Source organism: Enterococcus sp. DIV0008 (assembly GCF_050542615.1).
In the GTDB taxonomy this organism is placed as follows: Bacteria; Bacillota; Bacilli; order Lactobacillales; family Enterococcaceae; genus Enterococcus_D; species Enterococcus_D innesii.
Genome location: NZ_CP172937.1, coordinates 2,978,924 through 3,036,594, shown reverse-complemented (window position 1 = coordinate 3,036,594; position 57,671 = coordinate 2,978,924). Strand labels below are relative to the sequence as shown.

The window sequence follows — 57,671 nt, the reverse complement described above, 5'->3', positions numbered from 1 at the left end:
GGCTCCCGTAAAGAAGTGAAGCAGTTTATCAAAAAAGGCCTCGTGACCGTCAATGGACAAGTCATCAAGAGTGACAAAACGCACGTTCAAGAAACACAAGATACCGTTTGTTTTGAGGGGGAACCCATCGTCTATCAAAGCCAGTTTTATTATTTACTAAATAAACCCGCTGGAGTGATTTCGGCAACCGTCGATTCCTATGAAGAGACGGTCTTAGATTTGTTTTCTGAAGAAGCGTTTCGCGAAGATTTGTTTCCAGTAGGACGGTTGGATAAAGACACCGAAGGCTTTTTGCTGATTACGAACGATGGCGGATTGGCGCATCAATTATTGTCGCCTAAGAAGCATGTGGAAAAAGAATATTATGCCCAAGTCGAGGGAATCATGACAGCGGAGGATCAAAAAACCTTTGCCAAAGGCATCAAATTAGACGGCGAGTGGACCTTGCCGGCTGAACTGCAGATCCTCAACGTCGATGAAGAAGAAACGCGCAGCGAAATCAAACTGATTCTCCATGAAGGCAAGTTTCATCAAGTCAAACGGATGGTCCAGGCAGTAGGAAAAGAAGTCGTTTATTTGAAACGGATTCGCATGGGAGGCCTGTCCCTGCCAGATGATTTGGCATTAGGCGAGTATCGGGAATTAACTCCTGAGGAATTGGCGAAGCTGCAAGAGCGAGGATAAGACGATCGGCGAGCTAAAGAAATTCTTATAAAAGTTGTTATTCGGCTGCAATATTTGTAAAAAAAGCCCGTTTTATAGGTGATTTACATGAAAATTTGCAACAATAGACTTTAAACTGTTGGAAAAACCCTCTTTTTTTTCATGAATAAGCATGTTACAGTAGCCAAGCTACTAAAAAAAGAAGGAGTTACCTCATTGAAGAAAAAGATTTTTTTATTGCTCGCCCTTACGTTGCCGCTTTTCCAGCCAGCTGTCAGTTATGCTGCTGAAACCAAGAGCAGCGAGGAACTGACGGTTTTGACCACAGAACTAGCCTCTTATGAAGAAGAAGTCACCACTAGCCAACAGAAAGTCACAGCGCTGGAAAGTCAATTAGCAGATTATCAGGAAGAATTAAACCAATTGGCAGAAGAAAGCAAGGAAGTTCAAACGCAGATCGCTGCTCTGAATGACCAAAAAGCCCAGCACCAAGGAAGCCAAGCGCAAAGCAGCCTGGTAGTCGATGGACCGCAAGCCACGATCCAGCAACTACGCAAGTTTAGTGAAACACAAGCAGCTTTACGGGAAGTGAACCAACAGTTGGCGGAAAAAGAAGCCCAACAACAACGTATCACTTCGTACCAAACCTTGACGCAAGCCCAATTAGTACATAGTAAAGAACAACTAGCAACAGCCAAAAATGAATTGCAGAACCAACAAGAACAGCTGCAGCAAACGCAAGCGCAAGTACAAGACTTGCAAGAAAAAGTGGACAAAGAAGCAAAAGCCGCTGAAGAAGCAAAACAAAAAGCCAAAGAAGCAGCAGAGAAAGCGGCAGCCAGTGAATTTTCACTGCCAATCACGGGCTCCGTGTCGATCTCCAGCGGTTTTGGTACTCGAGCTGACCCAACTGGTTTTTCAGGGACGCAGCATGACGGGATCGACTTCACAGGTCAAGCGGGGGAGAAGATCGTCGCCGCTCGTGATGGACAGGTAGAAGATGCTGGCTATGGCCCAAGCACTGGAAACTACGTGATTTTGGCTCACGATAACGGCTTTTACTCGTATTATTTTCATTTAACAGCTGTCAGTGTCTCGAAGGGGGCGACCGTTGCAGTCGGCGACCAAGTCGGTACGATGGGGACGACTGGAAACTCGACTGGTGTCCATCTGCACTTTGGATTGAGTAAGACGTTGTGGTCAGAGTTCGTTGATCCAGCAGCTTACTTGCCGCTATAAGCCAAAGCTCCGAGTAGAAACATTGAAAACAATCATCTGAAACCAAAAAGCATGACTGACAAGAGGGGTTCCTCAAGTCATCATGCTTTTTTTTGTTTACCACAAGCCCGGTTGAGCGATGATCACTAACTGTTCTTTGGTAAAGGGATGCTCTAGATGCAATTCGTAGCCATGCAGCAGCAAACGCGGCGCTGGTTTGTTTTGGTAAAGCGGGTCACCAACGACTGGATGACCGATGCTGGCAAGGTGGACGCGAATCTGGTGCGTCCTCCCCGTATCTAACACACAATATACATCGGTCGTCTTTTGTTGGGCGTGGGCGATGGTTACATGGGTGACGGCGGACTGACCGTTGCGGGGGTCAATGATCCGCTTGCGCCGATCGTGACGGTCACGACCGATTTTTTTGGCGATCGTTTGATCTTGCGTAAGTTTGCCCCAAACCGTGGCTTGATAGCGGCGGAAAATCTGTTTGTTTTCCAACATTCGGCCCAAGATCGGCAACACCAAGGGATTTTTTGCGAATAAAACGACACCGCTGGTTTCTTTGTCTAGACGATGGACCACATAAGGCTGCTGCTGTTTCGGCGCAAGGTAAGCAGCTGCATCATTCAACAGGGTATCTGCTTCTAATGGCTGATTGGGGTGCGTCTTGACCCCGGCTGGCTTGTTCAGTACCAATAAGTGCTCATCTTCAAAAAGTACGTCGACTTTGTCTGCTTGGCCTAACTGGATCGGCTGGTAGCTGTAATCACTGTCTTCAATGATCAAAGTGATTTGATCGCCGCCACGAACTTCTTGATGAAACATCGCAGGCTGCTGATTGACGGCCACATTTTTCCGTGTGCGCAGAAAATGGCGCACTTTTCGTGGGACGAGCCACTCCTGTTCCAACAACTCGCGAAGCGGCATGGGCGGGTGATTTTCGGGTAAAGTCATGGTGTATTCCATAAGAACGTCCTTTCTTTGCTGTTCGCTACCGACTATTATAGCATCTTTAAGCTTTTCTTATAAAAAAAACAATAAAAAACAGAGTATTCAATGCTAGAATAATAAAGCATTCTTTTCGAATGAAATTACGTCTAGAGCCGTATAACAAAGAAAGTCATTTATGCTACACTTAACCAAAGGAGCGTGAAGTAATGGATTGGAAGCACATCCTTCACAAAATAAAAACCGGTTGGCTGACCTTTTGGCGCTGGTTAAAACCATATTTGCAGCAATTTCATCAATGGCGCAAACGGGTTTGGAAAAAATACCACGTAAATAAAATTTTTATTTTACTTAGTTTAGTTGCTATTTTAATCATGAGCGGGTATTTGTTTTATATCGCCAAAAATACGAAAGTTAGTGAATTAGAGTCAGGTCTGAAAGAATCAACGGTGATTTTTGATGCCAATGGCGATGAAGCAGGGCAATTGTACTCGCAAAAAGGCACGTACGTTTCTCTTGATGCCATCTCCAGTGATGTAGTCAACGCCTTGATCTCAACCGAAGACCGCAACTTCTATAATCACCACGGGTTTGATATCAAGGGGATCGCTCGGGCAGCCCTACGCATGCTGGTTAACCGCAGTGCCGAAGGCGGTGGGGGAAGTACCATCACCCAACAGCTTGCCAAAAATGCCTATTTGTCCTTGGATCAAACCTTTAGTCGAAAAGCCAAGGAGCTTTTCTTAGCGATCGAGATCGAGAAGAAATATTCCAAAGATGAGATTTTGGAAATGTATTTGAACAGTTCCTATTTCGGTAACGGGGTTTGGGGCATTCAAGATGCCTCGCTAAAATATTTCGGTGTCAATGCTTCTGAACTAAGCGTGGGAGAAGCTGCGACGTTGGTGGGGATGCTCAAAGGTCCTTCGATCTATAACCCAATCGACAATCTGGAAAACGCCACGAACCGTCGCGATACCGTCTTGAGTTTGATGGTGGATAACGGCAAGTTGGACCAGTCCGTTGCTGACCAGGAATCACAAGTTGCCTTAGCCAATTTACTGTATGATGGATTTGGCAATTCAGAATCTGGCTATAAGTATCCTTATTATTTCGATGCGGTCATCGATGAAGCCGAATCTTATGGGTTGGACGCCGATGATGTCATGAATCGCGGCTACAAGATCTATACAGCGCTGGATCAAAACTACCAAGCGCAAATGGAAGCTGCCTATAAAAACGATGCCTTGTTCCCTGAAAATGCCGCTGATGGCACGATGGTGCAATCTGGCTCTGTCGCACTTGATCCGAATACCGGTGGGGTGCAAGCGGTGGTGGGTCGTCGTGGCGAGCACGTCTTTAGAGGCTTTAATTTTGCCACGCAAATGAAACGTTCACCAGGCTCCACGATCAAACCAATCAGCGTCTTCGCCCCTGCCCTAGAAGCTGGGTTTGAACCCGATAGTATCCTGAAAGACGAGCCCCTTGATTTTTATGATGCTCAAAACTTTGATGGGACCTATGCTGGCGAAGCAGTCATGTATCAAGCCCTCGCCCAAAGCTTGAATCTGCCAGCAGTTTGGCTGCTGCATGAGATCGGCTTAGATCGCGGGTATAGCAAAGCACAAGAATTCGGTCTTTCCTTGACCGAATCCGACAAATATTATGGTTTAGCATTAGGTGGTTTGGAAAAAGGGGAATCACCCATGACGATGGCAGCAGCGTATGGCGTTTTCGCAAATGGTGGGTATTACTACAAACCGCATTTGATCACCAAAATCGTTGATTCAACTGGTGCCGTGATCGTTGACAATACGTCTGTGCAAGGCAAACGGGTGATTTCTAAAGAGACCGCTGATAAAATGACGAGCATGATGCTGGGCACCTTTTCTAACGGGACGGGTGTTAGTGCTAGTCCGTACGGCTTTACGATCGCCGGTAAGACGGGTACGACAGAGACCAACTTTGATGCTTCTAAGGTCAATGACCAATGGATCGTCGGCTATACCCCTGATATGGTTCTGTCAACCTGGTTAGGATTTGAGCATGTGAGTGAAGATCATTACTTAACGGGAACTAGCGGACAAGTCGTTGGGAAAATATTTAAAGCAGAGGCCGAAAGCTTACTGCCTTATAGTCAAGGCACCCAATTCCAAGTTGCAGACGCTTATTGGACAGGCGGAAAATTAATGGCAGCCGATGAGGTACCAGATCCTGATAGCAGTACGTCACAAAATGGCAATGATTGGCAACAAACCATCGATGACTTTGCCGAAAGCGCCAAAGAAGGTATGAAGGAATTCGGCAGCAAGATCAAAGAAGGAACGAAAGAATTGTTTGGCGGCTTGTGGAATTCCATTAGTGGAAATTAAAGGAATTAGGCAACTGCTAGTCTAGAACCTGAGAAGAATGGTATACTAGAAAAAAAGAGGAGGCGTCAAAATGGCAAATATTTATGATACAGCAAACCAATTAGAACGTGAATTACGGGAGTCAGAACAGTTTCAAGATTTGAAAGGTTCTTTCGACCGCTTGAAAGCAAATGAAGAAGCGTATGCGTTATTCAAAGAGTTTCAAGAGTTGCAACAAAGCCTGCAACAAAAAATGATGGCTGGCGAAGAAATGACAGAAGAAGAAGCGCAAAAAGCCCAAGAATTATCGCAAAAAATTCAACAAGACGGCATCGTTTCTGACTTGATGCAAAAAGAGCAAGCCTTCAGCTTAGTAGCCAATGACTTGAACCGCATCATCATGGGTCCTGTAAGAGATCTATACGAAGCGTAATCGCCAACAGACAAAGACCAAAGAAGCTAGTGAATCTTCAGAGAAATCGGCTGCAACTGCAAGAGCCGTTTCCAAAGAAGTTTCAAAAGCGCTTCTTTGGTTTTTTTTATGAAAAAGGCGAACAAATTTTCGTATTTTGCTGACGAAATGCCTGAGAAATGTTATGATAGAAGCATTAAGGAGGGAGAAAGAAATGCGATTTTTACATAGTGCAGACCTGCATATCGACCGGTCATTTGAAGGGGTTCATTTGTTATCTGAAAAAGTGAAGACCCAACTCCCTGCCATCAATCAAAAAATCATCCGTAATTTGGTGGATGTTGCCTTAGAAAAAGCGGTCGATTTTGTTTTGCTGGCTGGGGATACATTCCATCAAGCACGGCCGAGTCTAAAAGTGCAGCATGACTTTTTTGCCCAACTGCAACGACTAGGGGAAGCACAGATCCCAGTCTATATGATTTTCGGCAACCATGATTATTATGATCCGCAACGGTATTGGTTTGCTTTTCCAGAAAACGTCATTCTCTTTTCATCAGAAGAAGTTCAAACGGTTCAAGGAACAACGAAAAACGGTGAAACCTATGCAATCAGTGGATTTAGCTACCAACATCCTTGGATCGCTGAAAATAAAGTAACAGAATTTCCCGCAAGAGCAGCGGTGGATTACCATATTGGGCTTTACCACGGGGATCAAGCCGGTGAACGGTATGCCCCCTTTTCAATCAGTGAAATGAAGCAAAAAGGCTATGATTATTGGGGCTTGGGGCACATCCATGTACCTAAGACGCTCTCAGAGCAGCCGCCGATCTTCTATCCCGGTACACCCCAAGGAAAGACCAAGAAAGAACAGGCGACTGGGGTGATTTTGGCAGACTTAACGCCGCAAGGATCAACGATCGAGCGCTTGGAGATCGCTGAGATCGCTTGGCAAAAGCAAGTGGTCTCCTTAGCGGATGTGACCGCCTCGAATGCCGTATTGCCAGCGATCATCGAGCGTTTAAAAAGTCCTCGTTCGCGCTTGCTGCATCTGGTGTTGACCGATGTGCAGCAGCTGCCGCCAGATTGGTTTCCAGCTGCGGAAAAAAATGAATGGCTAACCTACCTCAATGAACGGTTGGCGCAAACAGAGCCACTGCAAGTGATCTATGCCCTTGAAGTCGAGCAAGCCAATGAAGACAAGATCGCATTGGCGGTATCAGAAGATTATATGCTGCAGTTTTTAGCGATGTATGAGTCACCAGAGATGTTTGCGGACCGACTGTCGGACCTATTGCAGCATCCGCTGATCCAGCGAGGGATCACCCATGAATCATTTCAAGAAGAAGTCTTGCAGCAAGCTAAACAATTGTTGAAAGACGACTTTCAATGGGAGGAGCAGTCATGAAAATTTTAAAAGCAGAGATTACCGGTTTTGGGAAATACCATGAACAAAGTTTTGCCTTTCATCCGCAAAATCAGCTGCTCTTTGGGCACAATGAGATCGGAAAATCGACGTTGTATCAATTTATTGCCGCCATCTTGTTTGGCTTTCCGAAAAAGACAGCCAAGAAAAAAGACTATACCCCCAAAAACGGTGCTGCTTACGGTGGCAAGTTATGGTTGGCGCTGGAACCCTTCGGCGAAGTGATCGTCGAACGCTATCGGCAAGTGGACCGTGGTCGTGCCAAAGTCCATGTCGCTGGTCAGACGGTTGATGAGCAATGGCTGGCACAACACTTGCAGCCCCTCAATCGAGCGTTGTTCTTCGATGTCTTTACTTTTCAGCAAGAGCAATTGACCCAGATCGATAAGCTAGAAGAAAATGAGCTGCACCAAGCGTTGATTTCTCTAGGGATCAGCGGCAGTCAAAAAATGCTGCAGCAAGTGGCGCAATATGAAACCACCAATCAGCAGCAATACAAGCCGCGGGGGCAAAAGCTGCCTTTGAACCAGGCGTTAAAACAATTAGAAAAACTGCAAAAAACGATTGCGGAAAAAGAAAGCGAAGAAAGCCGTATCCAACAGCAGTATCAGCAGATCGCCCAGCTGCAAGAACAGATCCAAGACTTGCGACACCAGTATCAAGCATTGAATGACGCCTATCAGGAAAATCAGCAGCAGCTGAGTCATTGGGGTCTTTATGAAGAGTGGCAGCAAATGGCACCAGCAGATACGTTAGCCGATCCTCAGCAAGTCCAAGCCATCAAACAGTTTTATCAGCAGTATCAGCAGCTGACGGAAGAAATTCGCAAAAAAGAAGCTGAATTAGATCAGTTGGAGCAAGGAAAAGAATCAGATAAGTATTTCTTTTATCTTGATCATGAGCACCAAATCCATCACTTGCTGCAGCAGCAAGTGACGATGGCGCGTTTGGCAGATCGTGAAGCAGCGGCCAATCAACAAGAAGCCGTCGCTATCACGGAGCTGAATCGCTTGATTGAAAAGCGCCAATGGAGCAGAGAATCGCCGCCGCTAGTAACGGCTTCGATCCATGAACAAACCACACGTTTACTACAAGAACGTGTGCAGTTAGAAGAGCTCGAAAAGCGCATGATGCGTTTAGAAGAAAAAGCGCAGCCTTTGCAAGCCACCGCAGCTCGCTTAGAGCAGCAGCATCCTCAATTGATTGGCCGCAAGCCGGTTTCTCGCCCGCTATGGCCGCTAGGAATCGTCGGTGGGCTGCTAGCAGTGATCGGTATCTTTTTGCCGAGTCCCTGGCGCTGGCTTGCATTAGGTGCGGGGATCGCAGCGATCATCGGCAGTGTTTTACCGCTGATGAAAGCAGCGCCAAACAAGCAGCAAGGCATCAAGCAAGAATGGCAGACGATCCTCATGCAGCTGGATCTACTGGGAGAAGAGTTGGCACAACTGGAAAATGAACAGCAGCAAAAGCAGCAGCAGATCGATCGTGCCTACCAAGCGTTGACCCCCTTTTTTGGTGATTTGCCGGTGGAAAGCTGGCAGGCGTATCTATTGGCCTATGATGAAGATGTTGCTAGCTATCAAGCCTACTCACAACAACGCAAACAAGCCTATCAAGAACGACAAGCCGTCGCAGAAGAACTGGCCCCCTTTGACGAGCAGTTCCGTCCGTATGCGGAGTGGCTGCCGCTGCAAAACAAAACAGTGTTAGAAAAAGCGGCGATGTTGCAGAAGTTTCATGAAGAGATGCAAACGATCAAGCTTTCGCGGTTGCAACAACCTAGCACGTTACTGGCCCAACAATTGACTCGTACCCGCAACGAACGCGACCAGCTGTTTGCCCAAGCCAGTGCGCTCTTGCAGCAGCAAGGCTTAGATCACCCCGCAGAAATCAGCCTCTGGTTGAAGCAATGGGAAGCGGCGCAACGCACGCAGCAGCGAGCAGAAGAATTGGCGGAGATGTTAACACCGATCTATCCCAAACCAGTGACACAAGCAGAATTGCTGCAGCAAAAAGACCAGATCAAGCAGCAGCAAACACAGCTTCAAGCACAAATACAGCAGTTGACAGAGCAAAAACAGCGCTTGGAATTAGAAGCAGCAGCCAGTCAAAAAAACGGCACCTTGAATCAGCTTTATCAAGAAGAAAGTGAGCTAAAGGCGGTCATTGAAGAACTTGCTGTGGCATGGGGGAGTCGTCAGTTGGCGGCTTCAATTTTGACGGATGTCACGACCGAATTGTCAGAACAGCAATTGCCGCAGCTATTGTCAGCCGCTTCGACTTATTTTGAACAGCTTTCAAACGGACGTTATCAAAAGATTCTTCTGGAAAATGGTCTGTTAGTAGCGGCAAATGCCAGCGAGACCTTTTCGATCATCGACTTGTCCACAGGCACGAAGGATCAGTTGATCATGGCGTTACGTTTCGGTTATCTAGCGCTGCAAAAAAATCATCCGTTGTGTCCAATCATTATTGATGATGGTTGGTTGCATTATGACAGTGTTCGTAAGGAACGCTTCGCCGCGCTGTTAAAAGAGTTTGGACAAAGTTATCAAGTAATTTGTTTGTCTTCTGACCAAGAAATGGTAAGCTATTATCAGAAGTACCAGCAGCCTATCCAGGATCTGAGTAAAGGAAGTGAAAGATTTGGCTGATCGGCCAAATAAGCCCATGAAAAAAATTCGTGAATTAACTGTTGATGAAACGTTTCAACTTTTCTTACTGATTAAGAATGCCGATGTACGAATCGCGAAAAACGGCAAAAAGTTTATTGCCTTCACCTTTCAAGATACATCCGGCACGATCGACGGAAAGTTCTGGGATGCATCAGATGAAGAAATCGCCCGTTTTGAACCCGGGAAAGTAGTACTGCTAGATGGGAAACGGGAAGTCTACCAAGGCAATCCCCAAGTCAAAATCATGCATTTGCGCTTAGCGAAGCCGGAAGAACCTCATGAACCAAGCCAATACATGGAAAAAGCGCCCTTGCGAAAAGAAGAGATGGAAGAAGAAATCAGTCAAACCTTGTTTGAGATCACAAATCCTCACTGGAATCGCATCGTCCGTTTCTTGTTGAACAAGTATAAAAAGGAATTCTTTGACTTTCCAGCTGCAAAGCGCAATCACCATGCCTTCGCCAGTGGATTGGCGTATCATACGACAACTATGCTGCGGTTAGGAAAAGCGATCGTCAAAGAATACCCTGAATTAAATGCGTCACTGTTGTATGCGGGCATTATTTTGCATGATTTAGGAAAAGTAATCGAGTTGACAGGTCCCATGACGACAGAGTATACCTTAGCAGGGAATCTAGTAGGGCATCTCGTCTTAGTGGATGAAGAAATCACACAAGCCTGTATTGCTTTGAAATTTGATGATAAAGAAGAAGATATCGTTGTTTTGCGGCATATGGTCTTAGCTCATCACGGGTTGCTAGAATATGGGTCACCTGTTCGGCCCCGCATAATGGAAGCAGAAATCCTCCATCAGATCGATAACTTGGATGCTTCCATGCAAATGATGCTGACGTCAATCCGTTTAACGGAACCTGGTCAATACACGGATCGTATTTTTGGCATGGACAATCGGAGTTTTTATGTACCGAAAGAAGTGTAGCAGCGACGTTGCAGCACGATCAACCAAAGTGAATGACGGAAAGAACAAAAACCACGCTAGGCTTGCTTAGCGTGGTTTTTGTTAGCTGCTGGAAAAATTTGAATCGTAGATAGAAATCTAATCGGTACAAAAAAAGAAGCGCCGCTATGAGGGCACTTCTTTTTTTATTATTCAGCAGAAGAATCTGTAGCACTTTCACTCGTTGCAGTAGAGTCATCGGTTGCATCAGTAGCAGAAGAATCTGCCGCTGAGCTGTCCGTTGCATCGGTAGCAGAAGAGTCAGCAGTTGAATCTTCTGTTTCGGCTGCTGTGATGTAATCAGAAAGCAAGTCTGCTAAGTCAGAGTCTTTCATTTTCACATTAGCTGCTTGCAATTCTTGACCGATCGTTGCTGCCACGAATGTTTGATCATTCAATAAGGTGTTTTGAGCGATCTCAGTCAAATCATCTTTGTATTTATCCATATCGTTGCCTTTGTCTTGGTTTTTCACCATTTTCACGATGTAGTATTCTGTCGTGTAAGTTGATGTGTTGGTGGCAGAGATCACTTCAGAGATTTCACCATCTTTTAAGTCAAAAGCGGCTGTTTTTACTTCATTCGGTACAGCTGATGAAGTAGAATCGAATTTGATCGTTCCGCCATCTTCTTTTGTGGCTGCATCGGTTGATTTTTCTTTGGCAATTTCACCAAAATCAGCATCATCTTTTTTCACTTCTTCTAAGACATCTTTGGCATCATCTTCACTTGCTACTTTGATGATTTGTGCCTCTACCTCTGGGTGGAAAGAATCCCATGCTGTTTTCATGTCTTCGTCAGTAATATCCATGTTGGCTTTTAAGCCTTCACGTAAAGCAAGTTGTTGCTTCAATTCTGCCCGGTAAGACTTCACCGTATAACCAGAGGCAGTCAAGGTTGATTCAAAGGAATCATTCCCACCGTATTGTTCAGCCATATTGTTGAATTGCTCATCGATCATGTCTTCGGTAACATCATCACCATATTTTTCAGTAAAGACTTTTAAGACGATCATTTGACGCAACGCATTTTGGTTTTCTGAACTTGTTTTTGCTTGGTCATAAAAATCTTGAACAGTGATTTTACCGCCCTTCATTGTTGCGATTTCCTCACTTGAATTACCACAAGCCGCTAATGCAAAAAGACTCATTGCACTGACTGCTACTAAAATTAATTTTTTCTTCATTCGTTTAAGCACTCCTAATTCTAAAAAAGATTCATAATAATCACTGCACCTACTATACCACTTCTAGAAATGGTTGGGAAGAAAACAGTGGATGTTTCAAACAAAATTCATAAAAACTACAAATTTTCAATTTGTTTGGTATCCTCTGCGCTTTGGGCTTGAATCGTCGTGATGTGCTGATTCAACTGCTCCATTTGGGTTTTGATCCGAGCAAGGCGCGGTTGCGCTTGGAATTTGAAGGCTTCCAGATCTTTCGTAAAAGATTCGGTCACAACGGGGATGGTTTCGTCGATCGTTTTGCGGGTCACCATCACAGCATCCTTTAGCTGTTTAACGCTGTCATTGAATTCTAAGGTCGCTTCTGTCGTGTCATCTAAATAGCGAATCAATTCTTCACGAGTTTCATTGCCGCTTTTCGGTGCAAAAAGCAAACCACCTAAGCCGCCGGCGATGGAACCGAATAATAGTCCTTTAAGAAAATTGCCGATCATTTAATCCACCTGCTTTCCAATTTTTTCGGCGATTGCCGCTAGTTCTTCCCCCGTGTAGTTGTCTGCGTGATTGCCAAAATGGATCTTGAAATCATCGTCTTTGCTGTAACGAGGAATCAAATGGACATGGGAATGAAAGACCGATTGGTACGCCAATTCTTTATTGTTGTTGATGATATTTAAGCCTTCGATCTCAGGGAATGCTTTTTCGATCGCTCGAGCAATCTTAGGAATGCGGGCAAAAACCGCTGCTGCCAACGTTTCATCGTACTCAAAAATATCCGTCACATGCGTTTTGGGGATCACCAATGTATGACCCGGGGTGACTTGGGAAATATCTAAAAAGGCATAGACTTGCTCATCCTCGTAGACTTTGTAGCTAGGAATCTCACGATTGTTGATTTTACAAAAAATACAATTTTCCATTGTAAAAAAACCTCCTTGATCTAGTACCTCTACTTTACCATATTTTGCTTTTTTTCGTCTGGTTTCCTCTTTGAAAAAGTCGGAACAAGGCAACTGTTCCTTCAACAAAGGCGCTTTTTTAAAGAAATGCGAAAAGCGAGCGAGAAACGCTTGCATTTAGATTCCAACAACCCTAGACTTAATATCAGAAATCATTTGGAAAGAAGGAACCTATGAAACCGATCATTAGAGAAACCTTACAGAAAAAAACAACGACTTCAGCGAAGCTTCGCTACTTAGCCTATGCCTATAAAGAGTGGTTGATCGCGATCACGCTGTTTGTGGTGTTTGCTGGTTCAATCACTTATTCTCTGACACGTCCGCAAGAAGAAGTAGTCAATGTCGCCATTGTCACTGAAACAGCAATGGACCCTGCAGTGCAAAGTGAATTGGAAGCAGCCGTTGAAGCATGGGCGATCGACCAAGGGTATCAAAAAGAAGAGCTGAGGATCAGTCTGGTTTCTTATGCCGAACCAGCCGCTGTCCAAGCCTTTACCACCCGTCTTGCTGCTGGTGCGATCCAAATGGTCGTCTTTCCAGCCAGCGAAGCACAAACGTGGCAAGAGCGCTTTGGCAGCCAAGAACTGCCGCAAGACCCCATTACAGTGGGAGAAAACGAATTTATCTTGCAAGTTACGAATAAAGAAAAATAAATAACTGTTTTGCCAGCTGACTGAATTGAACAAAAAGAGCCTACGTTGAAAAAGTGTCGTAATTAGGTGAATCGGAGGAAAAAAATGACTTTACAAGTAGCAAACGTGACAGGCGGCTATAATCAGCTGCCAGTCTTAAAAAATATTGATTTTACGATCGGCGATGGGGAGCTCGTCGGCTTGATCGGCTTGAACGGGGCAGGAAAGAGTACGACGATCAAAGAGATCATCGGGTTACTGCAACCTCACAGCGGCACCATCACGATCGATGGCCTGACCCTGAAAGAAAACCCAGAGCAATACCGCAAACAAATCGGGTATATCCCTGAAACCCCTTCTTTATATGAAGAATTGACCTTAAGAGAGCACATCGAAGTGACGGCGATGGCCTACGATCTTCCGCAAGGAGAAGCCATGAAGCGAGCAGAACGCTTGTTAAAAACGTTTCGTTTAGAAAACAAACTCGATTGGTTCCCAGCAAATTTTTCAAAAGGAATGAAACAAAAAGTCATGGTGCTCTGTGCCTTTTTGATTGAACCAAGCGTTTACATCATCGACGAACCCTTTTTAGGATTGGACCCTTTAGCGATCAATGCATTATTGGAACTGATGAATGAGATGAAACAAACTGGAGCATCGATCTTGATGTCCACCCACATTTTAGCAACCGCAGAGAAGTATTGTGATAAATTCATTCTACTGCATAACGGTGAGATCCGCGCACAAGGGACTTTGGCGCAACTAAGAAACCAATTTCAAGCACCGGAAGCCTCCCTTGATGATCTGTACCTCGCACTGACAAAGGAGAGTCAAGCATGAAGCAGTTTTTCTCGCAACGCTTACAGCGGCATCAAAAACAGATGACACGCTATTTGCGCTATGTCTTCAATGATCATTTTGCTTTGATCAGCACCTTTTTAGTCGGAGGCCTCGGTCTTTACTATTCGGAGTTATTAAAAACATTGCCGCGGCCGTTTCCCTTAGGCGGCGTCATCGTGGTGGCTGTTTGGTTATTTGTTTTACCGTTAGGACGCTTAGCGACATTGACAAAACCGGCAGACTTGATTTTTCTTTTAGCCAAGGAAGGACAAATGACAAGTTACCTCAGCCAAGCGTTACGTTATTCCCTCTGGCTGCCCTTTGGGGTTTTATTTTTAACCGTAGGGGCAACAATGCCTTTGGTCGTGGTCACAGCAAACAGCACCTTTGCCTCATTCCCATACTTTTTAGGGATGATGTGGCTCTTAAAACTGGGGGATCTTTCACTACAACGGATCCGTTTGTATCAAGAAACCCAGCAGCAAGTCAAACAGCAGCGAGGCATCTGGTTGGTCAGTGCGCTAGTTGCTGCACTTGCTAGTATTTATGTAGTACCTTGGCTAGGGTTGGTGATCAGCATCCTCCAAGCAATCTGGTTCCTCTTTGGCGTGAAAGCTAATCGTCAGCTTTTAGATTGGGACTATATGATCCAAGCCGAACAGTCGCGCTTAATGCGGATCTATCGGTTTATCAACTTATTTACAGATGTTCCCCAAATCACGACGGAAGCCAAACGGCGCAAATACCTCGATTGGTTGCTGGCAAAGATCAAGCCATTGCACAGCAATACGTATCTCTATCTTTTCTTGCGCCGAGTGATTCGTGGTGGGCAATACGGCGGCCTTTATGTCCGGTTATCCTTGATTGGTGGGTTCGTCTTGTTCTTTGTCAATGAGCTTTGGATCAGTCTGCTGATCGGCTGCTTGTTTCTTTATCTGATCGGTTTCCAACTGATTCCTTTGATCAATGAATTTCAATACATGGTTTTGACCCATCTGTATCCCGTGCCAGAAAAACAAAAAGCCGCAGCGATCAAAAAAATTCTTGGGGCACTCTTACTGGTGACCGCAGTTCTTTTCGGCGTGATCTGTTGCTTGCGCTTGCCTTTTGTTTGGCAAGGCGGTATCGTGTTTCTTGGCTTCTTAGGGTTTGCGGGTCTCTTTTTAGGCATCTATTTACCAGGGCGATTAAAGAAAATGCATGCTTGATCCACAAGTGGCTTCTCTTACAAAAAGCGAACGCATATGCGCTTGACGGCGACCCTTTGGGAAGCTAGAATAAGAGGTACTGCGAAATAAGGAGAGAAGCTAGGATGGATATTCGCTTGGATCAAGATTGGCGTATGCGGCCGATCAAAGGCGACACCGGGAAAGCCTATATCGGGCTCAAGGACAACGACAAAGTCTTTATCAAACGAAATACGACCCCGATGCTTGCGGCACTCTCTAAAGAGGGCATTGCACCCAAACTCGTCTGGACGAAACGGACGGGAAATGGCGATACGCTCTCCGCACAAGAATGGCTGGATGGACGGGTCTTAGATCCCGATGAAATCGGCCAAAGAAATGACGTCATTGATGTGTTGTATCACTTGCATCATTCAAAAACACTGGCACAGATGCTAAGTAAAATAGGGGGACAAGTCAGATCGCCTGAACAGATGCTGATGGATTATCAGGATCAGCTGCCTTCTGCGGTCGCCCAAAACGGTTTTATTCATTTGGTCACCGAGTATTTAAAAGCTAATATTCCAGCTTTTGACGAGCAAAAAGCCGCGGTCGTCCATGGCGATGTCAATTATCGAAATTGGCTAGTTTGTCAAAATTATTTATATTTAGTCGATTGGGATTCCGTGATGTTTGCAGATCCAGCAATCGATATCGGGACTATTTTAGGTCACTATGTGCCGCTATCCAGCTGGTCTCATTGGCTGGTGCGCTATGGTATCCATAGCAGCAGCGAAGTGATCGAAAAGATTTATTGGTATGCATTGTTGAGTATGCTGCAAGAGGTCAAAAAATATTATCTGCGGGGCGATTACAAAGCCATGAATGCAGAGATTTTACAATTAAAACGAATTTATAGTGAATGAAGAGAAGATGGAGCGAGGCAATTTGGTTCCATCTTGTTTTTTCGGAAAGGAAGAAACATGAGAGTAAGAAAACGTGCAGGTGCAAAAGAGCTGATTGAAGCTCATCCACAATACGTCGTTGCAGAGCCTACCGAATGGAAAGGGCGTTGGCATGAACGCTTTGGCAATGATCATCCGCTACACATCGAAATCGGCATGGGAAAAGGCCAATTTATTACAGAAATGGCGAAAGCTCATCCCGAGATCAATTATATTGGGGTAGAGATGCAGATCAGTGTCGTTTCGATCGCATTGGATAAAATGATCGAGCAGGAGATCCCAAACTTGCAACTGCTGCATGTGGATGGTTCCGCATTGACCAACTATTTTGCGGACAATGAAGTAGACCAGATCTACTTGAATTTTTCTGATCCCTGGCCTAAGAAAAAGCATGAGAAGCGCCGTTTGACTTCCAAAGCCTTTTTAGCAGTGGACGAGCAAATTTTACGACCTAATGGCGAGATCCATTTCAAAACGGACAACCAAGGATTGTTTGAGTATTCCTTAGCGAGCTTTTCTCAATATGGCATGATCATCAAACAAGTTTGGTTGGACCTGCATAACAGTACCTTTGAGAACAATATCATGACGGAATATGAAGAAAAATTCTCCAGCCGCGGGCAGCGAATCTATCGGGTGGAAGCCCAATTTGTGGCAAAAGAACCACAGAAATAAACGAATGATGAAAGATGAAGCAAATTTGCTTCATCTTTTTTTCTATTCTCAAAGCGTTTGCGTATTTCTTTTTAGGAGGGATAAGTCGTGGATATTCAAGCATTCTCAGACGAGTTGATTCTTTATGGAAGACAAGAACGTATGCAGGATCTGGCCATTTTGCCTAACGGTTCACAGATGGAGGTAATTTTCAGCAAAAGCTATCTCAGAGAGTCCTATCAAGTGTTGACGAATGAAGAAGCCCAACAGCTGATCACTCGCTTCAAATTTTTAGGAGGAATGGAGGTGGGAGAGCGACGTAAAGCTCAGTTAGGCGCAGTCAGTTATCCGTTCGGCGATCAGCTGCAGCGGCTGCGCATCTCAACAGTCGGTGACTACCAAGGGCGTGAAAGTCTCGTGATGCGGTTTCTTTATCCCTTGACTCAGGAGCATCTGCGCTATTTCTTTGCAGAAGATGTCCAGCAGATCCAGCAGGGGACCAAACAAAGAGGGCTGTATTTGTTTTCAGGCCCCACTGGCTCAGGAAAGTCGACCCTCATGTATCAGTTAGCACGGGCAACCAAGGGGCAAGTCATTACCATTGAAGATCCCGTCGAGATCGAAGAGCCGCGCTTTTTGCAGCTACAAACTAATTTGAAGATCGGGCAAGATTATGATGAATTGATTCGCTTGTCTTTGCGGTATCGTCCGGACCTGCTTTTGATTGGCGAGATCCGTAACAAAGAAACGGCGCAAGCCGCTGTTCGAGCCGCTCTGACAGGTCACCGAGTATTTGCCACGATCCATGCCCGAGGTGTAGCAGAAACCAAGACGCGGCTGCTGGAATTGCTCGGGACAGACGATCGTCTGGCACATGCGCTGCAAGGGATCATTTATCAGCGATTGCTGCCAAATGAAGCGAATGAACCTCATGGATTGCTGGCGTATCACTTTTATGAGGGGCAAGTGGAAAAACAGTGGCAACACGTACTAAACCGAGTGAAAGAAAGTGGGTGGATCAGCGATGAAGTTTATGAAAAAGAAGCCCCAGCTACCACGCCGTGCAACTGAAGCCCTCTTAGTCACCTTCACGGTGTTATTGGAGAGTGGCTTTTCCCTACAAGAAAGCCTCCAAGTGCTGCTGCGCAGCCGCCAGTTTTCTGAACCTGTGATCGAACAGCTGATTGTCCATCTTGCCCAAGGGCAAAGCTTTGCAGCAGCGGTAGCGCCGTTGTCGTTATCAGCTACTGAAAAAAGTCAGCTTCATTTAGCAGAAAGGCATGGGGATCTCACGGCGACCTTGCGGCGGATGGTCGACTACCACACATTGGTCAACAAGCAAAAACAGCTGCTGTACAAAGTAGCTGCCTATCCGCTTTTGTTACTGGTCTTTTTACTAGCTGCGCTTTTTGGGATGCACCGCTTTTTATTGCCCCAATTGTTAGCCTCTGGCATGATCGACGAAGGTCATTGGGGCATTCGCGCCATCACTTGGGCACCCGCAGTACTTATCCTCTTCTTGTTGTTAAGTGTGCTGCTTTTTGTGACCAGCCGCTGGGTGTTTGCCCGCCGCACTGCCTTGCAAAAAGCTGTGTTTTTCAGCCGCCTGCCATTGTTCGGAGCATTGTACACGAGTTATCACACGAGTTTTTTCGCATTGGAATGGGGCAAGTTGTTTCAGCAAGGGTTAGATATCCAACAAATTATTGAGTGCATGGAACAAACCAGCAAAGCCACGCTGATTCAAGAATTAGCACGAGAGCTGCGAGTGACCTTGACACTTGGGGGAGAACTCCCAGAAAAACTTCGGCGTTTTTCGTTTCTCACACCAGAATTTTCTTTGATCGTCTTTCAAGGAGAAGTACGAGGAAAGTTAGGAGAAGAGCTTTTTTTATACAGTCAATTATTGATGGAACGCTTGTTTCAGCGGATCGAAAAAGCCATCCACTGGGTTCAGCCTCTGATTTTTTTGTTGGTTGCTTTAATGATCGTTGGGATCTATGCCGCTATGTTTTTGCCGATTTATGGAAATATCCAAGGAGTGATCGAATGATAGAAAAGAAAGTAGCATCTCCTCGCAAGCAGGGGATTTGGCGTGTCAAAAAAGGCTTTACATTGGTTGAAATGCTAGTCGTTTTATTAGTGATCAGTATTTTAGTTTTATTGTTTGTCCCGAATCTTGCCAATCAAAGAGGAATCATTGATGAAAAAGGAAATGCGGCGATCGTGAAAGTAGTGGAAACCCAGATCGAACTCTTCCGTCTGAATGAAAATCGGGAGCCTTCGAGAGAAGAATTGATTGCTGAAGGGTATGTATCTGAGGAACAATATGCGATTTATGAGCAGGGGAACTGAGGATTGTCAATGGCGCTCTTTTGCTGGGTTTACCTTAATAGAAAGCCTTTTGGTCCTTCTTGTCAGTAGTATGTTTCTCTTTTTTCCTATTGTGGCCATTGAATACTATCAGCAATCTGCCGAAGTCTTAGGCTTTTGTGCTCGCTTAGAAAAAGGGCTCTACACTTTACAGCAAACGGCCATCATCGACAACACACAAACCCGGGCCGTCTATCAAGCAGAGCCAACGCCAACTGTTTCATTTTATGGCGCTGCAACTGAGCCGGTAACGAAGATTGAAGTTCCTTCACAGCTAGCGATGCAGGCGTTTCCCGACATCCTGTTCAGTAGTCAATCTGGCAACAACAGCAGTCTGCGAAAGATCGTTTTTTATTGGCAGGAGAAAAAGCAAACCATCAGCTATAAGTTTTTATTTGGGAGTGGCCGTTATGAAAAAATCGTTGAATAGCGGGTATATCTTGGTCGAAAGCCTGATGGGGTTTGGGGTGTTAGCAACGTGTATCTTATTGTTTTTAGTGATGCAGGCTGCTGTACTTGCTCAAAGTGCGGCATTGCAGGAAAAAGCCCAGATGATGAGGGTGCTGTATGAAGAAGTCCAGAACCATTCCTTTGATTCTTCAGCCATCACCTACACGACGCAGCGTCAGGCGGTCTATCAAGTTCGCTTTTGGCAAGCAGCGCAGCATCAACAGGCACGCATCCAAAGTGGCGGACAGCTCTGGGAGATTTTGTATGAAGAGTAAAGGCTTTACTTTGTGGGAGTGCCTGTTGTCTTTATGGGTATTGGCGATCTGCTTATTGATGATCAGTGGGATCGTCAAGCACCTGGCACCGGTCAATCAGCAGATCATGGCTCGCAAAGATCAAGAGTGGCATGTGTTTTTGCTTCAGCTGGAACGGGAATTAAGTACCTGTACCTATCTATCAGTCAGCGAGACGACGCTATATTTGCGAAGCAGTCAAAACAATTCGGTAACGATCGATCGCATCAATCGCGTGCTGCGGAAACGGGACAACAATGGCTATCAACCACTATTGACAGAAGTAGCGGATGTGTCTTTTGAGAAAATTGGCGCAGCGATCCGCTTTACCGTTTCCTTTGAGAATGGAGAGCAAAAAATTGGGCAATGGAAAATTCACACACAAGAGGCGGCATAAGGGCGGTATTTTATTGACAGCATTATTGTTTGTGCAGCTGATAAGTTTGATGCTATTACTGGTGTTAGAAAATAGTCGTACAACGGCACTTTTTTATACAAAAACCATTGAAACTTATGAAGCTCGCATCATGAGTGAACTGTTCCATGCGGAATTCTTGCAAAACGAAATGGCTGATCAAGGGTCACGTCTTTATAATGTGGGAAAGTTGACCTATGAACGGCAAGGACAGGTCTTACAGATCGAGTGCCATGTCAAAAGCCGCCGCTTTACATTTACCTTTTTGTTACCCGAAGAACAGCCTGAAATAGACACAGAAGACTAAGAGGAATAGTACAGGGAAAGGATGGTTGTTTCGACCATCCTTTTTCATACAGAAATAGAAAAAGAATGTTTACAGCTTCACAAATTATTCTAAACGAAAGCGATTGATTATTTTGGATGAATCGGCTAAAATTAAACAGGTATATATGTTGTTATAGTTTTGAAAAGAGGTGCAAGATGTCCGCAGAAAAAATGGAAACGTCTTTTCATTTGACCGTTGAAGCGATCCAATTGCTTCAAAACGCATTGGAAACGTCTTTTTTTGATGCTTACGTAGAGACGATCGAAAATTTTGTTGATCAATACCAAGTTCGTGTGATCGATGGGGTACCTGATGAAGCAACTGCTACTCGTTTAGAAACCATCTATCAAGAAATTCGAGCAATGGAACTATCGGCAGAAGAAAAACGCAAGCTTGCGCAGTTGGTTTTGCTCAAAGGCAGCCAAACGGAGCGCTTGCAGGCCAATCACCAACTGACACCAGATAGTCTTGGGTTTTTATTCGTTTATCTGATCGAGCAACTAAGCAGTGCCGATCAACCAGTGAAACTTCTGGATTTATCGGTAGGCATGGGGAATCTCTTATTGACAGTCTTGCTGAATCTACAATTAGCCAAGCGGCCAGTAGAAGGAACCGGTGTGGATATTGACGAAACCTTGTTGGCGATCGCAGCTGCAACGGGGGAATGGACCAAAGCGCCTTTGCATTTGTTCCATCAAGATGGCTTACAAGAGCTATTGATCGAACCAATGGATCTGGCAATCAGCGATCTACCGGTGGGCTATTACCCACAAGATGAAAAAGCCCAAAGTTTCATTACAGCGGCTCCTGAAGGACACAGTTACGCCCATCATTTGCTGATGGAACAAGCGATGAACTATGTCAAAGCAGGTGGGTACGGTTTGTTCTTGGTACCAAGCAACTTCTTGGAAACAGAACAGAGTGAATTTTTGAAAAAATGGCTGAAAGAAAAGGTTTATTTGCAAGGAATGATTCAGCTTCCTGAAGAACTCTTTAAAAATGAACATTCACGTAAAAGTATTTTGCTTTTACAAAACCATGGAGGGACAAGCAAACAAGCAGACGAAGTCTTGCTGGTCAAGCTAGCCTCACTGAAAGAACCAAAGAACATCACAAAACTTTTTGAACAATTTGCGGCTTGGAAAGCAGCAAATCTGTAATATAATTCGGATAAGGAGATCATCATGTCAAAAACAATCGCAATCAATGCTGGAAGTTCAAGTTTAAAATGGCAATTATATCAAATGCCAGAGGAAACAGTTGTCGCTAAAGGAATCGTTGAACGAATCGGTTTGAAAGATTCTATCTTTACCATCAAATATGGGGAAGATCAAAAATTCGAACAAATCATCGACATCAACGATCACGAAGTAGCGGTAAAGATGTTATTGGATCAACTGATCGAATTAAACATTTTAGGTGCCTATGATGAAATCACTGGTGTCGGCCATCGTGTCGTTCACGGCGGAGAAGATTTCCCTGATTCTGTTGTGATTACAGACGAAGTGATGGAACGCATCCAAGCATTGGCTGAATTTGCGCCATTACACAATCCAGCAAACTTGATGGGGATCACTGCTTTCAAAAAAATCTTGCCAGAAATCATTAGTGTCGCTGTTTTTGATACTTCTTTCCATGCAACGATGCCAAAACACAATTACTTATACAGCTTGCCACTAGAGTACTACAACGAGTTTAAAGTACGTAAATACGGCTTCCACGGTACAAGCCACCGTTATGTTTCTGAGCGTGCGGCAGAAATGTTAGGCAAACCAATCGAAGAATTAAAAATCATCACTTGCCATCTAGGGAACGGTGCGTCGATCACTGCGGTTGACGGCGGAAAATCAGTGGATACCTCAATGGGCTTCACGCCATTAGCTGGTGTAACGATGGGCACACGTTCAGGTGACATCGATCCTGCTGTTTTACCATATTTAATGGAAAAATTAGATTTGAACATCGATGAAATGGTGGATGTTTTGAATAAAAAATCTGGTCTATTAGGCTTAACTGGTATTTCAAGTGACATGCGGGATCTAGAAGCAAACTACGACAAAGAAGAAGTCAAAGTTGCTTATGATGTCTTTACTGACCGGATCCGTAAATATATCGGTGGCTATGTCACAACCATGAATGGCGTTGACGCGATCGTCTTTACTGCTGGTATCGGTGAAAATGATGCCCACGTCCGTAGCGAAGTCATCAAAGGCATGACTTGGTTTGGTTGCGAATTAGATGCCGATCAAAATGCAAAACGCGGCGAAGAATTAGTGATCTCAACTGAAGAGTCAAAAGTCAAAGTGCTTTTGATCCCAACAGATGAAGAATTAATGATCGCTCGCGATGTGGAACGTTTACGCGGCTAAGCCAAAGCAATCCTTAAATAGAAGAGGAAGCACATGCAAGAGAAAATACTTGCATGTGCTTTTTTGTAGGAAAATCAAAAAAAATGGTGTCAGAGGTAAAAATTGGTGAAGACCAGTTTCTAATTTTTTAAACAGAGTATTTAATAATTATACATATGAAAAGTGGTTCATACTGGACTTATTTAGAAGGCTTCTCATTTTACTTTCATTTGAATTTAAATTTCCCTCCTTTTTTGTAGGATGTTCTCAGGGAAATACCCTTGTAAAAGTTGCCAAATGGGAATAAACTGGCATTTGTGAATTTTCAGAAAAATTCCGCTATTTTATTTTCACTAATTTTTATAAGGGGCCATTCATATGGAAAAAGAAAAAACATTTTTAGGTCAGCCGCGTGGGCTGTCGACGTTATTCTTCACGGAAATGTGGGAACGATTCAGTTACTATGGTATGCGGGCGATTTTGGTGTACTTCATGTACGATGCAGTTGCCAACGGCGGCTTAGGGTTGCCAAAAGGAACGGCTGTGGCGATCATGTCGATTTACGGTTCCTTAGTGTATATGTCAAGCATTGTTGGCGGTTGGATCTCGGACCGTCTTTTAGGATCAAATAAATCCGTTTTTTATGGTGGGATCTTGATCATGTTAGGACACATCGTCTTGGCAACACCTTTAGGGATTCCAGCGTTGTTTGTGTCCATGATGCTGATCGTCATCGGAACCGGACTATTGAAATCCAACGTATCGGGTATGGTGGGGCATTTGTACAGCAAAGACGATATCCGTCGGGATGCTGGTTTCTCGATTTTCTATATGGGGATCAATATCGGCGGCTTGTTAGCACCGATTATCGTCGGGATCTTAGGACAAGAGGTCAACTACCACTTAGGCTTTTCGATTGCTGCCATCGGGATGTTCATCGGTTTGGTGCAGTATTATGTGCAAGGAAAAACCACGTTGAAAAGTGTAGCGATCGCGCCAACGAATCCCTTATCGGCAGCCGAAAAGAAAACCTTCTTCCGAGCAGTCGTTCTGGTTCTTCTCGCATTGGCAGTGTTGTTTGGCGCAGCAGCTGCAACGGGGCATCTGACGGTTGATTTCTTCATCAACTTTATCAGTGTTCTAGGTATTTTCTTACCGATCTACTACTTTACCAAAATGCTGCGCTCGAAAGATGTCACACCAGATGAAAAGAAAAAAGTATTGGCCTACATTCCGCTGTTTTTGTCAGCGATCGTCTTTTGGTCCTTAGAAGAACAAGGCTCATCGATCTTGGCATTGTTTGCCGCTGACCGTACGCAATCAACGTTATTCGGCATCAATATTCCAGCAAGTTTGTATCAAACCTTAAATCCACTTTTTGTTGTCTTACTGACACCTGTCTTTGTTTGGTTGTGGACCAAACTAGGTTCTCGTCAACCGCGGACAGAAGTGAAGTTTGCCATCGGTTTAGTCTTAGCCGGTTTGTCTTTTCTCTTATTGATGCTGCCAAGCCTTTTGTTTGGAGTAGAAGAACGGGTCAGCCCATTATGGTTAGTATTGAGCTTCTTCATTATGATTGCTGGGGAAATGTGTCTTTCACCGGTGGGCTTGTCGGTGACGACCAAACTAGCGCCAAAAGCCTTTGAAGCACAAACCTTGGCGATTTGGCTGCTAGCAGACGCGTCTTCACAAGCCATCAATGCGCAAATCGCTCGGTTCTATACACCGCAAACAGAAGGGATGTACTATGGCATCGTCGGCGGAGTAGCCGTTGTTGTCGGCATCATCTTGTATTTAGCTAGAAAACCGATCCGCAACTTGATCGGCAACATTCATTGATCAAAAAATAAAAACTTGATTTTCCGCCTATGCATGGATTGAACAACCCATGCATACGGTAGGAAAATCAAGTTTTTTTGTTGCAAATCAATGTCTTAGTCAATCAAGGGACTCAGAGATTGGCGCGTGATCTGCTGCTGTTCAATAACTAAGGCTTCTTGGAAGTGCTGCTGTAAAAAGTAGCGGTCATGGCTGACTGCCAGCAGGGTCCCTTGATAATCTTGCAGCATTTCTTCAATTTCTTCTCGGGCATAGCTGTCGAGGTGATTGGTTGGTTCATCCAAAATCAGGACGTTGATTTTTTCTAAAAAGAGTTTCAGTAATGCCAAACGGATTTTTTCACCACCAGACAAATCTTTGATTCGTTTGGCCACATCACTTTGATAAAAACCGCTTTTAGCTAACTGTCGGCGAGCCGTTTCTTCGTTTCCTGTCAACGTCTGTACGTAGGCCAACAAGCGGCTCTCGGGGTCGGCAAACTGCAACTGCTGGGGCAAATAGCCGATTTGTAAGCTGCTGCCGCGCTTGATGGTGCCGCCACTGGGAATTTCCTCACCGAGGAGTAACTTGAGTAAGGTTGATTTTCCGGTACCATTGTCGCCGATGATCGCTAGATGCTCCCCACGGTAGACCGCAAAACTGCTGTCTTTGAATAGGAGCTGATCGGTATATTGCTGGTGCAAGTCGCGAACGATGAACACCTCTTTGCCAGATTTTTCGCCATTCGCCAAGCCTTGCAGCCGATTTTTCGGGGGCGCTGGCGGTTTGACCAGGGTTAGTTTCGCTAGGCGGCGCTCCAATTCTTTGGCTTTTTTGAAGAAGGCCTCATTGTCTCCTTCATGGGCCCACTGACGAAATCGCCGAATCATGACTTTCAGGCGCTGGACCTCTTTTTGCTGCAGTTCGTAATTTTTGGTCAACTCCGCCAAGCGAGCTTCTTTCAAGACACGAAATCGGCTATAGTTCCCAGGATACTCAATCAAGGCGCCTTCTTCCAGTTCCCAGGTCTTGGTGGTGACTTGATCAAGAAAGTGCCGATCGTGAGAAACGACTAGGACCGCTTTTTTCGTATTCTGTAAATAATTTTCCAACCAGCGGATACTTGAAAGATCCAAGTGATTGGTTGGTTCATCCAGTAACAGCAAGTCAGCATCGGCAACTAGCACTTTGGCTAAAGCGACTTTGACCCGTTCACCACCGCTAAGCTCTGTTAGCCGTGCGTCCTGTCGATGGGGAATTCCTAAGCCTTGTAAGATCGCGGAAATTCGGTCTTCTAATCCATAACCGCCCAACTCTTCAAAGCGCTGCTGCAACTCGCCATAACGGATCAGACACTTCTCTAAATCAGTATTGGGTTCTGCCATCAAGGCTTCGTAATGACTCATTTGTTGTTTGAGTTCTTGAATGTTAGCAGCAGAATGGAGCAGGTAGTGGGTAACGGTTGCTTCAGAAACGGTCAGCTCTTGCTCGACCGTCCCGATCCTTAAGCCTTTTTGGCGGCTGATAACGCCGCTATCGACGCCTTCAGCGCCAGTCAAGATTTGTAAAAAGGTTGATTTGCCCGTTCCGTTGATGCCGACTAGGGCTATTTTTTCTCCAGCTTCGATTTGGCAGGATAACTCCTCAAATAACGGATTTCCGCCGATGGTTTTTTTAATAGCAATTGCTTGTATGATCATGATCTCTCTCCTTGAGACCACTCAAAAAGGCCATGGATATCCATGGCCAGTGTTATTTAAACTCAGATTCTTTCGAGAAAAATACCTTGAGATGGCCATTGATTTTACGTAAATTTCACTGTTTTGGACAGACTAGTCCCGTCAACAGCAACTGTAAAACCAATTGCATGGCTAAATGCGATATGGTATCGTTGGTAATTTTCATTACTTGTTATTTTAGTCATGCGCATCATGGTCGTTTTCCCTCCTTTGTGTCTTTGTCTTTTCAGTGTACCTGAAAGTATCAGAAAGTTCAACCAGGACTGGCGGTTTCTTAGCGTTCCTCGATGCGTAATTCTGTCAGAGAGCTTTCTTTCATCTGACCGATGACCAATGGGACGGTCTCATGAACCACATCGCTATATTCTAAGCCGAACCAGCGTTCAGGTGAAATGGTATGGCGTTTGATAAAAAGCTTCGTCTGCATGACTTGCTTCTGCCATTTGCTTAATGCCGTTGCATTCGACAGCTCTTCTTCGATCATCACGAATTGGAAATCACCCACATTGCGTCCAGGCGTTAAGGAGTAGCGTTGCGGCTGCAGCGGCAAGCGACCATCTTTCATTAATTCTTGAATGATTTGGCGAATGTAGAGATTGACTTCTTGCGGCACCCGAAAGCCGAGATAAAGCTTTAGTTTAACGATAAAATCGGTATCTGCCATCGAAACTTCATATTTTTTCGTATAGGGTTCATCGGTGACTTCCACATTGACGAACCAATACACTTTGGCACGCTTCGGCCGTTTGTCTAAAATGGAATAGATGAACTGCTGACCGATCTGATCGTCTTGCAGTTTAGGAACCATGAAGACGACATTCGTCTGAGATAATGGCAAAGAATCATCTTCCCGCAACTGTTTCAATTGAGGGATGTAGGTAGAAAGTGCAACTTCTTCGGCAGCATTTTCTTGAATACGATTGCCCCATTCCCAAATCAGCATCACGCCGATGATTAGGCAGGCTAGTAAGATGGCAACGTAACCGCCGTGGAAAAATTTGGTCGCACTGGAGATAAAGAAAATGCCCTCGATCACTGCAAAAAAGAGCGTGATGAACGGTGCCAAGAAACGGGTCTTCTTGTTTTGGTGCAAGTAGAAATAGAGCAAAACAGTGGTCATCAACATCGTTACCGTAATGGCCAATCCATAAGCGGCTTCCATATGCGTAGAAGTCCTGAAGAATAAGACCACACCGGAGCAGGCGATCCACAACAAGGTGTTCAAGGCAGGAATATACATTTGCCCGATAGACGCCCCCGGATAGATGATTTGCATCCGTGGCAATAGTTTCAACTTGATGGCTTCAGAAACCAAGGTAAAGGAGCCAGACAGCAGGGCTTGCGAAGCAATGATGGCAGCGAGGGTGGCAAAGCTGACACCAAAGACTGTCCATCCTTGCGGCAATGCTTGGAAAAATGGATTCAAGTTTTCGATTTCTTGATAAGTCGGGTTTTGATAGACTTGCAGCAACCACGCCGCTTGACCAAAGTAATTCAGCATCAAGCAGACTTTGATATAGGGCCAGCTGGCATAAATGTTTTTCTTACCCACGTGACCTAAGTCCGAGTAGAGGGCTTCTGCACCAGTCGTTGCCAAAAAGATATTGCCGAGAATAAAGAGCCCGGAACTGTTATCGGGACTAAAGAGCAGATTGATCGCATACCGGGGATCAAGGGCGCGAATCACCGAAAGGTCACCGGCAAAGTTCATCACCCCGACGATGCCTAAGAAGGTAAACCAGCCTAGCATGATCGGTCCGAAGGCTTTGCCGACAAACTCAGTCCCAAAGCGCTGCAGGGCAAAGAGGACCAATAAGATCGCTAAGGTGATGCCGACAATGATCGATTGGTCATTGCCGAAGCGATCAAAAAAGACTGGAATCCCTCGTAATCCTTCGATGGCAGTGGTCACCGTCACGGCCGGCGTCAACACGCCATCTGCTAGCAGGGCTGCGCCCCCGATGATTGCTGGAATAATCAAATAGCGACTGTTTTTACGAACTAAGGTATAAAGGGAGAAAATCCCGCCTTCTCCATGGTTATCCGCGTTTAATGCGATCAAGACGTACTTGATCGTCGTTAACAAGGTCAGCGTCCAAAAGACGAGCGAGACGCTGCCTAAGATAAAATCAGGTGTTAAGGTGCGTAGTCCGCCATTGTCCTCCACCAAGGCTTTCATTACGTAAAGTGGGCTCGTACCAATATCACCGTAGACCACCCCCATGGCGACTAAAAGTCCGCCGGCGGTCACTTTTTTCATTTTGCTTGAACTCATTGACTGTTTTCCCTCCATGTTAAACTGCAAAAAGACCTAAGCGGCCCCTTGCCACTTAGGTCTTGCAAGAAACATCTTAAACCAGCGGATTCCCGCTTGCTGTTGATTTAAGATCATGGAACGATCCATGTGCTACTCCCCTAAAGTGCTCTTATTATCTTTGTTTTTGCAGCTCCTGTCAATTGATTTGCTAAAAATGGCAATAAACATTTTTCATTTCCTGCTTTTCAGCGTAAGATAACAATAGGTATGGAATAAGGAGGCAGGAAAATGATTGAGATCAAGAATCTGACGAAACAATATGGACCAAAAAAAGCGTTGTCTGATCTTTCCCTGACGATCCGTCAAGGGGAGATCTTTGGCTTTCTGGGACACAACGGGGCAGGGAAGTCGACTACGATCAAAAGCTTAGTGAGTATTTTGCAGCCAACAAGTGGAGAAATCTATTTTGATGGTCAATCCCTCGTGGAACATCGGGAAGCGATAAAAAAACAAATTGCTTATGTGCCGGACACACCAGATTTGTTTTTACAGCTAACAGCAGGGGAGTATTGGGACTTGATTGCCGCAGCGTATGAGGTGCCAGCAGCGGAAAAGGCTGAGCGTTTGCAAAAATTAGGGCGCTTGTTTGATATGCTGTCTCATGAAGAAGAGACCATCGCCAGCTTTTCCCATGGAATGCGGCAAAAAACACTGCTGATTGGGGCATTGATCCCCGATCCGGACATTTGGATCTTGGACGAACCGTTGCAAGGCTTAGATCCCCAAGCGGCGTATGATTTAAAAGAAATGATGAAACAGCACGCTGCCAAGGGCAAGACCGTGATTTTTTCCACCCATGTCTTGGACACCGCCCAGCAGTTGTGTGATCAATTGGCGATTTTGAAAAAAGGCGAGCTACTGTACAATGGCTCAGTGGCAGATTTGCTGGCACAGCATCCGTCGCTTTCTTTGGAAACGATCTATCTGCAAATGACTGGGAGAAGTCAAGAAGAAGCGATTCTTGCAGAAGCGGAGGAAGCGTAGATGCGAAAACAACAATTTCTGACGCTGACCTCCGTTAATTTGCGGTATGCCAATCCCCAACTAACAGACAAAGCCCGCAAAAAAGGCAAGGCTGGTTCGACCTTGACCAGTTATTTGTTGTTTCAATATGCGCTTTCTGGGGTAGTGTTTTTGCTAGTCTATGGGTTGACGATGATCACATTGGATTTTAGTCAGATGCCAGGCTTTTTTACCGCTTATGTCGCTTTGTTCGGGATTTTAGGCTTTTCCCAAGGGATTTCGTCTATTTACAATGTCTTTTTCGAGAGTCAAGACCTGCCAGCGTATTTGCCGCTGCCCTTTCGACAGAGTGAAATTTTTCTGGCAAAAATCGTGGTGGTATTTCTCACCGTTGCGCCGTTTATTTTTCCTCTGTTGGTCTTATTTCTCCTGACAGGGATTCGGGCAAACGTCTTTTTCTTGCTGACGATCTTATGGGCGTTTTTGCTGTTCGGCTTGTTTTTAGTCTTGATCTTCAGCATTTGCAGCTTGATCGTCTTCAGCCTGACGCGGACTAAGTTTTTCTTGAAGCATAAAAAATTGGTCACTAGTTTGTTGCTAGGCGTGACGATGCTGGTTGTTGTGATCGGGGTCTTAATGATGAATCAGGTGAATACCTACGAGGCAGACGTGGTAGACCGAGGAGCGATCAGCTTTTTATTGCCCTTTTATTATGTGATGGTGGCGCCGTTTCAAACAACTGGTTTGCTTAGCTTGCTAGGGATCATCGCCACAGCAGGCGTGTTGCTTTTTGCCCTCTATCGGTTGATCTTGCCGAAGTTTTATGAGCAAGTGGCAGCCGCGGCGCCCAACCAAGGAAGTGTTCGCCGGAAGCATAAACCCAATCAAGGCTTGGGCCAGCTGTTGTTTAATTACAACTCGCAGTTGATCCGAGATCCGAATTTGATTATGCAAGTCTTCTCTTCTTCGTTGCTGATGCCCATCATTTTCTTAGTGTCCTTTGTGTTTACAGGAGCGATTCAGTTAAGTGAATTGGATGAGCGGTTTATCGGTGTCGTTTTTGTGGCAGGGATCGCCTTGGCAGCATTGATGGTCAATCCGACTTCTTTTATCAGTAATTTGATCTCACTGGATCAGGAGAATTTCTTGTTTGTCCGCTCCTTGCCGCTATCGATGAAGCGCTACTTACGGGAAAAATTCCGCTTTGGGGTCGTTTTGCAGCTGAGCTTAACGGCAGTCATCGTGCTGGCAGCAGTCCTTCTGTTCAAAATGCCGCTGATTTTGGCTGTCTCTTTTCTAATCGGGGCACTTTGGAGCAGTTTTCTTTTGTGCTTGAAATATTTTGCTCGTGATTATCGATTGCTGCTTTTGGATTGGACCAATATCAGTCAATTATTTACGAGAGGGGCGGGGAGTCTTGGGTTAGCCATTGGAACGATCGCAACGCTGTTTCTTTCCATCATTGTTATCATCCTTTATGGCTTTGCTGCAACTTCGGTTGATTTTTGGTTATTGAATGGTCCGATTTTCTTCGTGATCCTCTTGACCAGCGGCCTCTGGATAGCCCATTATCAATACAGATTTTGGCGTCGTTTTTCCTAAGGGAAACGACGCTTTGCTTTTTTATTAAACAACGGGCAAATTGACTATTTATTCAGAAAATTCAGAAAAACTATTTACAATCAAAAGGAAACATGGTTAGATAGGAGTACCTATTACTTTGCTTTCATTTTTTGCTGTACAAGTTTGGATAACCGACTTGTCAAAGAGCTGTGACCAAAGGCAAAAAGACCAATGAGACCTAAGTGCTCGTTGCCTCTTTTGCTTTTGTCACGGTTTTTTTTGCACAAAAAAACCTGCCGTTCGTCGGCAGGTCGTCTCACTATCAAGCTTTGGTGTGGTCTTTTTCTGGGATTTTGTTTTCTAGATCTGTCCGTACAACTAACACATCACAGCCAGCATGGCGAATGACATACTCAGACACAGAACCGATAAAGATTCGTTCCACGGCATTTAACCCAGTGGCACCGATCATAATCAAATCGATGTCGTGATCTTCGGGCAATTGTTTGGCAATGATCGGTTTTGGCGAGCCATATTCGATCACTGTTTTGACAGCAGTTACTTGGTGTTTGCGTGCATAATCCTCATAGTCTTTCAAGGTTTGTTTGGCCATTTCGGTTGCTTGCTCAGCAAGCATGCCGTCAAAAGAAGAAACGGTTTGAAAGGCCCGAGTGTCGATCACATGTGCTAAAACTAATTCAGAATCATTCCGCTGTGCCACGTTCACGGCTTTTTTGAAGGCTAATTCGGACTCGCTGGACCCATCGACGGCTACCATGATTCGTTGATATTGTTGTAACATAAGAAACACTCCCATCTGTTATCTTCTACTTTTATTGTAATGCTTTTTTCTGAAAAAGGAAAACCTAATCTTCCTTTTTTTTCATTTTTTGTGCCAGCAAGATGCTGAAAGATGCGGAAGAGAGCAGCAGCAAAGCCAAATAAAACAAGGCAATCAGCTCCCTATCGACAAAGCCCACAACCAATGCCACCACGCCTAAAAGGAAATGAATGAGGCTATAGGTTTTTAAGAAGACCTTATTCGCCTCGGTGGTAGGGATCAAAGTGAAAAAAATCGCTTGTTTGGCATAAAGCAAATAACTGGTGCCGAATAATACGAGTGCCACGATCGTAAATAATAGAAGAATCATAAACATACGCCATCCTGTCCTAAGTTGATAGGTTTAGTATAGCGAACCCTAGAAAGAATAGCAAAAGCCACCCTTACTTTGATATCAGATGAAGGACGTTGTACGGTTTCTAACGGCTAGAAAACGCAAAAAAGCCATCTGTTAAAAACAGATGGCACATTCTAAAAAGAATGGGTAATATCCGTTGATGCCGTTCTTTTTCCCATAGTATTGATCCCGCAAATTCTAGCAGGTGGGTTCCACGGTCTAAGCTTCGAACTACCAAAGGAAAAGGCATGTTACCAGCATTGACACAAGACGGATCCCAAGATATCAATAAAAATGTTCGGTCAACACACAAAAGGGACAACTCGTACATCACAGAATTCCCACCCTTATAGTAGCATAGGAATGACGAAGGTGCAATAAAGTTGTTTGAAAACGATACCAAAAAGTCGCTATTTTTCCTAAGCACCTAGTTTTTTTTCTTTCGCTGCTGCAATTGTTGGTACCGTTGGCCTAGTGCTTGCTCATATTTACCGGTGGCTTTTGGTTGGTAATAATGAGTATTTTTCAGCTTATCAGGTAAGTATTGCTGATCGACCCAGGCATCATCAAAATTATGCGGGTATTGATAGCCAACACCCCGATTCAAGCTTTCGGCACCTTTGTAATGACTGTCTCGTAAATGATCCGGGACATCGCCAGCTTTGCCGCTGCGAATATCTGCGATCGCTGCATCCAATGCCATGTAGGCAGAGTTGGATTTGGGTGACAGACATAGATCGACCACTGTATCGGCTAACGGAATCCGAGCTTCCGGTAAGCCCAAACGTTCAGCGGCTAACACAGCATTGACGGTTCGAGCAGCGGCTGCTGGGTTAGCTAAACCGATGTCTTCATAGCCGATGACCATCAAGCGCCGACAAATGATCGCCAGATCGCCTGCCTCTACTAAACGACCTAAGTAATGCAGCGCACCATCCACATCACTGCCACGAATCGATTTTTGAAAAGCAGAGATCACATCATAGTGCGCATCCCCATCTTTATCGTGGGTCAATGCTTTACGCTGTACGCACTCTTCGATGATTTCTAAGGTCAAATGAATAATGCTGTCTGGTCCTTTTGGTGTGGAACGGGCAGCGAGTTCTAAGCCATTTAGCGCACTTCGTAAATCACCGTTGGTCGCTCGCGAGAGATGCAAGCGGGCAACATCGGTCAATACGATGGTTTCTGATCCAAGACCGCGAGTTTCATCTGCTAAGGCTTGATCAATGGCGGTCAAAATATCTTCTTCTTGGAGCGGTTTGACTTCAAAAATCTGTGTCCGACTGCGAATCGCTGGATTGATCGTAATGTAGGGATTTTCCGTCGTGGCACCGATCATAATGATCTTGCCGCTTTCTAAATGGGGCAGTAAAAAATCTTGTTTTGTTTTGTCTAGTCGATGGACTTCATCCAGCAATAAAATGACAGTACCGCTCATTTTGGCTTCCTCTGCCACGATTTGCAGGTCTTTTTTTGTATCTGTGGCGGCGTTCAGCATGCGAAACGCATAGCGTGTCGAGCCGGCGATCGCACTGGCAATGCTGGTTTTTCCGGTTCCCGGCGGTCCGTATAGGATCATCGAAGAAAGCATTTTGGCTTCGACCATTCGGCGAATGATTTTCCCCGGGCCAACCAAATGCTGCTGTCCGACGACTTCATCTAAGTTCCGTGGCCGCATTCGATAAGCAAGTGGCTGCTGCATAAAACGATCCTCTCCTTTTCCTGTAAGTATAACATAAGAACGTACATTCTCATAAACAAGCTGATTTGCGCCCTTACGGAAACAAAAGGGCCCTTATTTTCCACTCAGTCAGCAAAAATCAGGATCGTTGAAAAGAAATCGTTGAGATCGTCGTAACTCTGTAGTCAAAGATAGTAAGTTCGCCGAGAATTGTGTAGAATAAAGAGGGTGATGAGAATGGATGAATTAATGGCACTTTTTGCGACACAGCCGACAACGACCATCGCACGTGCCTTATTAGGGATGTATTTGGAACATGAGACCCCAGTAGGAACATTAGGTGGGTATATCGTGGATTGTGAAGCGTATTTAGGTCCCGATGATCTGGCGGCTCATAGTGTGGGCATGCGAAACACACCAAGGGTTCGGGCGATGTATCAGGAACCAGGTACGATTTATTTATATACGATGCACACGCATCGAATCGTCAACTTTATTACGCAGCCAAAAGGCATCCCGCAAGGAGTCATGATTCGCGGGCTAGAACCGGTGGATGGGATTGACTTGATGGAACAACAGCGACAAAAAACGGGACCGGATGTAGCCAATGGCCCCGGGAAACTAGTGCAGGCACTACAGATTCCAGCTGAGCTTTACGGCGAATCGATTTTTACGAGTCCGCTGCATTTGGTTCCTGAGCGCCGACGTACCCCAAAAGAAATTTTGGCATTGCCTCGGATCGGTATCCCGAACAAAGGTGAATGGACCCAGATGCCGCTTCGTTTTGCAGTGGCTGGCAATCCTTATTTGACAAATATACGAAAAACCGCTGTTCAGCAAGACCATGGATGGTGTTAAGAAAGAAGGAATAGTGATGGCGAAAGAAACGATATTGACTTACTTAGATCAGCGATTAACGAAAAAAATCACCGACTATGATGTGGCGATCGATTGGGATGCCAAAAATCATACGATCGAATTGGTGCTGCGCTTGTTTGCTGAAAATCCTCACCACGTGCAGATCGACGATGCGCAAGGTGTGGCATCAGAAGAAGCGATCATTGAATTTGAAGATGGGATTTTGCTGTATGATCCACAAAAATCAACGTTTGATGAAGAAGATTATTTAGCGACGATCCCTTATGCAGGGAAAAAAGGGATCCAAAAAGCGTTGTTAGACGGATTGGTTGATTACATTCAAGAAATTTTAGAAGAAGGCCAAAGCGATCTGCTTGATTTCTTGAACGATGACAGTGAAGAAGCGATCTTTGAATTGCGATTCAACGAAGAAGCATTTGTGGAGAAAATGACGAACTATCAAGCCGGGTCTGGGGAAACCATGATCCCGTACCCTAGTTACTAAGGAGAACGAACATGAAGTGGAATGAAGTAACCGTAGCGACAGCTAGCGAAGCAGTGGAAGCAGTCGCCAATATTTTAATGGAACACGGAGCAAGTGGGGTAGCGATCGAGGACGTTTTAGATATCGAAAATTTTAAAAGCGATGCATATGGCGAAATTTTGGATAAAGAAACCTATACGACCTTAGAAGAAGGCGCGCAAGTCAGTGCCTATTTCCCAGAGACGATCTTTTTACCAGAAGTGCTACCGACGATCAAAGCAGCCATTGACCGTCTGCCAGAGTATGGTTTGGCGATCGGCAAAAACAACATCACAACGAGCGAGGTCGTGGAAGAAGCATGGGCAACGGCCTGGAAAAAATATTACCATCCAGTCCGTATCTCCCGCTATCTGACGATCGTGCCGAGCTGGGAAAACTATCAACCGCTGCAAGAAGAGGAAAAGATCATCACCCTTGATCCGGGGATGGCTTTTGGGACCGGCACACATCCTACAACACGGTTGACATTACAAGCCCTAGAAGTCTACTTGCGAGGCGGCGAAACCGTCTTAGATGTCGGGACGGGCTCAGGCGTGTTGAGTATCGCCAGTAAATATTTAGGTGCCAAAGACGTGTTCGCTTATGATCTAGATGAAGTCGCTGTGAGGTCCGCTCAAGAAAATATGGCGATGAACCCCATTGCTCACGATGTGACTGTCCAAGCCAATGACCTTTTGCAAGGAGTGACAGTCCCTGCTGATCTTATCGTTGCCAATATTTTAGCGGACATCATTTTATTGATGATCCCTGATGCGTGGCGTCTATTGAAGCAAGAAGGCACCTTGATCGTTTCTGGGATTATTGAGACGAAAAAACAATTAGTGATCGATGCCATGATCGCACAAGGCTTTGAGATCGATCAATTGTTCAATCAAAAAGACTGGTATGCGATCGCCTTTAAAAAACCAGAGGTAGAGTAAGATGCAGCGATATTTTTTACAGGAGCCTTATGAAGCAAAAGCGGTGTTTGCCGTTTCGGGAGAACCTTTCCACCATATGATCCGAGTGATGCGCATGACGCCCGGCACGAAAGTCGGTTTAGTCTTTGAGGATCATTTGGCGATCATCGCCAAGATCAAAGAGGCGGATGAAGAAACGGTTTACTTAGAGGAAGTCGAAAAAGAACAGCAGGACAAGGAATTGCCGCTGCAGGTCACGATCGCTAGCGGCTACCCGAAAGGCGACAAGCTGGACTTGATCGTTCAAAAAGGCACGGAACTGGGGGCGGCAGCCTTTATCGGTTTTCCTGCGCAAACTTCGGTCGTGAAATGGGATCAAAAGAAGTTACAGAAAAAGCAGCAGCGGCTGCAAAAAATCGCCCAAGAAGCGGCGGAGCAATCCCAACGGCAGATCGCACCAGCCATCACACTGCTGGATAACGCCAAAGCATTTTGGCAAAGCCTCAGTCAGTATGATGCGGTCCTAGTGGCTTATGAAGAATCAGCCAAGCAAGGAGAAGCAGCGATGCTGCTGCAAGTGATCACCGCATTGTCCGTTGGTAGCAAAGTTTTAGCGATCTTTGGCCCAGAAGGCGGTCTGACCCCCTCCGAAATCGAAGAAGCCCAGGAAAACAACGCCAAATTATGCGGGTTAGGCCCTCGGATTTTACGAACAGAAACAGCACCGTTTTATTTTTTAAGTGCTGTCAGTGTGCTAACGGAACTAAAGAGGATGTGAGTTGATGAATAAGAACCAAGAAGCAATCAGTGTCCGTTTGTTGACGGCCGATCTGACCGACTGGGTCTTGAAGGATTTTATCAATCAATATAAGACGGCCTTAAAGGAAGTCGTCGTTTTGCCTAGTGCCATTCGGCGGGCGAAAATCTTGGCACAAGGCTCTTCCCTACAAATCGGCGCAGTGATCGATTACCCCCTTGCCCAAGGAACACTGGCAAAAGTAGCGTTTGAAATCGGTCGGGCGTTTATGGAAGGTGCCGATTTTTTAGAAGTCTGGCTACCGGCTTCTTCCTTCATGGAAAATGATCATGGCTTTGCAGAGTTGACCGAAACGATCCGCTCCTTGACCTTGACAGGAGGGGAGATCCGCTTAGCTGTACAGACCGAAATCATGAATGAATTGACGAAGATCCAAGTGGCACAGCGCTTGAAAGAAGAAGCTTGGCCAAAGATCGTGTTAGGACAAAAACAACCACTAGCAGAAGCATTGCATGACGTGAGCTTGTTTTCCTTAGATGGTGGCAGCCAACTGTCGATCCAGATCAATCCCGATACGGTCGATGAACAAGCTCTGGAATCATTACGAGCTGCCGGCGCCGAGAAAATCGGGCTCTCGTATCATGTTTTTGAAGAATTGCTTAAGGACCAGCCAGCACCCGATATGCTTTGAACAACAGCGATTGAAAAATAGCTGAAAAATTTGTATAATAATACTACTAAATAAGAACTGCAGGTTAGACAGGAGTCCCATGCTTAGAACGTTTGTCCGCAAGGCTTTGGGTGCGTGACGAGACGTTAACAGTGACTTCTGTCTGCCTTTTTGATAGCACAAAAAAGAAGAGCAGGAGGCGGAATGAATGGCAAAAGAAGTTATATTGACCGGGCCCAATGTCATCAAATTGGTCGCTCATTATATGAGTGAAGAACACGTTGCCTTTGTCCAAAAAGCATTAGACTATGCGACAGAAGCCCACAAAGAACAATTCCGTAAATCCGGCGAGCCTTACATTATTCATCCAATCCAAGTTGCGGGGATCTTGGCAGAATTGCAGATGGACCCACATACCGTTGCAACAGGTTTTTTGCATGATGTCGTCGAAGATACTGATGTGACGCTAGCCGATCTAAAAGAAGAATTCGGTGCCGATGTAGCGATGCTAGTGGATGGCGTGACCAAGCTGGGTAAGATCAAATACAAATCTCATGAAGAACAATTAGCAGAAAATCATCGAAAAATGTTGATCGCCATGGCGCAAGATTTACGGGTCATCATGGTCAAACTGGCTGACCGTTTACATAATATGCGTACGTTGAAACATTTGCGGGAAGACAAACAACGCCGTATCGCCCAAGAAACGATGGAAATCTATGCCCCATTGGCTCATCGTTTAGGGATCAGCCGCATCAAATGGGAATTAGAAGATATTTCTTTGCGTTACTTGAATCCACAGCAATATTACCGAATCGTGCATTTGATGCAGACCAAACGAGAGGAACGGGAATCCTACGTTTCCGAAACCGTGGAAGAGATTCGGATCGCTACGGAAGAACTAGATATCTATGCTGAGATCTATGGTCGACCAAAGCATATTTACTCGATCTATCGCAAAATGAAAGACCAAAAGAAACAGTTCAATGAAATTTATGATTTGTTGGCGATCCGAGTGATCGTTGACTCCATCAAAGATTGTTACGCGGTTTTGGGAACGATCCATACAAAATGGAAACCAATGCCAGGGCGGTTCAAGGACTATATCGCGATGCCAAAAGCCAACATGTACCAATCACTGCATACGACGGTTATTGGTCCCAAAGGCAATCCTGTCGAGATCCAAATTCGGACCCATGAAATGCATGAGATCGCTGAATTTGGGGTTGCTGCGCACTGGGCCTATAAAGAAGGCAAGACGGAAAAAGTCAAAGCCGACAAGATGACCCAACAAGTTGGTTGGTTCCGCGAAATCTTGGAACTACAAGACGAAAGCTATGATGCTTCTGAATTTATGGAAGGTGTCAAAGGCGATATTTTCAGCGACAAAGTCTATGTCTTTACGCCAAAAGGTGATGTGACGGAGTTGCCTCAAGGCTCCAGTCCACTGGATTTTGCCTATAGCATCCATACCGACATCGGTAACAAAACCACCGGCGCCAAGGTCAATGGCAAGATGGTCCAATTGGACTACAAGCTAAAAAATGGGGACATTATCGAGATCTTGACCTCACCAAATTCCTTTGGGCCAAGCCGCGACTGGGTCAAACTAGTGGCTACCAGCAAAGCGAAGAACAAAATCAAACGATTTTTTAAAGCCCAAGATCGTGATGAGAATATCATCAAAGGGCATGAGGCAGTGGTTCGTACTTTACAAGATATGGGCTTTGTGCCGAAAGAATTTTTGACGAAAAGCAAAATGGCGGAAGCTTGCGAACGGTTCAACTACCAAACAGAAGATGATCTATTTGCCTCTGTCGGCTATGGGGAAGTCAGTCCCACGACCTTAGCCAACCGTTTGACCGAAGAAGAACGGCGGGAGAAACAAATCGAGAAGCAAAAGCAGCAAGTCCAAGAGATGATCAATCAACCGGCGAAAAAAGAACCAGAAAAAATGAAGGTTCGTCACGAAGGCGGCATTGTCATTGAAGGGGTCGATAACTTGTTGATCCGCATCTCCCGCTGCTGCAATCCGGTTCCTGGGGATTCGATCGTCGGCTACATTACCAAAGGCCGGGGGATCTCGATCCACCGCAGCGATTGTCCCAATGTTCAAAACAAAGACGCCGCGAACCGTTTGATCGACGTTGAGTGGGAAGATGCCACCGACATCAACAAGGAATACGATGCCGATCTTGAGATCTATGGCTATGATCGTTCTGGTTTACTCAACGATGTCTTACAGACAGTCAATAGCGTCACCAAGCGTTTGGTAAGTGTCGAAGCCAAAACCAACAAAGACAAAATGGCAACGATCCGCATCACGGTGGCGATTCAGAATTTGACTCATTTGAAATCGATCGTTGATAAGATCAAACAGATTCCAGATGTTTACAGCGTCAGACGTACGAAGGGATGAGAAAGAATGCGGGCAGTGATCCAGCGAGTCAGTCAAGCAAGCGTGTCGATTGAGGACAATGTCGTCGGTGCGATCCAACAGGGATTCATGGTTTTGTTGGGGATCACCCATGAGGATACAGGTGACGATGTGGCTTATCTCGTAAGAAAAATCAAGAATTTACGGGTTTTTGAAGACGAAGAGGGCAAAATGAATCGGTCACTGGAAAGCATAAACGGTTCCGTCTTGAGTATTTCACAGTTTACCCTCTATGGGGAGACCAAGAAAGGCAATCGCCCCAGCTTCATTCAAGCGGCACCGCCAAGTATTGCGATCCCGCTTTACGAAGCCTTTAATGAAGGCTTAAAAGCCGAAGGGATCACTGTTGCTACCGGAAAATTTGGCGCAGATATGCAAGTCGCCTTGGTCAATGATGGCCCGGTGACGATCGTGATCGATACGAAAGAAAAATAAGTGATACAAAACGAAGGATTTTCTCGCTGGAAAAAGTGGGAGAATTCCTTCGTTTTTTTATCCTCTCGAAAGCGCCAAGCGTTTTTGATGGGATCCAAAGGAAATCTAAGTTGAAATCGGGAAATCTTACAAAACTGTTAGCAAAAATCCCATTCTTTTATTTGTTATTTAACATCTTTTTCTTGTTCTTTTATAAGGGTTTTTAAATGAAAATGTCGTTTGCGTTCGTTTTTTAATATTTTAAATTCGAAAAACGACCCTTTATTGCGATTGTTCTTAAGGGAGAAGTATGGAATAATTGTTAAAAAATAATGTCACTGGAGGAAATAACAATGAACTTTTGGCAGCGTGCATTAAAAAGTATCACCAGAAGAAAAGGGAAATCATTTATTTTATTTTTAGTTCTATTTATTCTAGGCAATGTGATCGCTGGTGCTGTAGCAATTCAACAATCCACTGCCAACGTGGAGCGTGAGACAAAACGCAAAATGGGGAACGTAGCTACGGTGGAAATGGATTGGGAAGGTTTTGAAAAAGACAACGCAGATGTTTCGGATGAAGAGCGGTCTCGAGAGGATTTTTATCCGAAACCACCAGCATTGGATGTTTATGAGCAAATCGGCCAGTTAAGCTATGTGAAATATTTTGATTACCAAAATCAAGCGTGGTTAGAAACAACAAAATTGAAAGCCTATACGCCAGAGGATGGCTCGGTCGGCATGGGTGGCAACTATTTCACCTTGAAGGGTGGAAATTTGGTTGAGCCATTAGACATGCAAGAAGGCTTGATTCGCTTGGAGGAAGGCGAGGGATTGACAGAAAAAGATGTCAGTGAGTTGACGAACGCGGTATTGATCAGTAAAGAGATCGCAGAATTGAATAACCTGAGTGTCGGTGATCAATTGGTGTGGGATACACGGGCAGAAGTCATGATGGAAGAAGGCTCAAGCGAAGCAGTGAGTGACGATAGTGAGGAGGCGACGGACGAAACAGCTGAAAGTGGCAATCGTGTCGCAACCTTTGATTATCCCGTGACCATTGCAGGGATCTTTTCTGTCGTTAAAAAGGATCAAAGCAATCAAGGCAATTCATCAGATCAGAGCAATTCTCAAAATAGTGATCAGATATGGCAAGTGATGGATCAAATCAACACCTTTTATGCTAGCAATAATTTAGTGCAAGATTTTAACAAATTGCAGTCTGAAAAGCTTTGGGGTCAAGAAGTGATCGAAGAAGAGTCAGACGCCTATTATCAGCCGATCTTTGTCCTAAATTCAACGGATGACGTCGAAGCTTTTAAACAAGAAGCCGGTGCGTTATTGCCGCAATATTACCGCGTCGTTGCCAATACGGATCAATACGAGCAGATCGCCGGTGGTTTTACTCGTTTAGGAGTGATCGCAAATTACATCGTGATCATTGCATCGATCGCAACCATCTTTATCATTTCCTTAGTGGTCCTACTTTTCTTACGAGATCGGAAACAAGAATTAGGGATCTATCTTTCCTTGGGGGAAAGCCGTGGGAAAGTCATTGGACAGATCGTGATTGAAGTCTTGCTGGTTAGTTTAGCCGCACTGCTATTGTCCTTAGTGACTGGGAACTTATTAGGTGGGGCCGTTTCAAATACCTTGATGCAAAACGATTGGATGAGCAATCAAAATGATATGGGCGGTGTTTATTATGGCGGTTTGATGGCAGCTAATATTGATTACATGGATATCAAGAATGCCTATCAAGTGTCCTTCTCAGCAGGCTACATCATCACGTATCTGCTGTTAGGTCTAGGAACTGTCTTACTCTCAGCGATTTTACCGCTATTGTATATTTTGCGCCTGAATCCAAAGAAAATCATGATGTAGGAGGAACCAACGATGACTTTATTAGAAACCAAAGCAGTCGATTACTATTACCAAGACGGCGATCAGCGTCGCTATATACTGAAAGAGACTTCTGTTTCTTTTGAAAAAGGCCGATTTTATGCCATCTTAGGTCAATCTGGTTCGGGAAAAACGACGTTTTTGTCCTTGATCAGTGCACTGGATAGTCCGAAAAGTGGACAAGTACTTTATGAAGGCACCGATATCGAAAAAATCGGGCATGAGAATTACCGCCGCGACGACATCAGTATTATTTTCCAAAGCTATAATCTGATTCCTTATTTGAGTGCAGTCGAGAATGTCTTAGTGCCGATGGCAATCACGAAAAATCAGTTGCCGGACAATCAACGAGAAGTGGCGTACAATTTACTGGATTATATTGGCATCACCAAGGAAAAAGCTGATCGGCTCGTCAATCAATTATCTGGTGGTGAACAACAACGGGTAGCGATCGCGCGGGCATTAGCCACCAATGTCGATATCATTTTAGCGGATGAACCAACCGGAAATTTGGATGAAGAAATGGAGCAAGAGATCATCGATATCTTTAAAGAGCTGGCTCACGTCCACAACAAATGTGTGATCGTCGTGACCCACGCCAATGAGATCGCCCAACAAGCAGATGAAGTCTTGTATTTACGTAAAGGTGTGTTGAGTAAGCATGAGTGATTTTTTATCAAATTTCAGCCCGGACAACTATGATGGCAAAAAGAAGCCTGCTGGCAATAGCGAGAAAAAAACTAGCGAACCTGTCGGAGATCAAAATGCAAGCGGCGCTGAGCAAGCGAGCAAACCAGCGGAGCCAACGACGGTTCACCAATCAGAAGAGCCGACAGCTAGTGAGCCGATGAGTCGCTCGGCAGCCCGTCAACAAACACAGACGACTGAAGCAAAAGCAGCGAGTTCTTCGACGGAGAAGATAGCGTCAAAGGAACCAGTCAGCCGTTTTGGGAAAGAAGAAACGGAATTTGATCCGACCTACAAAAAGCGTCGGCAGAAAAAAATCTTGCTGATTGCTTTACTGACCGCCTTGGCGGTTACCGTGATCGGGATCGTCTATTATCAGATGACCCATGTGAAGGTGCCGGATTTCACTGCCCAAGATCTGTCAGAAGCGCGGACGTGGGGCATGGAAGAAGGCGTCGCTATCAAAGTGGAGCAAGAATATGACTTTGACAAAGACGTCAACCAAGTAATCGACCAAAGTGTTGACCCTGACAAAAAGATCAAGAAAGGTGCCACACTGACACTGACGGCGAGTCTCGGGCCTGATCCTGAAGAACGCTTAGAGCTGCCAGATTTTTCAGCGATGCAAGTGACCGAAGCAAAAGAATGGATCGCCAGCAATAAAGCCGAGAACCTCTCTTTGATCGAACAATTTGACGACAACGTAGCAGCAGAAGCTTTTATTAAACAAGAAGCAGCCAACAAAGAGCTTGATTTAGCCGAATACAAACGCAAAGACCGTTTGAGTGTCTATTATTCAAAGGGCAAAGAAGTTTTTGAAAAAAATATTGAAGTACCTGATTTTACAGGCAAAGCCAAAAGTGAAGCTTCCGAATGGGCGAAAAAGAATGACTTGAAATACAAAGAAGAAACCGTCTTTTCTGACAGTGTCGCCCTAGACCTGGTGGTTTCACAAGAACCAGTCAAAGGCAGCAAACTTGCGAAAAAAGAAGAATTTGTGGTGAAGGTCTCAAAAGGCCAGGCTTTGACCGTTCCAGATTTTTCACAATACACGATCGAAGAAGCCCAAGGTCTAGAATCGAAGATCCCGCTGCAAGTCAGCACGGTCTATTCCGATCAAGTGGCGTATGGTAGTTTCTTGAGTCAGTCGGAGGAAGCCGGCAAAGAATACAGCGAAAGCGATACTTTGCCAACTGTCAAAGTCGTCTACTCATTAGGCAGACCGTATTTGAAAGACATCCGTTTCCAAGCAACGGAAGGCGACTTGCCAAAACTATTCTTTGATGAATACAAATCAAAAGGCGCCAATGTCTATTACGAAATCTACTATGTCGATTCGGCGGAACCGAAAGGAACCGTCGTTGAAATGAGCCGCTACGGCGAGTTTATTCCCTTAGAAACGTGGATCACTATCGGGATCAGTCGTGGCAATCTGCAAGGCAGTACCCAAACACCGCCGGCAGATGATGGCGGTGACGATACCGATGAACCGATCAGTACCGCTGGTTCAAACGCTACCGAATAATTCCTACCAAGCGCTTTTTCAAACCGCATCAAAAGGTAAGCACCCTTCCTTGGAAGGGTGTTTTTACTTACTAATTGTAAAAAAAAACACGAGCGAGCCGCTTGAAATCGCTGGATCGATAAAGTAAACTTGATGGTAACGATAAAAAATGGCTCCGCAGTGCCATCTATAGAAGGGACGAAACAAATGATAAAAAAATTACTCGCGAATGTTGGCAGCTATAAGAAGGACAGCTTGCTGACCCCTGTGTATGTAGCAGGAGAGGTTGCCTTAGATGTCATTATGCCCCTGATCATGGCCATGATGATCGACCAAGGGATCGAAAAAGGAGACGCCGGTGTGATTCTAAGAGATGGCGGCTTGCTTTTTTTATGTTCCTTGATCGCATTACTTTTAGGAACGCTTGGCGGACGAACCGCAGCGATCGCTTCGGCTGGTTTTGCCCGCAACCTGCGGCACAATCTGTTTCGCCGAATCCAAGATTTTTCCTTTTCAAACATTGACCGCTTTTCTTCCTCCAGTTTGATCACCCGCTTGACCACTGACGTGACCAACGTCCAAAATGCGTATCAAATGATTATTCGTATTCTGGTCCGCAGCCCGTTAGTTCTGATTTTCTCACTTGCAATGGTTAGCACCATCAGCCCAGAACTTATGACGATCTACTTAGTTGTTTTACCGATCTTAGCGATTGGCCTTGCCTTAGTGATTCGTTTTGCCCACCCACTGTTTTTAAAAGTATTCCGCATTTATGACCGCTTGAATAATGTGGTGCAAGAGAATTTACAAGGGGTTCGTGTCGTGAAATCGTATGTTCGGGAAGAACAGCAAGAAGAACTGTTTGGCGAAGTGTCCACCGATGTTTATCGGAATTTCACGCTGGCGCAACGGATCGTTTCCTTTAACATGCCATTGATGCAATTTGCAGTCTATACATGTATGCTGCTCTTGTCATGGTTTGGTGCCCAGTTGATCGTGGAACAAAGTAGCCTGACGACTGGTGAATTAGTCAGCATGTTCAACTACACGATGCAGATTTTGATGAGCTTGATGATGATGTCGATGGCTTTCGTGCAGATTTTGATCGCACGAACGTCGGCAGAACGGGTCGTGGAAGTATTAGATGAAGAAAGTGACTTGAAAAATCCCGCCGATCCGGTCAAAGAGATCAAAGACGGCTCCATCGTTTTTGAAAATGTTGGCTTTAGTTACGCCAATGACAAAAACAAGTTGGCGCTGACGGATGCGAATCTACACATCGAATCCGGTGAAGTCATTGGGATAATTGGTGGAACCGGGAGTGGGAAATCCACCCTCGTCCAGCTGATCCCGCGCTTATATGATGTGATTGAAGGGCGTGTCATCGTCGGCGGTCATGATGTTCGCGACTATGATTTAGAAGCATTGCGGGACCAAGTAAGTATGGTCTTGCAAAACAATGTACTCTTTAGCGGCACTATCAACGACAATTTGCGTTGGGGCAATGAAGAGGCATCGGATGAAGAGATCCAGCGCGTGGCAACGATCGCACAAGCCGATCCTTTTATTCAAGAGTTTCCTGACAAGTATGAAACACAGATTTCGCAAGGAGGAAACAATGTTTCCGGTGGGCAAAAACAACGGTTGACGATTGCTCGCGCCTTGCTGAAGAAACCGAAAATCTTGATTCTCGATGATTCTACTAGTGCCGTCGACACCAAAACCGATCGCAGTATCCGCGAAGGCTTGAAACGAGAAATTCCGGGAACGACGACGATCATTATTTCTCAACGGATCAACTCGATCGAAGACGCCGACCGGATCATCGTAATGGATGATGGAAAAATCAACGGCATCGGTACCCACGAAGAATTGTTGGCAAACAATGCCATCTATCAAGAAGTGTACCATTCGCAGCAGAAAGGATTTGGTGAAGGTGAAGAATAGACAAGCAGCAAATCCCAAGCGCACATTGAAACGTTTATTGCGAACGATGTTTGGCGACTACAAAGGACAACTCCTGTTCGTCGTGGTCATGATCTTGTTAAGTGCCTTTGCCAACGTACGCGGTTCGTTGTTTTTACAAGTCGTGATCGACGATCATATCACACCACTCTTAGGGCAAGCCAATCCTGATTTTGGCGGCTTGTTTCGGGCGATCGTTCAAATGGCGATCATCTACCTGATTGGAATCTTGGCCGCACTGACCTATAACTTTATGATGGTCAAAATCAGTGAAGGGACACAGAAAAAAATCCGGGACCAAATGTTCACGCATATGCAGTCTCTGCCCGTCGGCTACTTTGATGCCCGCTCAGATGGCGACATCATGAGCCATTTTACTAATGATACGGATACGTTGCGTCAAATGATCTCTCAAAGTATTCCGAACTTGATGATGGCGGCAGTAACCTTTTGTTCCGTCTTTATCGCCATGTTCTCCATCAGTGTCCCATTGACTCTGTTCGTGATGCTGTCGGTTATTTTGATGCTAAATGTGATCCGCATCATTTCTCGCCGCAGCGGCCGCTTCTTTGGCGCCCAGCAACGAGATTTAGGCGCTGTCAACGGGTATATCGAAGAAATGATGCACGGGCAAAAGGTCGTCAAGATCTTCAATCATGAAAAGATCGTCATGGAAGAATTTGATGCCTTAAATGACCAACTACAAGAAAGTGCCACTAAAGCCAATGTCAATGCCAATACCTTGATGCCGATCATGATGAACTTACTGAATGTCCAATATGTCTTGATCGCCATCATTGGTGGCCTGTTTGCCATCAATGGTGTTTCTGGACTAACGGTTGGGATGATCGCTTCTTTCTTGCAGCTGAGCCGTTCATTGAATGGTCCTATCAGCCAAGTGTCACAACAAATCAACTTTGTGATCATGGCGTTAGCCGGTGCTGAGCGAATTTTCAACCTATTAGATGAAACGCCAGAAATCGATCATGGCTACGTCACACTGGTCAATGCCAAATGGTCCCAAGGTCAGCTAGTTGAAACCAAAGAACGAACCGGCACGTGGGCGTGGAAACATCCCCACGAGGATGGAACCATTACCTATACGGAAGTGACGGGAGACGTGCGGTTTGAAGACGTTGATTTTGGTTATGTCGACAATCAACTGGTCTTACATGATATCAATCTTTATGCAGAACCCGGACAAAAAGTTGCCTTTGTCGGTGCCACAGGTGCTGGTAAGACAACGATCACCAATCTGATCAATCGATTCTACAATATCCAAGATGGGAAGATTCGCTATGATGGTATCAATATTGAAAAAATCCATCTGGAATCCCTGCGCCGCTCATTAGGAATCGTCTTGCAAGACACCCATTTGTTTACCGGAACGATTCGCGAGAATATTCGCTTTGGGAAACTAGATGCTAGTGATGAAGAAGTGCTGGCAGCGGCGAAGCTAGCCAATGCCGACATGTTTATCAACCATTTGCCAGATAAATACGATACCGTGATCACGGGAGATGGCGAAGGACTTTCCCAAGGGCAACGTCAGCTGTTGGCCATTGCTCGCGCAGCGATCGCTGATCCGCCAGTGATGATCTTAGACGAAGCCACCTCAAGCATCGATACCCGTACAGAGCGGATCGTCCAATCAGGGATGGACCGTTTGATGTCTGGACGGACCGTGTTTGTGATCGCCCACCGATTGTCTACGATCCAAAACTCCGATGTCATCATGGTAATGGATCATGGCCGCATCATTGAGCGGGGGACCCATGAAACACTATTGGCTGAAAAAGGCACCTATTATCAGCTATATACTGGAAAAATCGAATTGGATTGATCCTGCCAGTGCTATGGCTCAAAGTTGGAGCAGCTGGAGAGTAACCTATTTTCCCACTATTTGCAACGACCGATTGGCAATAAGCCAATCGGTTTTTTTGCGCAGCTCGAAAAAATGGTATACTGTCACTGAGACAGCCGCACAACGGCGGCAGCACGTAAGCAGTTGTGCTGCGAAAAATGGATTCCATGAGGTGAAAACATGAAACTAGCATTGGCAAAGATCGTTTTAGATGATGAGTGGTATGAAGTGGTCCAATCGGAAAAAGGGCTAGTATATTTTGGTCGGCAGCAGGATCATCATGAATTACTCAAGTTCTTTCCGCTGGCTGAAATCAGTGATACAGCTGACCTTGATTCAGTAATTGAAGCGCAGCTACAAGCTTATTTCGCAGGGGAACCAGTGACATTTACTTTTGCGTTTGATTTTGTCGGGACGCCGTTTCAACAAACCGTTTGGCAAGCACTGACCCAAATTCCTTATGGACAAACGACTACGTACAGTGACTTGGCGCTGCGCATCCAACGTCCGACCGCTGTTCGAGCTGTCGCCAATGCAGTGGGGCGTAACCCGATGATGATCGTGGTTCCTTGTCATCGTGTGTTAGGAAAAAACGGTCGCTTGACGGGGTATCGGGGCGGGTTAGCAACCAAACGCCGATTACTGCAACTGGAAGGGATTCCTTTTAAAGAATAGATGAAGCAAATTATTTATAGTAAAAAATACTAAAAAGCAATTTCATTTCCTTGTTTCTCTGGTATAATAAAATTGATTCCGGTTACAAGAAGGGGTGGAGGAAATGAACATCGTTGAATTACAAAATGGTTCTGATATTCGGGGAATTGCGATCGCCACTGAAAAAGAACAGGTGACACTGACGGAGCAAGCGGTCCGGCAAGTTGCTTCAGGCTTGCGCAACTGGTTGGCAACAAAGGGCAGCGGACCTTTTTGCGTGGCAGTCGGTCGTGACAGTCGCTTGAGTGGTGAAGCACTGCAAGAAGTGTTGATGGCACAGCTGCAGCAAGAAGGCGTGGCAGTGATCGATTGCGGCTTGGCAACGACACCAGCCATGTTTATGAGTACACAATTTGAAGATTTTGACTGTGATGCCGGTGTGATGCTGACAGCGAGTCATTTGCCTTATTACTTTAATGGAATAAAAATTTTCAGCCGCCAAGGCGGTGCGGAAAAATCCGATATCCACTATATTTTGACCCACACTACCGTTCATGAGGCAGCGGAAAAAGGAAGCTATCAGCAAAAAGACCTGCTGACGCCTTATGCCCAAGATCTGCTGCAAAAGATTCGCCAAGGAATGGGCACCAATACCGAAAAACCATTGGCTGGATTAAAGATCATTGTTGATGCAGGCAATGGTGCCGGCGGCTTTTTTGCAGAAAAAGTGTTAATTCCGCTGGGAGCAGATACGAATGGCTCGCAATTTTTAGAACCAGATGGGCATTTTCCTAACCATATTCCCAATCCAGACAATAAAGAGGCGATGGCGAGTATCCGTGAAGCCGTCTTACGAGAACAAGCCGATCTAGGCATTATTTTCGATACCGATGTCGACCGTTCAGCCGTCGTGACCAAAAGCGGTGAGCCATTGAACCGCAACAATATGATCGCTGTATTAAGCAAGATCATCTTAGCGGAACACCCTGGCACACGTATCGTCACCAATTCGCCAACCTCCAATCATTTAAAAACCTTTATCGAAGCACTGGGGGGACAGCAAGTACGCTATATTTCTGGCTATCGTAATGTGATCAACAAAGCGATCGAACTGAATGAAGCAGGACTGGACACACAGTTAGCCATCGAAACCAGCGGGCATGCCGCGTTTAAAGAAAATTTCTTTTTAGATGACGGGGCGTACGTGATCGCCAAGCTCTTGATGATGCTGCCACAACTGCAAGAGCAAGGTACGACGCTGGATGAACTGATCGCAGCATTGCAACAACCCGCTGAGACCCAAGAATTGCGCTTTACCATCCGGCAAAGTAATTATCAAGACTATGGTCGCCAAGTGATCGCGGATTTAGCCGATCATTTGCTGCCAGGCTGGCAGATTGATCCAGAAAATGAGGAAGGCATTCGTATTAATCTAACGGGTCCCTATGGTCAAGGCTGGTTCTTGCTGCGAATGAGCCTGCACGAACCATTGCTCGTGCTGCAGATTGAAAATGATGAAGCGGGTCATCTACCGGCAGTCGTTCAAGCGATCGGTCGCTTCCTATCGCAGTATGAAGCCATCGATCAAAGCAAGCTGACACAGTTTTTAGCACAGCAACCAAAAATTTGAAGAAAAGCAGGGAACTAAAATGGTGATTTTGATGCTGCTGATCATGGCAGTGACATATGGTGTGAATTTTTTCTTGTTTCGTTACTTGAACAAACGACCAAAAATTGATGTCGTTGAACGGTTATCGATGTTATTAGGTGTCAACATGAGTGTGCTTTTTTTCGATGGGATCTTATTGTTTATCGGTAAATTACTGATCGAGACGGTAGAGATCATCGAATAACCCAATAGACGTTTTTGCTTTGCCTCGCCACTGGCTTCTACCGTCAGTGGCGAGGTTTTTTAGGGTTTGCTAAAAACGGCGATTAATGTTCGCATTCGTTTTTGATATTTGATAAAGTAAAGAGGAGAAAATTACGCAAAGTGAGGGAATTCACGGATATGGCAAAAATAATGGTAGTAGAAGATGAAGCGGTGATTCGCCAACTAATTATCGAAGAACTAGAAAAATGGCAGTTTGAGACCTTTGGCACCACGGATTTCCATCAAGTGTTGACTGACTTTGAAGAACAAGAGCCCCAACTGATTTTACTGGATATCAACTTGCCGGTTTTTGATGGCTACTATTGGTGTCAAAAAATCCGCGAAGCTTCCAAAGTACCAATCATTTTTATTTCTAGCCGCAACACCAATATGGATATGATCATGGCCATGAATATGGGAGCGGACGATTTTGTGACAAAACCTTTTGAGATCGACGTTCTGATTGCAAAAATCAATGCCTTATTGCGCCGTTCCTACAACTATGTAGAAAGCAGCAGCGAAACATTAGTGCATAACGGTTTGACCCTCAATATCGACAACAGCAGCATGTATATCAATGGCGAAAGCATCGATCTTAGCAAAAACGAATACCGCCTGCTGTATATTTTGATGAAAAATCACGGCAAGATTTTAAGTCGGGAAAAACTCTTGCGGGCCTTATGGGATGACGAGCGTTTTGTAGATGACAATACCTTGACGGTCAATATCAATCGTTTGCGACGAAAAATCGAACAAGCGGGGATGAATGGCTACATTGAAACCAAGGTTGGTCAAGGGTATATCGTACCATGACAAAGTGGCGGGTTTTGCGCAGTTTTTTGAAAGATCGTTGGCTGCTGTTTATTGGCTGGCTGGTCTTTTTCGTGTTGACGGTCTTAGTTTTTTGGCTGACTCCTCATTCCCCAATGGATTGGGGCACAGTCGGGTATCTCTTTTTGATGCAAAGTGTCTTGATGGTGTTCTTTTTAGCAATCAGCTACTTATCTAAGCGGCGCTTTTGGCAAAAAATCACCCCCAAGCCCGGAGACAGCTTGCTGCAAAACTACTTGCAAGGAGCACGCTCGGCAGAAGAAGAACGGATCGAATCCTACATCAATCAGTTGATCCGAGAGCACCAAGAATTGATGCAGCAAGTGGTCAGCAATCAAGAAGAGCAAAAGGAATACATCGATTCGTGGGTCCATGAAATCAAAGTCCCGTTAGCCGCCTCGCGGTTACTGCTGCATTCGATCGAATTTGATATTCCTGATGAAAAATTTATCTTACTAGAAAATGAATTGAACCGTATGAATGAATACGTCGAGCAAGTCTTGTACGTCGCCCGTTTGGATAGCTTTTCAAAAGATTATCTGGTCCAAGAAATTTCATTGAAAGCCGTCGTTCAGCCGGTTTTGCGCAGTCAGGCCAATTATTTTATCCAAAAGAACTTGCATTATGCTGTTGAAGGCGAGGACCAGCAAGTGTTGACCGATGAAAAATGGCTCGGCTTTATCTTTCGCCAACTGGTCAGCAATGCCGTGAAGTACACACCACAAAATGGACAGCTGACGATTCGGATCGAAAAAGATGCCCAAGGGACCTATCTCCACTTGCAAGATAGTGGGATCGGCATTCCTAAAGAAGACATGCGGCGCATCTTTGATAAAGGCTTTACGGGCGAAAATGGGCGCCAAACGGACACCCACTCGACGGGATTGGGGCTCTTTTTAGCGAAAAGTTTAGCGAAGGAACTAGGCATCGAGCTAACGGCTTCGTCGACAGTTGGAAAAGGAACCACCATGACGCTGTTCTTCCCGTTACTAAGTTATTATGAGGAAAAACGCTAATCTGCTTTTTTTCGAGTATCTTTTTGTGTTTATTGACAAAAATCACTTGTCCCTAGAACGTTTTCACTGATACACTAAAGCCTGTGTTTAAAATTGAATGGTAAGGATGAATGAAATGGAGATACTCGTTGCATTAGTACCAATGTTTGCTTGGGGCAGCATTGGTTTGGTAAGTGCCAAACTTGGCGGGGATGCGAACCAGCAAACGCTAGGAATGACGATTGGTGCCTTTTTCTTTTCTCTGGTCGTATTTTTTGTGACGATGCCAGTGATTGATGGAAAGGTGATTTTGATCGGTCTTTTGTCTGGTCTCTTTTGGTCCGTCGGTCAAAACGGTCAATTCCATGGTATGAAATATTTAGGTGTGTCTGTTGGCTTACCGCTTTCAACCGGCATGCAGCTAATTTTAAATACGGTCGCCGGTGCATTGTTTTTCGCAGAATGGACCCAGACCCGCGATTATGCGCTAGGTGTCACCGCCTTGATCCTATTGGTGATCGGGGCGTATCTGACCGCTCGCCAAGATGGCGAAAGTCCGGTAGAAGCCGGCAGCAAGATGCTTGATTTTCCTAAAGGATTTCGGTCCTTGATTTCATCAACGATTGGTTACGGCGCCTATACGATTTTGATTACTTGGGCAGGATTGGATCCGCTAGCGATCATTTTGCCGCAAAGTATCGGAATGCTGATCGGAGCTAGTATGTTTGCTTTAAGAAAGACGAAGGTCGATCGTTTTGTAGGGAAAAATACTTTGTCAGGGTTGTTATGGGGCATCGGCAATGTCTGCATGCTGATCACGGTTCAGCAAGTCGGACTCGCGGTGGGCTTCTCATTGTCGCAGATGGGGATCATCATTTCAACGCTAGGCGGGATTTTTATTCTCGGCGAAAAGAAAACCAAGAAAGAACTGCGTTATGTGGTGATTGGTTGTCTGCTGGTGATTATCGGCGGTGTTTTGCTAGGGTATATGAAAGCAACATAAACGTATATGTTTGAGGAGGAATTATGGATTTATTTCGAAAAAAAGTCATACAACGGGAAAGTGTGACGAATTTAAAAAAAGAGTTGAAGTTAAAAGATTTGATTATGTTGGGGATCGGCGCCATTATCGGCACAGGTATCTTTGTTGTTACAGGGACTGCTTCTGCTGAATATGCCGGACCGGCATTGATTCTTTCCTTTGTTGTAGCTGGTATCGTTGTTGTGTTATCAGGGCTTTCTTTTGCGGAATTTGCTTCTCGGATCCCTGTTTTAGGGGGCGCCTACTCGTATTTATATGTCGTTTTTGGTGAATTTACCGCGTGGCTGGCAGGCTGGTTTTTGATTTGCGAGTTCTTATTGGCCGTTTCTTCGGTGGCATCTGGCTGGTCAGGCTATGTGCAAGGCTTTTTGGCCAGTGCGGATATCCATTTACCAACCGCTTTGACTGGCGGTTATGACCCAAGCAAAGGGACCTACATTGATTTGATCGCTGGTTTAGTCATTATTTTTGTAACCTTATGGGTTAGCCAAGAAGCGAAAAAAGCGTTACGTTTGAACAATGCCATGGTATGGGTGAAATTCGGCGTGATCGTCTTGTTTATCGTCTTTGGTGCTTTTTTCGTGGAACCAGACAACTGGCAGCCTTTTATGCCCTTTGGGTTTTCAGGCGTCTTTAATGGTGCAGCGTTAGTCTTCTTTGCTTTTCTTGGCTTCGATGCTGTCGCAATGGCGGCGGAAGAAGTCGAAGATGCCAAGAAAAATGTCCCTCGGGGGATCATTGGTTCGATTGCGATCGCAACGGTACTGTACATCGTTGTTACCCTGATCATGACAGGGATCGTGCCGTTTGCTGAATTAGGAGTCAATGATCCGGTGGCTTTTGCGATGCGTTATGTCGGTCATGGGGTTGTCGGATCAATCATTTCCGTAGGGGCGATCTTGACCTTATTAACAGTGACGATCGCTATGATGTACTCCTTGGCGCGTCTGTTATATGCCATCAGTAAAGATGGGTTATTGCCAAAAGCCATGCAAGCCATCGATCCAAAACATCAAACACCAAAGAAAGCGACCTATATCGCCGGTGTTTTTGCTTTCTTCTTTGCAGCAGCTTTCCCATTGAATATCTTAGCAGAATTGACCAACATTGCGGCATTGTCGTATATGATCTTGATGTCCTTAGGGATCATCAAGCTGCGGAAGATGATGGGCCCCCCTGCTAAAGGCGAATTCAAAGTACCACTGGTACCGTTATTGCCTTTGTTGTCCGTTGCCAGCTGTCTCTTCTTGATGACACGCCTGAAAACGGCGACTTGGATCGTTTTTGGGATCTCCTTAGTGATCGGAATCGCGATCTATTTTGTATATGGCTATCGTAACAGCGAATTAAATGAGAACATTGACGAATAGGATTGTGAAAAGGCAAAGACCCGGATGCGGTCTTTGTCTTTTTTTGTGTAAATATAGCCGAGCTTCCTATAAGCAGCGTTTTAGGAGGCTTTTTTTGTTATTCAAATAGTGGCCATTTCTGGTGCTGCTCATTGCAACGACAGTCTTTCTTGATCAAACGTCCTCTATGAATCTGCTTTTTTTGAGAAATTTTCCAAATGACAGATTCACTAAAGGTTCATCCAGTATGCTTTTGTTAGAGAAAAAAAGAGAGGATGTTGGCAATTGAATTATATGAAACGGGCATGGCTGAGTGTGACGAGAAAGCGAGGAAAATCTGCAATATTGTTTGCTGTTATTCTAATTTTAGGAAATGTGATCGCTGGCGCAATTGCGGTCAATCAGTCGACTCAAAATGTCGAAAAGCAGATCAAAAACCAATTAGGTTCCCTCGCAACGATCGATATTGACTATGAAGCCTTGATGGCAAATAGTGAGGGCGGCGCAAGTATGGAGGAGATTCAGCCGCTGCCGGAGGAGCTGATCAAACAAATTGGCGAGCGCTCGGAAGTCAAACAGTATGACTATTTGCGAGAAGCATCGATTGCTGTTGAAAACTTCAAACCTTATCGTTTTAGTCCTCAAGAAGATGATGACAATGTCATGATCGTTGGGGGCATGCTTTCCTTGATCCATTTAGCAGGAACCAATCTCTTAAAGCCGCTAGACTTTGAAGAAGGCACGGTGAATTTAACACAGGGACGCTTCTTCACTGAAGAGGAACAGCGTACCGGAAAACGTGTGGGGTTGATTTCTGAAGAGTTGGCTCAGGAAAACGGCTTAGTCGTTGGTGACACCATGGTCTTAGATGGACAGTTTATCGACTATTCATCTGGTGAGGAGCCAGAGAAACAAAAAGGCAATGATTACCCAATTGAAATCGTCGGGATCTTTAAAAACACAAATTTAGAAAAAGCGAATGAAAAAAATGATAATTCGAGTTCGTCCTTTTTTGATGATAGTCCCTTCAATCGGATCTATATGCCAAATGATGCTGTGAAAACGATTGTTGAAGAGGAACGTGTGGGGCGACAAGCGGCGTTTCCAGCGACAGACCCCGGTTCTGACGAGGATTTCTTTACCCCGCAATTTATTTTGAATCAACCAGAAGATGCAGAACAATTCAAACAAGAGGTGACACCACTCTTGCCAAATGGCTATAAGGTCAATGCTTCTACGGATGAGTATGACCGTGTGGGAACCAGTATGAATCGCTTATCACAAATTTCCTCGTATGTCGTAGTGATTGCGGTGATTGCTTCCTTGATTATTATCTCCTTGATTATTGTGTTGTTTACCCGAGATCGTAAATATGAATTAGGCATCTACCTTTCGTTAGGAGAACGTCGGAAATACGTGTTTGCACAAATCGTGATCGAACTCCTGCTGATTGGTATCAGTGCGATGTTGATTTCCTTAGTCACCGGCAACATGCTGGGCAAGATGGTTTCTGAATCTTTGTTAGCCAGCAGTATGCTAGAGGCAAACCAAGCAGGGATGGAACAATTCTTTGTGGGTGCACCGAAAATCGACCAAGCGACGATCAACGAGGCGTTTCGCGTTCAATATACCTTATCTTATGTGATCGCCTTTTTAGCGACTGGGATCGTGACGATCTTGCTTTCGGCAGTGGTGCCGCTGTTGTATATTTTACGGTTGAATCCGAAAAAAATCATGCTGTAAGGAGCGATGAACATGGCAATTTTAGAAACAAAAGACATGACGTATTACTACCAAGATGGCGAGAATCGCCGGAAAATTTTAGATAAAACCAATATCTCCTTTGAAAAAGGCAAATTTTACACGATCTTAGGAAAATCAGGCTCAGGAAAGACCACTTTTCTTTC

The 57,671-nt window shown here is 45.1% G+C and carries 55 protein-coding genes and 1 other RNA gene (2 of these 56 running past the window's edge); 45 read left to right on the top strand and 11 right to left on the bottom strand.

Features of this window, described 5'->3' with window-relative positions; genetic code table 11:
* Positions 1-684, top strand: the 3' portion of a protein-coding gene (locus tag IGI84_RS14235; RefSeq protein WP_220426528.1) for a pseudouridine synthase. It extends 36 nt beyond the left edge of the window; only the last 684 of its 720 coding nucleotides appear in the window; the start codon falls outside the window, past its left edge; it ends in the stop codon at positions 682-684.
* 141 nt (positions 685-825) lie between these two features.
* Positions 826-1,902 (top strand): M23 family metallopeptidase, encoded by a 1,077-nt coding sequence (locus IGI84_RS14230; RefSeq protein WP_144771238.1) that lies wholly within the window; start codon positions 826-828, stop codon positions 1,900-1,902.
* Between the two features lie 96 nt (positions 1,903-1,998).
* On the opposite strand, the gene IGI84_RS14225 is transcribed toward IGI84_RS14230, so the two are convergent.
* On the bottom strand, positions 1,999-2,853 hold the full coding sequence (locus tag IGI84_RS14225; RefSeq protein ID WP_077452364.1) for an RluA family pseudouridine synthase: 855 nt from the start codon (positions 2,851-2,853) through the stop codon (positions 1,999-2,001).
* Positions 2,854-3,044: 191 nt separating this feature from the next.
* Here IGI84_RS14225 and IGI84_RS14220 point away from each other — a divergent pair, with 191 nt between their 5' ends.
* The 5 genes from IGI84_RS14220 to IGI84_RS14200 all read left to right on the top strand — a co-directional run bounded on the left by IGI84_RS14220 (position 3,045) and on the right by IGI84_RS14200 (position 10,636).
* Entirely contained in the window at positions 3,045-5,207 is a 2,163-nt protein-coding gene (locus tag IGI84_RS14220; RefSeq protein ID WP_220426527.1) for a PBP1A family penicillin-binding protein, read from the top strand.
* Positions 5,208-5,277: 70 nt separating this feature from the next.
* A complete protein-coding gene (locus IGI84_RS14215; RefSeq protein WP_005227708.1) occupies positions 5,278-5,619 on the top strand; it encodes a YlbF family regulator in 342 nt (113 codons plus the stop codon).
* A gap of 193 nt (positions 5,620-5,812) precedes the next feature.
* Positions 5,813-7,003 (top strand): metallophosphoesterase family protein, encoded by a 1,191-nt coding sequence (locus tag IGI84_RS14210; RefSeq protein WP_223273067.1) that lies wholly within the window; start codon positions 5,813-5,815, stop codon positions 7,001-7,003.
* Entirely contained in the window at positions 7,000-9,675 is a 2,676-nt protein-coding gene (locus IGI84_RS14205) for an AAA family ATPase (RefSeq protein WP_220426526.1), read from the top strand. Before IGI84_RS14210 ends, IGI84_RS14205 begins: the two co-directional genes overlap by 4 nt.
* Before the next feature lie 16 nt (positions 9,676-9,691).
* Positions 9,692-10,636 (top strand): 3'-5' exoribonuclease YhaM family protein, encoded by a 945-nt coding sequence (locus tag IGI84_RS14200; RefSeq protein WP_081117852.1) that lies wholly within the window; start codon positions 9,692-9,694, stop codon positions 10,634-10,636.
* A 167-nt stretch (positions 10,637-10,803) separates the two neighbouring features.
* Here IGI84_RS14200 and IGI84_RS14195 read toward each other — a convergent pair whose 3' ends face one another.
* The 3 genes from IGI84_RS14195 to IGI84_RS14185 form a co-directional block, all read right to left on the bottom strand.
* A complete protein-coding gene (locus IGI84_RS14195; RefSeq protein WP_077452359.1) occupies positions 10,804-11,838 on the bottom strand; it encodes a peptidylprolyl isomerase in 1,035 nt (344 codons plus the stop codon).
* 116 nt (positions 11,839-11,954) lie between these two features.
* Complete coding sequence (locus IGI84_RS14190) at positions 11,955-12,329, bottom strand: YtxH domain-containing protein (protein WP_077452358.1); 375 nt, start codon at positions 12,327-12,329, stop codon at positions 11,955-11,957.
* A complete protein-coding gene (locus tag IGI84_RS14185; protein ID WP_005227719.1) occupies positions 12,330-12,755 on the bottom strand; it encodes an HIT family protein in 426 nt (141 codons plus the stop codon).
* 212 nt (positions 12,756-12,967) lie between these two features.
* Between IGI84_RS14185 and IGI84_RS14180 the strand changes: the two genes are divergently transcribed.
* From IGI84_RS14180 to IGI84_RS14110, 15 genes are all read left to right on the top strand, one after another.
* Complete coding sequence (locus tag IGI84_RS14180) at positions 12,968-13,447, top strand: hypothetical protein (RefSeq protein ID WP_430600467.1); 480 nt, start codon at positions 12,968-12,970, stop codon at positions 13,445-13,447.
* 84 nt (positions 13,448-13,531) lie between these two features.
* Complete coding sequence (locus IGI84_RS14175; RefSeq protein WP_220426525.1) at positions 13,532-14,266, top strand: ABC transporter ATP-binding protein; 735 nt, start codon at positions 13,532-13,534, stop codon at positions 14,264-14,266.
* A complete protein-coding gene (locus IGI84_RS14170; protein ID WP_220426524.1) occupies positions 14,263-15,474 on the top strand; it encodes an ABC transporter permease in 1,212 nt (403 codons plus the stop codon). The genes IGI84_RS14175 and IGI84_RS14170 overlap by 4 nt, the downstream gene beginning before the upstream one ends.
* A gap of 104 nt (positions 15,475-15,578) precedes the next feature.
* Positions 15,579-16,358, top strand: coding sequence for a phosphotransferase family protein (locus IGI84_RS14165; protein WP_077452353.1), 780 nt, complete (start codon positions 15,579-15,581; stop codon positions 16,356-16,358).
* A 57-nt stretch (positions 16,359-16,415) separates the two neighbouring features.
* Positions 16,416-17,072 (top strand): tRNA (guanosine(46)-N7)-methyltransferase TrmB, encoded by a 657-nt coding sequence (gene trmB, locus IGI84_RS14160; RefSeq protein WP_077452352.1) that lies wholly within the window; start codon positions 16,416-16,418, stop codon positions 17,070-17,072.
* A gap of 87 nt (positions 17,073-17,159) precedes the next feature.
* The gene (gene comGA, locus IGI84_RS14155) at positions 17,160-18,122 is read left to right on the top strand and encodes a competence type IV pilus ATPase ComGA (RefSeq protein WP_420681152.1); all 963 of its coding nucleotides are present in this window, start codon (positions 17,160-17,162) and stop codon (positions 18,120-18,122) included.
* The gene (comGB, locus tag IGI84_RS14150; protein WP_220426522.1) at positions 18,076-19,104 is read left to right on the top strand and encodes a competence type IV pilus assembly protein ComGB; all 1,029 of its coding nucleotides are present in this window, start codon (positions 18,076-18,078) and stop codon (positions 19,102-19,104) included. Before comGA ends, comGB begins: the two co-directional genes overlap by 47 nt.
* A complete protein-coding gene (comGC, locus tag IGI84_RS14145) occupies positions 19,101-19,406 on the top strand; it encodes a competence type IV pilus major pilin ComGC (protein WP_140966125.1) in 306 nt (101 codons plus the stop codon). Before comGB ends, comGC begins: the two co-directional genes overlap by 4 nt.
* Entirely contained in the window at positions 19,390-19,854 is a 465-nt protein-coding gene (gene comGD, locus IGI84_RS14140) for a competence type IV pilus minor pilin ComGD (RefSeq protein WP_430600465.1), read from the top strand. Before comGC ends, comGD begins: the two co-directional genes overlap by 17 nt.
* Positions 19,835-20,149 (top strand): hypothetical protein, encoded by a 315-nt coding sequence (locus IGI84_RS14135; RefSeq protein WP_220426520.1) that lies wholly within the window; start codon positions 19,835-19,837, stop codon positions 20,147-20,149. The genes comGD and IGI84_RS14135 overlap by 20 nt, the downstream gene beginning before the upstream one ends.
* A complete protein-coding gene (comGF, locus tag IGI84_RS14130; protein WP_077452346.1) occupies positions 20,139-20,564 on the top strand; it encodes a competence type IV pilus minor pilin ComGF in 426 nt (141 codons plus the stop codon). The genes IGI84_RS14135 and comGF overlap by 11 nt, the downstream gene beginning before the upstream one ends.
* Positions 20,565-20,577: 13 nt before the next feature.
* Positions 20,578-20,889, top strand: a complete 312-nt coding sequence (comGG, locus tag IGI84_RS14125; protein WP_259280116.1) for a competence type IV pilus minor pilin ComGG — start codon at positions 20,578-20,580, stop codon at positions 20,887-20,889.
* Positions 20,890-21,065: 176 nt separating this feature from the next.
* The gene (locus tag IGI84_RS14120; protein WP_081117827.1) at positions 21,066-22,070 is read left to right on the top strand and encodes a class I SAM-dependent methyltransferase; all 1,005 of its coding nucleotides are present in this window, start codon (positions 21,066-21,068) and stop codon (positions 22,068-22,070) included.
* A 24-nt stretch (positions 22,071-22,094) separates the two neighbouring features.
* Positions 22,095-23,279: an acetate/propionate family kinase gene (locus tag IGI84_RS14115; RefSeq protein ID WP_005233419.1), complete on the top strand. Its 1,185-nt coding sequence runs from the start codon at positions 22,095-22,097 to the stop codon at positions 23,277-23,279.
* Between the two features lie 357 nt (positions 23,280-23,636).
* On the top strand, positions 23,637-25,097 hold the full coding sequence (locus tag IGI84_RS14110) for a peptide MFS transporter (RefSeq protein ID WP_005227746.1): 1,461 nt from the start codon (positions 23,637-23,639) through the stop codon (positions 25,095-25,097).
* A 95-nt stretch (positions 25,098-25,192) separates the two neighbouring features.
* On the opposite strand, the gene abc-f is transcribed toward IGI84_RS14110, so the two are convergent.
* The 3 genes from abc-f to IGI84_RS14095 form a co-directional block, all read right to left on the bottom strand.
* Positions 25,193-26,776, bottom strand: coding sequence for a ribosomal protection-like ABC-F family protein (gene abc-f / locus IGI84_RS14105; RefSeq protein ID WP_220426518.1), 1,584 nt, complete (start codon positions 26,774-26,776; stop codon positions 25,193-25,195).
* A 104-nt stretch (positions 26,777-26,880) separates the two neighbouring features.
* The gene (locus tag IGI84_RS14100) at positions 26,881-27,009 is read right to left on the bottom strand and encodes a hypothetical protein (RefSeq protein ID WP_005233423.1); all 129 of its coding nucleotides are present in this window, start codon (positions 27,007-27,009) and stop codon (positions 26,881-26,883) included.
* Between the two features lie 80 nt (positions 27,010-27,089).
* The gene (locus tag IGI84_RS14095; protein WP_220426517.1) at positions 27,090-29,090 is read right to left on the bottom strand and encodes a KUP/HAK/KT family potassium transporter; all 2,001 of its coding nucleotides are present in this window, start codon (positions 29,088-29,090) and stop codon (positions 27,090-27,092) included.
* 270 nt (positions 29,091-29,360) lie between these two features.
* On the opposite strand from IGI84_RS14095, the gene IGI84_RS14090 reads away from it, so the two are divergent.
* The gene (locus IGI84_RS14090) at positions 29,361-30,116 is read left to right on the top strand and encodes an ABC transporter ATP-binding protein (RefSeq protein WP_005227750.1); all 756 of its coding nucleotides are present in this window, start codon (positions 29,361-29,363) and stop codon (positions 30,114-30,116) included.
* Positions 30,117-31,697 (top strand): ABC transporter, encoded by a 1,581-nt coding sequence (locus tag IGI84_RS14085; protein ID WP_194195254.1) that lies wholly within the window; start codon positions 30,117-30,119, stop codon positions 31,695-31,697.
* A 283-nt stretch (positions 31,698-31,980) separates the two neighbouring features.
* On the opposite strand, the gene IGI84_RS14080 is transcribed toward IGI84_RS14085, so the two are convergent.
* The 4 genes from IGI84_RS14080 to IGI84_RS14065 form a co-directional block, all read right to left on the bottom strand.
* Positions 31,981-32,460, bottom strand: a complete 480-nt coding sequence (locus IGI84_RS14080; protein ID WP_086291598.1) for a universal stress protein — start codon at positions 32,458-32,460, stop codon at positions 31,981-31,983.
* A gap of 64 nt (positions 32,461-32,524) precedes the next feature.
* Entirely contained in the window at positions 32,525-32,815 is a 291-nt protein-coding gene (locus IGI84_RS14075) for a hypothetical protein (RefSeq protein ID WP_005233435.1), read from the bottom strand.
* A 168-nt stretch (positions 32,816-32,983) separates the two neighbouring features.
* A non-coding RNA gene (gene ssrS, locus IGI84_RS14070) (6S RNA) lies at positions 32,984-33,178 on the bottom strand.
* A gap of 85 nt (positions 33,179-33,263) precedes the next feature.
* Positions 33,264-34,541, bottom strand: a complete 1,278-nt coding sequence (locus tag IGI84_RS14065; protein ID WP_220426516.1) for a replication-associated recombination protein A — start codon at positions 34,539-34,541, stop codon at positions 33,264-33,266.
* Positions 34,542-34,757: 216 nt separating this feature from the next.
* On the opposite strand from IGI84_RS14065, the gene IGI84_RS14060 reads away from it, so the two are divergent.
* The 21 genes from IGI84_RS14060 to IGI84_RS13960 all read left to right on the top strand — a co-directional run.
* Entirely contained in the window at positions 34,758-35,378 is a 621-nt protein-coding gene (locus tag IGI84_RS14060; protein ID WP_220426515.1) for a DNA-3-methyladenine glycosylase, read from the top strand.
* A gap of 16 nt (positions 35,379-35,394) precedes the next feature.
* Positions 35,395-35,883, top strand: a complete 489-nt coding sequence (locus IGI84_RS14055) for a DUF3013 family protein (protein ID WP_200126780.1) — start codon at positions 35,395-35,397, stop codon at positions 35,881-35,883.
* An 11-nt stretch (positions 35,884-35,894) separates the two neighbouring features.
* A complete protein-coding gene (gene prmA, locus IGI84_RS14050; RefSeq protein ID WP_220426514.1) occupies positions 35,895-36,842 on the top strand; it encodes a 50S ribosomal protein L11 methyltransferase in 948 nt (315 codons plus the stop codon).
* A 1-nt stretch (position 36,843) separates the two neighbouring features.
* Positions 36,844-37,599 (top strand): 16S rRNA (uracil(1498)-N(3))-methyltransferase, encoded by a 756-nt coding sequence (locus tag IGI84_RS14045; RefSeq protein WP_430600462.1) that lies wholly within the window; start codon positions 36,844-36,846, stop codon positions 37,597-37,599.
* Between the two features lie 4 nt (positions 37,600-37,603).
* Complete coding sequence (locus tag IGI84_RS14040; protein ID WP_220426513.1) at positions 37,604-38,269, top strand: deoxyribose-phosphate aldolase; 666 nt, start codon at positions 37,604-37,606, stop codon at positions 38,267-38,269.
* A 187-nt stretch (positions 38,270-38,456) separates the two neighbouring features.
* A complete protein-coding gene (locus IGI84_RS14035; protein ID WP_077452332.1) occupies positions 38,457-40,667 on the top strand; it encodes a RelA/SpoT family protein in 2,211 nt (736 codons plus the stop codon).
* Between the two features lie 6 nt (positions 40,668-40,673).
* Positions 40,674-41,120 carry a D-aminoacyl-tRNA deacylase gene (gene dtd, locus IGI84_RS14030; RefSeq protein ID WP_077452331.1) on the top strand — a complete coding sequence of 149 codons (447 nt, stop codon included), beginning with the start codon at positions 40,674-40,676 and terminating at the stop codon, positions 41,118-41,120.
* A gap of 311 nt (positions 41,121-41,431) precedes the next feature.
* Positions 41,432-42,982 carry an FtsX-like permease family protein gene (locus IGI84_RS14025; protein WP_077452330.1) on the top strand — a complete coding sequence of 517 codons (1,551 nt, stop codon included), beginning with the start codon at positions 41,432-41,434 and terminating at the stop codon, positions 42,980-42,982.
* A 12-nt stretch (positions 42,983-42,994) separates the two neighbouring features.
* Positions 42,995-43,669, top strand: coding sequence for an ABC transporter ATP-binding protein (locus IGI84_RS14020; RefSeq protein ID WP_010749041.1), 675 nt, complete (start codon positions 42,995-42,997; stop codon positions 43,667-43,669).
* A complete protein-coding gene (locus tag IGI84_RS14015) occupies positions 43,662-45,212 on the top strand; it encodes a PASTA domain-containing protein (RefSeq protein ID WP_220426512.1) in 1,551 nt (516 codons plus the stop codon). Before IGI84_RS14020 ends, IGI84_RS14015 begins: the two co-directional genes overlap by 8 nt.
* Positions 45,213-45,398: 186 nt before the next feature.
* Positions 45,399-47,138 carry an ABC transporter ATP-binding protein gene (locus IGI84_RS14010; protein WP_081117814.1) on the top strand — a complete coding sequence of 580 codons (1,740 nt, stop codon included), beginning with the start codon at positions 45,399-45,401 and terminating at the stop codon, positions 47,136-47,138.
* A complete protein-coding gene (locus IGI84_RS14005) occupies positions 47,077-48,999 on the top strand; it encodes an ABC transporter ATP-binding protein (RefSeq protein WP_228078928.1) in 1,923 nt (640 codons plus the stop codon). Before IGI84_RS14010 ends, IGI84_RS14005 begins: the two co-directional genes overlap by 62 nt.
* A gap of 201 nt (positions 49,000-49,200) precedes the next feature.
* Positions 49,201-49,695, top strand: a complete 495-nt coding sequence (locus IGI84_RS14000; RefSeq protein ID WP_086291609.1) for a methylated-DNA--[protein]-cysteine S-methyltransferase — start codon at positions 49,201-49,203, stop codon at positions 49,693-49,695.
* A gap of 103 nt (positions 49,696-49,798) precedes the next feature.
* A complete protein-coding gene (locus tag IGI84_RS13995; RefSeq protein ID WP_081117812.1) occupies positions 49,799-51,304 on the top strand; it encodes a phosphomannomutase/phosphoglucomutase in 1,506 nt (501 codons plus the stop codon).
* Positions 51,305-51,323: 19 nt separating this feature from the next.
* Positions 51,324-51,527, top strand: a complete 204-nt coding sequence (locus tag IGI84_RS13990; protein ID WP_005227790.1) for a hypothetical protein — start codon at positions 51,324-51,326, stop codon at positions 51,525-51,527.
* Between the two features lie 158 nt (positions 51,528-51,685).
* Positions 51,686-52,360 (top strand): two-component system response regulator SapR, encoded by a 675-nt coding sequence (sapR, locus tag IGI84_RS13985; protein WP_005227794.1) that lies wholly within the window; start codon positions 51,686-51,688, stop codon positions 52,358-52,360.
* The gene (gene sapS / locus IGI84_RS13980) at positions 52,357-53,394 is read left to right on the top strand and encodes a two-component system sensor histidine kinase SapS (protein ID WP_077452325.1); all 1,038 of its coding nucleotides are present in this window, start codon (positions 52,357-52,359) and stop codon (positions 53,392-53,394) included. Before sapR ends, sapS begins: the two co-directional genes overlap by 4 nt.
* Positions 53,395-53,509: 115 nt before the next feature.
* Positions 53,510-54,376: a GRP family sugar transporter gene (locus IGI84_RS13975; protein ID WP_086291611.1), complete on the top strand. Its 867-nt coding sequence runs from the start codon at positions 53,510-53,512 to the stop codon at positions 54,374-54,376.
* A gap of 23 nt (positions 54,377-54,399) precedes the next feature.
* Positions 54,400-55,785: an APC family permease gene (locus tag IGI84_RS13970; protein ID WP_086291612.1), complete on the top strand. Its 1,386-nt coding sequence runs from the start codon at positions 54,400-54,402 to the stop codon at positions 55,783-55,785.
* A 273-nt stretch (positions 55,786-56,058) separates the two neighbouring features.
* Positions 56,059-57,507, top strand: a complete 1,449-nt coding sequence (locus IGI84_RS13965; RefSeq protein WP_077452377.1) for an ABC transporter permease — start codon at positions 56,059-56,061, stop codon at positions 57,505-57,507.
* A gap of 12 nt (positions 57,508-57,519) precedes the next feature.
* A protein-coding gene (locus IGI84_RS13960) for an ABC transporter ATP-binding protein (RefSeq protein WP_008379303.1) crosses the window boundary here: on the top strand, positions 57,520-57,671 show its start. 523 nt of this gene lie beyond the right edge of the window; only the first 152 of its 675 coding nucleotides appear in the window; its start codon is at positions 57,520-57,522; the stop codon falls past the right edge of the window.

Excerpts from the sequence above, each read along its gene's own strand:
- comGD (WP_430600465.1), top strand. The coding sequence starts at position 19,390 with ATGAGCAGGGGAACTGAGGATTGTCAATGGCGCTCTTTTGCTGGGTTT.
- dtd (WP_077452331.1), top strand. The coding sequence starts at position 40,674 with ATGCGGGCAGTGATCCAGCGAGTCAGTCAAGCAAGCGTGTCGATTGAG.
- abc-f (WP_220426518.1), bottom strand. The coding sequence starts at position 26,776 with ATGATCATACAAGCAATTGCTATTAAAAAAACCATCGGCGGAAATCCG.
- IGI84_RS13995 (WP_081117812.1), top strand. The coding sequence starts at position 49,799 with ATGAACATCGTTGAATTACAAAATGGTTCTGATATTCGGGGAATTGCG.
- IGI84_RS14110 (WP_005227746.1), top strand. The coding sequence starts at position 23,637 with ATGGAAAAAGAAAAAACATTTTTAGGTCAGCCGCGTGGGCTGTCGACG.
- sapS (WP_077452325.1), top strand. The coding sequence starts at position 52,357 with ATGACAAAGTGGCGGGTTTTGCGCAGTTTTTTGAAAGATCGTTGGCTG.
- IGI84_RS14215 (WP_005227708.1), top strand. The coding sequence starts at position 5,278 with ATGGCAAATATTTATGATACAGCAAACCAATTAGAACGTGAATTACGG.
- IGI84_RS14065 (WP_220426516.1), bottom strand. The coding sequence starts at position 34,541 with ATGCAGCAGCCACTTGCTTATCGAATGCGGCCACGGAACTTAGATGAA.
- IGI84_RS14170 (WP_220426524.1), top strand. The coding sequence starts at position 14,263 with ATGAAGCAGTTTTTCTCGCAACGCTTACAGCGGCATCAAAAACAGATG.
- IGI84_RS14225 (WP_077452364.1), bottom strand. The coding sequence starts at position 2,853 with ATGGAATACACCATGACTTTACCCGAAAATCACCCGCCCATGCCGCTT.
- comGB (WP_220426522.1), top strand. The coding sequence starts at position 18,076 with ATGAAGTTTATGAAAAAGAAGCCCCAGCTACCACGCCGTGCAACTGAA.
- IGI84_RS14015 (WP_220426512.1), top strand. The coding sequence starts at position 43,662 with ATGAGTGATTTTTTATCAAATTTCAGCCCGGACAACTATGATGGCAAA.
- IGI84_RS14100 (WP_005233423.1), bottom strand. The coding sequence starts at position 27,009 with ATGATGCGCATGACTAAAATAACAAGTAATGAAAATTACCAACGATAC.
- comGC (WP_140966125.1), top strand. The coding sequence starts at position 19,101 with ATGATAGAAAAGAAAGTAGCATCTCCTCGCAAGCAGGGGATTTGGCGT.
- IGI84_RS14020 (WP_010749041.1), top strand. The coding sequence starts at position 42,995 with ATGACTTTATTAGAAACCAAAGCAGTCGATTACTATTACCAAGACGGC.
- IGI84_RS14165 (WP_077452353.1), top strand. The coding sequence starts at position 15,579 with ATGGATATTCGCTTGGATCAAGATTGGCGTATGCGGCCGATCAAAGGC.
- IGI84_RS14000 (WP_086291609.1), top strand. The coding sequence starts at position 49,201 with ATGAAACTAGCATTGGCAAAGATCGTTTTAGATGATGAGTGGTATGAA.
- IGI84_RS14175 (WP_220426525.1), top strand. The coding sequence starts at position 13,532 with ATGACTTTACAAGTAGCAAACGTGACAGGCGGCTATAATCAGCTGCCA.
- IGI84_RS14195 (WP_077452359.1), bottom strand. The coding sequence starts at position 11,838 with ATGAAGAAAAAATTAATTTTAGTAGCAGTCAGTGCAATGAGTCTTTTT.
- IGI84_RS14200 (WP_081117852.1), top strand. The coding sequence starts at position 9,692 with ATGAAAAAAATTCGTGAATTAACTGTTGATGAAACGTTTCAACTTTTC.
- IGI84_RS14095 (WP_220426517.1), bottom strand. The coding sequence starts at position 29,090 with ATGAGTTCAAGCAAAATGAAAAAAGTGACCGCCGGCGGACTTTTAGTC.
- IGI84_RS13990 (WP_005227790.1), top strand. The coding sequence starts at position 51,324 with ATGGTGATTTTGATGCTGCTGATCATGGCAGTGACATATGGTGTGAAT.
- IGI84_RS14220 (WP_220426527.1), top strand. The coding sequence starts at position 3,045 with ATGGATTGGAAGCACATCCTTCACAAAATAAAAACCGGTTGGCTGACC.
- sapR (WP_005227794.1), top strand. The coding sequence starts at position 51,686 with ATGGCAAAAATAATGGTAGTAGAAGATGAAGCGGTGATTCGCCAACTA.
- IGI84_RS14025 (WP_077452330.1), top strand. The coding sequence starts at position 41,432 with ATGTCACTGGAGGAAATAACAATGAACTTTTGGCAGCGTGCATTAAAA.
- IGI84_RS13970 (WP_086291612.1), top strand. The coding sequence starts at position 54,400 with ATGGATTTATTTCGAAAAAAAGTCATACAACGGGAAAGTGTGACGAAT.
- trmB (WP_077452352.1), top strand. The coding sequence starts at position 16,416 with ATGAGAGTAAGAAAACGTGCAGGTGCAAAAGAGCTGATTGAAGCTCAT.
- IGI84_RS14230 (WP_144771238.1), top strand. The coding sequence starts at position 826 with ATGAATAAGCATGTTACAGTAGCCAAGCTACTAAAAAAAGAAGGAGTT.
- IGI84_RS14060 (WP_220426515.1), top strand. The coding sequence starts at position 34,758 with ATGGATGAATTAATGGCACTTTTTGCGACACAGCCGACAACGACCATC.
- IGI84_RS14135 (WP_220426520.1), top strand. The coding sequence starts at position 19,835 with ATGAAAAAATCGTTGAATAGCGGGTATATCTTGGTCGAAAGCCTGATG.
- IGI84_RS14075 (WP_005233435.1), bottom strand. The coding sequence starts at position 32,815 with ATGTTTATGATTCTTCTATTATTTACGATCGTGGCACTCGTATTATTC.
- IGI84_RS14005 (WP_228078928.1), top strand. The coding sequence starts at position 47,077 with ATGCCATCTATCAAGAAGTGTACCATTCGCAGCAGAAAGGATTTGGTG.
- comGF (WP_077452346.1), top strand. The coding sequence starts at position 20,139 with ATGAAGAGTAAAGGCTTTACTTTGTGGGAGTGCCTGTTGTCTTTATGG.
- IGI84_RS14115 (WP_005233419.1), top strand. The coding sequence starts at position 22,095 with ATGTCAAAAACAATCGCAATCAATGCTGGAAGTTCAAGTTTAAAATGG.
- IGI84_RS14040 (WP_220426513.1), top strand. The coding sequence starts at position 37,604 with ATGAATAAGAACCAAGAAGCAATCAGTGTCCGTTTGTTGACGGCCGAT.
- IGI84_RS14055 (WP_200126780.1), top strand. The coding sequence starts at position 35,395 with ATGGCGAAAGAAACGATATTGACTTACTTAGATCAGCGATTAACGAAA.
- IGI84_RS13975 (WP_086291611.1), top strand. The coding sequence starts at position 53,510 with ATGGAGATACTCGTTGCATTAGTACCAATGTTTGCTTGGGGCAGCATT.
- IGI84_RS14085 (WP_194195254.1), top strand. The coding sequence starts at position 30,117 with ATGCGAAAACAACAATTTCTGACGCTGACCTCCGTTAATTTGCGGTAT.
- prmA (WP_220426514.1), top strand. The coding sequence starts at position 35,895 with ATGAAGTGGAATGAAGTAACCGTAGCGACAGCTAGCGAAGCAGTGGAA.
- IGI84_RS14120 (WP_081117827.1), top strand. The coding sequence starts at position 21,066 with ATGTCCGCAGAAAAAATGGAAACGTCTTTTCATTTGACCGTTGAAGCG.
- IGI84_RS14205 (WP_220426526.1), top strand. The coding sequence starts at position 7,000 with ATGAAAATTTTAAAAGCAGAGATTACCGGTTTTGGGAAATACCATGAA.
- IGI84_RS14185 (WP_005227719.1), bottom strand. The coding sequence starts at position 12,755 with ATGGAAAATTGTATTTTTTGTAAAATCAACAATCGTGAGATTCCTAGC.
- IGI84_RS14080 (WP_086291598.1), bottom strand. The coding sequence starts at position 32,460 with ATGTTACAACAATATCAACGAATCATGGTAGCCGTCGATGGGTCCAGC.
- IGI84_RS14210 (WP_223273067.1), top strand. The coding sequence starts at position 5,813 with ATGCGATTTTTACATAGTGCAGACCTGCATATCGACCGGTCATTTGAA.
- IGI84_RS13965 (WP_077452377.1), top strand. The coding sequence starts at position 56,059 with ATGAAACGGGCATGGCTGAGTGTGACGAGAAAGCGAGGAAAATCTGCA.
- IGI84_RS14090 (WP_005227750.1), top strand. The coding sequence starts at position 29,361 with ATGATTGAGATCAAGAATCTGACGAAACAATATGGACCAAAAAAAGCG.
- IGI84_RS14035 (WP_077452332.1), top strand. The coding sequence starts at position 38,457 with ATGGCAAAAGAAGTTATATTGACCGGGCCCAATGTCATCAAATTGGTC.
- IGI84_RS14010 (WP_081117814.1), top strand. The coding sequence starts at position 45,399 with ATGATAAAAAAATTACTCGCGAATGTTGGCAGCTATAAGAAGGACAGC.
- IGI84_RS14045 (WP_430600462.1), top strand. The coding sequence starts at position 36,844 with ATGCAGCGATATTTTTTACAGGAGCCTTATGAAGCAAAAGCGGTGTTT.
- IGI84_RS14180 (WP_430600467.1), top strand. The coding sequence starts at position 12,968 with ATGAAACCGATCATTAGAGAAACCTTACAGAAAAAAACAACGACTTCA.
- IGI84_RS14190 (WP_077452358.1), bottom strand. The coding sequence starts at position 12,329 with ATGATCGGCAATTTTCTTAAAGGACTATTATTCGGTTCCATCGCCGGC.